Annotated in this window: 44 protein-coding genes and 1 tRNA gene (2 of these 45 running past the window's edge); 30 read left to right on the forward strand and 15 right to left on the reverse strand. The window is 68.9% G+C overall.

The window, feature by feature from the left end:
- On the reverse strand, positions 1 to 3,214 hold the 5' portion of the coding sequence (locus E8A74_RS19760; protein WP_170229237.1) for a nitric oxide synthase oxygenase. It extends 338 nt beyond the left edge of the window; only the first 3,214 of its 3,552 coding nucleotides appear in the window; the start codon lies at positions 3,212 to 3,214; its stop codon lies off the left edge, out of view.
- 237 nt (positions 3,215 to 3,451) lie between these two features.
- Between E8A74_RS19760 and E8A74_RS19765 the strand changes: the two genes are divergently transcribed.
- From E8A74_RS19765 to E8A74_RS19775, 3 genes are read left to right on the forward strand one after another with little or no spacing between them, the layout of a single operon-like run.
- Positions 3,452 to 4,210: an alpha/beta hydrolase gene (locus E8A74_RS19765; protein WP_136930592.1), complete on the forward strand. Its 759-nt coding sequence runs from the start codon at positions 3,452 to 3,454 to the stop codon at positions 4,208 to 4,210.
- A 49-nt stretch (positions 4,211 to 4,259) separates the two neighbouring features.
- On the forward strand, positions 4,260 to 5,084 hold the full coding sequence (locus E8A74_RS19770) for a hypothetical protein (RefSeq protein ID WP_136930593.1): 825 nt from the start codon (positions 4,260 to 4,262) through the stop codon (positions 5,082 to 5,084).
- A 23-nt stretch (positions 5,085 to 5,107) separates the two neighbouring features.
- A complete protein-coding gene (locus tag E8A74_RS19775; protein WP_136930594.1) occupies positions 5,108 to 5,686 on the forward strand; it encodes a DedA family protein in 579 nt (192 codons plus the stop codon).
- Here E8A74_RS19775 and E8A74_RS19780 read toward each other — a convergent pair.
- Together E8A74_RS19780 and E8A74_RS19785 are read right to left on the reverse strand one after the other, a co-directional pair.
- Positions 5,631 to 6,503: a hypothetical protein gene (locus tag E8A74_RS19780; RefSeq protein WP_136930595.1), complete on the reverse strand. Its 873-nt coding sequence runs from the start codon at positions 6,501 to 6,503 to the stop codon at positions 5,631 to 5,633. The genes E8A74_RS19775 and E8A74_RS19780 overlap by 56 nt on opposite strands.
- A 221-nt stretch (positions 6,504 to 6,724) precedes the next feature.
- Positions 6,725 to 7,495, reverse strand: coding sequence for a hypothetical protein (locus E8A74_RS19785; RefSeq protein ID WP_136930596.1), 771 nt, complete (start codon positions 7,493 to 7,495; stop codon positions 6,725 to 6,727).
- A gap of 131 nt (positions 7,496 to 7,626) precedes the next feature.
- Here E8A74_RS19785 and E8A74_RS19795 point away from each other — a divergent pair, with 131 nt between their 5' ends.
- The gene (locus tag E8A74_RS19795) at positions 7,627 to 9,087 is read left to right on the forward strand and encodes a hypothetical protein (protein WP_170229238.1); all 1,461 of its coding nucleotides are present in this window, start codon (positions 7,627 to 7,629) and stop codon (positions 9,085 to 9,087) included.
- Positions 9,088 to 9,120: 33 nt separating this feature from the next.
- Here the strand turns inward: E8A74_RS19795 and E8A74_RS54000 are convergent, their stop codons facing one another.
- A complete protein-coding gene (locus E8A74_RS54000; RefSeq protein ID WP_211365400.1) occupies positions 9,121 to 10,272 on the reverse strand; it encodes a hypothetical protein in 1,152 nt (383 codons plus the stop codon).
- Between the two features lie 157 nt (positions 10,273 to 10,429).
- Here E8A74_RS54000 and E8A74_RS19805 point away from each other — a divergent pair, with 157 nt between their 5' ends.
- Positions 10,430 to 12,166, forward strand: a complete 1,737-nt coding sequence (locus tag E8A74_RS19805; protein WP_136930599.1) for an aldehyde dehydrogenase family protein — start codon at positions 10,430 to 10,432, stop codon at positions 12,164 to 12,166.
- A gap of 91 nt (positions 12,167 to 12,257) precedes the next feature.
- Positions 12,258 to 13,472, forward strand: a complete 1,215-nt coding sequence (locus tag E8A74_RS19810; protein ID WP_136930600.1) for a PAS domain-containing protein — start codon at positions 12,258 to 12,260, stop codon at positions 13,470 to 13,472.
- Positions 13,473 to 13,481: 9 nt separating this feature from the next.
- Here the strand turns inward: E8A74_RS19810 and E8A74_RS19815 are convergent, their stop codons facing one another.
- Positions 13,482 to 14,261, reverse strand: coding sequence for an enoyl-CoA hydratase/isomerase family protein (locus tag E8A74_RS19815; RefSeq protein ID WP_136930601.1), 780 nt, complete (start codon positions 14,259 to 14,261; stop codon positions 13,482 to 13,484).
- A gap of 83 nt (positions 14,262 to 14,344) precedes the next feature.
- On the opposite strand from E8A74_RS19815, the gene E8A74_RS54005 reads away from it, so the two are divergent.
- The 3 genes from E8A74_RS54005 to E8A74_RS19830 all read left to right on the forward strand — a co-directional run bounded on the left by E8A74_RS54005 (position 14,345) and on the right by E8A74_RS19830 (position 18,703).
- Positions 14,345 to 14,977, forward strand: coding sequence for a TetR/AcrR family transcriptional regulator (locus E8A74_RS54005; RefSeq protein ID WP_211365401.1), 633 nt, complete (start codon positions 14,345 to 14,347; stop codon positions 14,975 to 14,977).
- An 11-nt stretch (positions 14,978 to 14,988) separates the two neighbouring features.
- Positions 14,989 to 16,296, forward strand: coding sequence for a monooxygenase (locus tag E8A74_RS19825; protein ID WP_136930602.1), 1,308 nt, complete (start codon positions 14,989 to 14,991; stop codon positions 16,294 to 16,296).
- A gap of 130 nt (positions 16,297 to 16,426) precedes the next feature.
- Positions 16,427 to 18,703 carry an ATP-binding domain-containing protein gene (locus E8A74_RS19830; RefSeq protein WP_136930603.1) on the forward strand — a complete coding sequence of 759 codons (2,277 nt, stop codon included), beginning with the start codon at positions 16,427 to 16,429 and terminating at the stop codon, positions 18,701 to 18,703.
- Here the strand turns inward: E8A74_RS19830 and E8A74_RS19835 are convergent.
- Positions 18,662 to 21,004 carry an ankyrin repeat domain-containing protein gene (locus tag E8A74_RS19835; RefSeq protein WP_136930604.1) on the reverse strand — a complete coding sequence of 781 codons (2,343 nt, stop codon included), beginning with the start codon at positions 21,002 to 21,004 and terminating at the stop codon, positions 18,662 to 18,664. The genes E8A74_RS19830 and E8A74_RS19835 overlap by 42 nt on opposite strands.
- 32 nt (positions 21,005 to 21,036) lie before the next feature.
- Positions 21,037 to 21,555, reverse strand: a complete 519-nt coding sequence (locus E8A74_RS19840) for a hypothetical protein (RefSeq protein WP_232379656.1) — start codon at positions 21,553 to 21,555, stop codon at positions 21,037 to 21,039.
- Positions 21,556 to 21,638: 83 nt separating this feature from the next.
- Here E8A74_RS19840 and E8A74_RS19845 point away from each other — a divergent pair, with 83 nt between their 5' ends.
- The 13 genes from E8A74_RS19845 to E8A74_RS19905 all read left to right on the forward strand — a co-directional run bounded on the left by E8A74_RS19845 (position 21,639) and on the right by E8A74_RS19905 (position 38,005).
- Positions 21,639 to 22,148 (forward strand): hypothetical protein, encoded by a 510-nt coding sequence (locus tag E8A74_RS19845; RefSeq protein ID WP_136930606.1) that lies wholly within the window; start codon positions 21,639 to 21,641, stop codon positions 22,146 to 22,148.
- A 33-nt stretch (positions 22,149 to 22,181) separates the two neighbouring features.
- Positions 22,182 to 23,708, forward strand: coding sequence for a mechanosensitive ion channel family protein (locus tag E8A74_RS19850; protein ID WP_136930607.1), 1,527 nt, complete (start codon positions 22,182 to 22,184; stop codon positions 23,706 to 23,708).
- Positions 23,709 to 23,786: 78 nt separating this feature from the next.
- On the forward strand, positions 23,787 to 24,821 hold the full coding sequence (locus E8A74_RS19855; protein WP_232379657.1) for an SDR family NAD(P)-dependent oxidoreductase: 1,035 nt from the start codon (positions 23,787 to 23,789) through the stop codon (positions 24,819 to 24,821).
- 44 nt (positions 24,822 to 24,865) lie between these two features.
- Complete coding sequence (locus E8A74_RS19860) at positions 24,866 to 25,624, forward strand: hypothetical protein (RefSeq protein WP_136930608.1); 759 nt, start codon at positions 24,866 to 24,868, stop codon at positions 25,622 to 25,624.
- Between the two features lie 75 nt (positions 25,625 to 25,699).
- Positions 25,700 to 27,448, forward strand: a complete 1,749-nt coding sequence (locus tag E8A74_RS19865) for an RCC1 domain-containing protein (RefSeq protein ID WP_136930609.1) — start codon at positions 25,700 to 25,702, stop codon at positions 27,446 to 27,448.
- 133 nt (positions 27,449 to 27,581) lie between these two features.
- Positions 27,582 to 34,151, forward strand: a complete 6,570-nt coding sequence (locus E8A74_RS19870) for an RHS repeat-associated core domain-containing protein (RefSeq protein ID WP_136930610.1) — start codon at positions 27,582 to 27,584, stop codon at positions 34,149 to 34,151.
- Positions 34,152 to 34,157: 6 nt separating this feature from the next.
- Positions 34,158 to 34,571: a hypothetical protein gene (locus E8A74_RS19875; RefSeq protein WP_136930611.1), complete on the forward strand. Its 414-nt coding sequence runs from the start codon at positions 34,158 to 34,160 to the stop codon at positions 34,569 to 34,571.
- A gap of 365 nt (positions 34,572 to 34,936) precedes the next feature.
- Entirely contained in the window at positions 34,937 to 35,245 is a 309-nt protein-coding gene (locus E8A74_RS19880; RefSeq protein ID WP_136930612.1) for a hypothetical protein, read from the forward strand.
- A 539-nt stretch (positions 35,246 to 35,784) separates the two neighbouring features.
- Positions 35,785 to 36,093 (forward strand): hypothetical protein, encoded by a 309-nt coding sequence (locus E8A74_RS19885; RefSeq protein WP_136930613.1) that lies wholly within the window; start codon positions 35,785 to 35,787, stop codon positions 36,091 to 36,093.
- 57 nt (positions 36,094 to 36,150) lie between these two features.
- Positions 36,151 to 36,408, forward strand: coding sequence for a hypothetical protein (locus tag E8A74_RS19890; RefSeq protein WP_136930614.1), 258 nt, complete (start codon positions 36,151 to 36,153; stop codon positions 36,406 to 36,408).
- Positions 36,409 to 36,617: 209 nt separating this feature from the next.
- Positions 36,618 to 37,082, forward strand: a complete 465-nt coding sequence (locus E8A74_RS19895; protein WP_136930615.1) for an SUKH-3 domain-containing protein — start codon at positions 36,618 to 36,620, stop codon at positions 37,080 to 37,082.
- A 28-nt stretch (positions 37,083 to 37,110) separates the two neighbouring features.
- Positions 37,111 to 37,524, forward strand: a complete 414-nt coding sequence (locus E8A74_RS19900; RefSeq protein ID WP_136930616.1) for a hypothetical protein — start codon at positions 37,111 to 37,113, stop codon at positions 37,522 to 37,524.
- A 43-nt stretch (positions 37,525 to 37,567) separates the two neighbouring features.
- Positions 37,568 to 38,005: a hypothetical protein gene (locus E8A74_RS19905; protein WP_136930617.1), complete on the forward strand. Its 438-nt coding sequence runs from the start codon at positions 37,568 to 37,570 to the stop codon at positions 38,003 to 38,005.
- A 489-nt stretch (positions 38,006 to 38,494) separates the two neighbouring features.
- Here the strand turns inward: E8A74_RS19905 and E8A74_RS19910 are convergent, their stop codons facing one another.
- Positions 38,495 to 39,637, reverse strand: a complete 1,143-nt coding sequence (locus E8A74_RS19910) for an STAS domain-containing protein (protein WP_170229240.1) — start codon at positions 39,635 to 39,637, stop codon at positions 38,495 to 38,497.
- A 219-nt stretch (positions 39,638 to 39,856) separates the two neighbouring features.
- On the opposite strand from E8A74_RS19910, the gene E8A74_RS52470 reads away from it, so the two are divergent.
- Positions 39,857 to 41,635 carry a WD40 repeat domain-containing protein gene (locus E8A74_RS52470; protein ID WP_170229241.1) on the forward strand — a complete coding sequence of 593 codons (1,779 nt, stop codon included), beginning with the start codon at positions 39,857 to 39,859 and terminating at the stop codon, positions 41,633 to 41,635.
- Positions 41,636 to 41,638: 3 nt separating this feature from the next.
- Here the strand turns inward: E8A74_RS52470 and E8A74_RS19920 are convergent, their stop codons facing one another.
- Positions 41,639 to 42,397, reverse strand: a complete 759-nt coding sequence (locus tag E8A74_RS19920; RefSeq protein WP_136930619.1) for an enoyl-CoA hydratase/isomerase family protein — start codon at positions 42,395 to 42,397, stop codon at positions 41,639 to 41,641.
- Entirely contained in the window at positions 42,394 to 43,410 is a 1,017-nt protein-coding gene (locus E8A74_RS19925; protein WP_136930620.1) for an ATP-grasp domain-containing protein, read from the reverse strand. The genes E8A74_RS19920 and E8A74_RS19925 overlap by 4 nt, the downstream gene beginning before the upstream one ends.
- A 193-nt stretch (positions 43,411 to 43,603) precedes the next feature.
- On the opposite strand from E8A74_RS19925, the gene E8A74_RS19930 reads away from it, so the two are divergent.
- From E8A74_RS19930 to E8A74_RS55540, 4 genes are all read left to right on the forward strand, one after another.
- Positions 43,604 to 44,773: an acyl-CoA dehydrogenase family protein gene (locus E8A74_RS19930; protein ID WP_136930621.1), complete on the forward strand. Its 1,170-nt coding sequence runs from the start codon at positions 43,604 to 43,606 to the stop codon at positions 44,771 to 44,773.
- A 124-nt stretch (positions 44,774 to 44,897) separates the two neighbouring features.
- Positions 44,898 to 44,970 (forward strand) — tRNA-Ala (locus E8A74_RS19935).
- A 54-nt stretch (positions 44,971 to 45,024) separates the two neighbouring features.
- Complete coding sequence (locus E8A74_RS19940; RefSeq protein WP_136930622.1) at positions 45,025 to 45,429, forward strand: VanZ family protein; 405 nt, start codon at positions 45,025 to 45,027, stop codon at positions 45,427 to 45,429.
- Positions 45,430 to 45,542: 113 nt separating this feature from the next.
- A complete protein-coding gene (locus E8A74_RS55540; protein WP_170229242.1) occupies positions 45,543 to 47,894 on the forward strand; it encodes a hypothetical protein in 2,352 nt (783 codons plus the stop codon).
- A gap of 56 nt (positions 47,895 to 47,950) precedes the next feature.
- Here the strand turns inward: E8A74_RS55540 and E8A74_RS19950 are convergent, their stop codons facing one another.
- On the reverse strand, positions 47,951 to 48,280 hold the full coding sequence (locus E8A74_RS19950) for a hypothetical protein (RefSeq protein ID WP_136930623.1): 330 nt from the start codon (positions 48,278 to 48,280) through the stop codon (positions 47,951 to 47,953).
- Positions 48,277 to 50,076: an OmpA family protein gene (locus E8A74_RS19955; protein ID WP_136930624.1), complete on the reverse strand. Its 1,800-nt coding sequence runs from the start codon at positions 50,074 to 50,076 to the stop codon at positions 48,277 to 48,279. Before E8A74_RS19955 ends, E8A74_RS19950 begins: the two co-directional genes overlap by 4 nt.
- Positions 50,077 to 50,117: 41 nt before the next feature.
- Here E8A74_RS19955 and E8A74_RS19960 point away from each other — a divergent pair, with 41 nt between their 5' ends.
- Together E8A74_RS19960 and E8A74_RS19965 are read left to right on the forward strand one after the other, a co-directional pair.
- Positions 50,118 to 51,350, forward strand: coding sequence for a tetratricopeptide repeat protein (locus E8A74_RS19960; protein WP_170229243.1), 1,233 nt, complete (start codon positions 50,118 to 50,120; stop codon positions 51,348 to 51,350).
- Positions 51,347 to 53,482, forward strand: coding sequence for a tetratricopeptide repeat protein (locus tag E8A74_RS19965; protein WP_136930626.1), 2,136 nt, complete (start codon positions 51,347 to 51,349; stop codon positions 53,480 to 53,482). Before E8A74_RS19960 ends, E8A74_RS19965 begins: the two co-directional genes overlap by 4 nt.
- 22 nt (positions 53,483 to 53,504) lie before the next feature.
- On the opposite strand, the gene E8A74_RS19970 is transcribed toward E8A74_RS19965, so the two are convergent.
- The 3 genes from E8A74_RS19970 to E8A74_RS19980 form a co-directional block, all read right to left on the reverse strand.
- Positions 53,505 to 54,755 carry a tetratricopeptide repeat protein gene (locus E8A74_RS19970; protein ID WP_136930627.1) on the reverse strand — a complete coding sequence of 417 codons (1,251 nt, stop codon included), beginning with the start codon at positions 54,753 to 54,755 and terminating at the stop codon, positions 53,505 to 53,507.
- Positions 54,756 to 54,764: 9 nt separating this feature from the next.
- Positions 54,765 to 56,192, reverse strand: coding sequence for a phosphoglucosamine mutase (gene glmM, locus E8A74_RS19975; protein ID WP_276567954.1), 1,428 nt, complete (start codon positions 56,190 to 56,192; stop codon positions 54,765 to 54,767).
- Positions 56,193 to 56,382: 190 nt separating this feature from the next.
- Positions 56,383 to 57,108 (reverse strand): glycosyltransferase, encoded by a 726-nt coding sequence (locus E8A74_RS19980; RefSeq protein WP_232379660.1) that lies wholly within the window; start codon positions 57,106 to 57,108, stop codon positions 56,383 to 56,385.
- A 134-nt stretch (positions 57,109 to 57,242) separates the two neighbouring features.
- On the opposite strand from E8A74_RS19980, the gene E8A74_RS19985 reads away from it, so the two are divergent.
- Positions 57,243 to 57,671 carry the beginning of an MXAN_6577-like cysteine-rich protein gene (locus E8A74_RS19985; RefSeq protein WP_136930629.1) on the forward strand. 1,674 nt of this gene lie beyond the right edge of the window, so 429 of the gene's 2,103 nt are visible here — the first part of the coding sequence; it begins with the start codon at positions 57,243 to 57,245; its stop codon lies beyond the right edge, outside the window.

Genomic DNA, 57,671 nt, shown 5'->3' on the forward strand with positions numbered 1-57,671 from the left:
GCATGTTGTAGCGATAGGGATCACTGAAATTGCGCGCGCCGATCTCGGTCGCCATGTACCAGCCGTTGAAAGGCGCGGCCGGATACTTCACGCCGCCGATGTCGAGCAGGAGCTCGGAGACGGCCGGAAGCGCGTACCAGCGGAGCCCGAGCGAGGCGAACCACGGCAGATCGGGGTGCACGAGCGGCACCTCGCGCACGACGCGCCGCGGGATCTCCATCCAGCGCGGCTCGCGGCCGGGGAGCTTCACGATGAGCGGGAGCAGGTCGAAGCGCGTGCGGGCGCCGCCTTTCCAGCCGAGCTCGAGCGCCTTCGTGGTGAGCTCGACGTTCATCGGATCCCCGGTGACGGTGCCGTCCGGATTCGGGTATCCCGCATAACGCAGGAGCTGACCGTTCCAGATACGTGGACCCTCGCCGGCGCGGCTGGCCGGGGCGAGGACGGTCATCATGGCGCGTAGGTTTCCGCCGTGCGTGGCGAGCTCGATGTGCTCGACCAGGGCCGAGAGGATCTCGTCCTCGTCCGTGAGATGGCGCATATCGCGCACTTCGAGCCCGTTCCAGAAGAGGCGCCCGATGCAGCGGGTGGAGTTGCGCCAGGCGAGCTTGGCGCCGAAGGAGAGCTCGTCGTAGGTCTGGACATAGGTGCCCGTGCGCTGGAGCTCGGCGGAGACCTGGGCCCATCGGACCTCGAATGCCCGAGGTGCCCCCTTTTCCCGGTAAAACTGGGCGAGATAAGCCCGCGCTTCTTCGGCGACGCTCGTCTCCTGCCCCGCGACGACGGGCGGAATGACGCCGAGGCCGTCCTCCCGGTGGGTGCCGTGCGCGAAGGGACAAACGCCGTCCGCGCGTGATCTGGAGGAGGGAATCGGCGAGGAAGCGGGGGCGGACGAGGGCGGCGCGATGGTGCCCGGGGCCGGCGGGAGCATGCCCGAGGCGTGTGGTGGAGGGGCGCTCGGCGGCGTCGTGGGAGGCGGCGCGGCGGGGCGCGCGGACGAGCCCGGTGCATAAGAGATGTCGACGGCCGGCGGCGGTTTCGGCAGGAGGCTCGTGGGGAACGAGGGCGGCAGGTGCAAGGGCGGCACGTGCGCGGGGGGGACGAGCGTCGCGGGCGCGAGCAAGGAGGGCCTGCGGCCGGGCTGCGCGACGACGACGCTGCCCGCGATGAACTCCTCGATGTGGAGGTGTGTATCGAGCACGCCCTGTTCGAGCAGGAGTTTGCTCATCGCGCGGAGATACGGGATGGGGCCGCAGAGGAACCAATCGGCGTCGGGGTGGGTCTCGACGAGCGAGGCGACCTCGGCGGCGCCGAGCCGGCCCCATACCTCGGTGAAACGAATGCGGGCCGTGACGTTCGGGCAAGCGGCGGCGAGCGCGTGGAGCTCGTCGGCATAAGGGGCCGAGGCGGGGCTGTGCGCCGAGTAATCGACGTGGACGCGGCGCGCGCTGCCCTTTTCGCGGATCGCGCGGCACGCCGCGATGGCGGGTGTCACGCCGATGCCGGCGACGAGGTACACGACGGGGCGATCGTTCGGCGGCATCGTGAAATGGCCGCCGGGCGCGGAGATGCGGATGAGCGCGTCCTCGGGGCGGCGCTCGAAGAGCCAGGTGGAGAACACGCCGCCCGGGAGCCGCTTGACCGTGATCTCGTACTGGCCGCTCGACGTGGGCGCCGAGAGGGTATACGGGCGCTCGATGAAGCGGCCGTCGATTTCGGCCTGGATGACGACGTGCTGGCCCGGCTCGGCGGGGAGGACCTCGCCGTCGCGAGGGACGAGGCGGAAGGCGCGTACGCCCGGACAAACATCGGTGGCGGACACGATCTCGGCCGAGGTCCAGGCGCTCTTGCCGAGCATGTCGGCGATGCGGGGCAGGCACGCGCCGCACGCGCTGCCGGCGCGGGTGCGGTCGCGAATGGCCTCGGGCGTATTGCAGCCGGCGAGGATGGCGCGGCGGAGGTCGCGCCTGCGCACGCGCATGCAGGTGCAGACGATCTCGTCGTCGGGCCGGAGCGAGGGCGGCGATTCGAGGTCGATGGAGCCCGTCTCGGTGAAGGCCGCGCATTGCCAGGGCGAGAGGGAGCCGCCTTCGAGGGCGAGCGCGTAGAGCTTGGGGAGATCGACCCAGTCGCCGCGGGCCGTGAACGAGAGGATGCGGCCGTCGTTGGGCGTGACCACGATTTCGCGTTCGAGGCCGCGGCGCGCGTCGATGAATCGGTATTTTCCGCGCTCGTCGGGCGGGCCTTCGAGCCCCGGCTCGCTGACGGCGAGGTGGTGCAGCTCCTCGCCCGGGACGTGCGAGGCGACGGCGTGACGGCCGCGGGGCAGGTGATAAAGCGAGGTGATGCAGGGTTTGCCCAGGAACCTGCCCGCGAAGATGGTGACGAACCCGCGGTGGGGCAGCTCGTACACGCTCTCCAGGCTGTCGAAGTATTCCCGCAGCTCGGCGGATTGCTCGAGGATCGCGAGGAATCGATCGCCGGGCACGCGGAAGGCCGTGACCGGGTCCTCGGCGACGGCGGTGGCCGAGCGGGATTCGCGGCGCAAGAGGCCCCGTTCGCCGACGCAATGGCCGGCCTCGACGCGCGACAGGAGCTGCGGGCGCCCGTCTTTCTCGACGTACACGCCGACGGCCCCGGTGACGACGACGTACACCGCGTCGGCGGGCTCGCCCTGATAAAAAAGCGCCTCGCCGCGCTCGTACGTGACGAGCTTGGCGCCGAGCCCGTCGTGCTCGCCGCCCTCGGCGCCGCCGAGCTCACGCAATGCCCGAAACAAGCTCGACTGCTGCACGAGCCGGTCGCGGAGCTGCGCCTCGCCGAGGCGCACGAGCGCCTCGCGGCGGGGGTCGTCGGGCGGGAGGGTATTGCGGAAATCCTGGGCGGCGATGCGGGCCACGGCGACGGGGCCCGTCGCGCGCACGGTGGCCGCCCTGCGCCCGCCCGAGCGACCAAGCAGAGCTTGCTCGCCGAAAAGCGCGCCGGGTTCGAGGCGCGCCAGGCGGATGACGCCGCCGCCCGGCCGCGCGCCGAACACCTGGCAAATGCCCTCGACCAGGACGAAGGCCGCGTCCCCGATTTCACCCTCCCGCACGATCTGCGCGCCGGATTCGTAACGCTGGACGACGATCCCTTCGAGCAGGCTGTTCGTCGCGTCCTGCCCGAGGCCTTCGAGCAGGCCGGCCCCGCGGATCAAGCCTTCGACGTCGTGGGTCATTATCGCCACGTCCCTTACCATCCATGCGCGCGGCCTCGCAAGGTCGCCGGAAATGTGGGACAACACCGCACGCTCGCGTGAACGAGCTTGTCCCGAGGGGGACGCCTCGCGTCCCCCTCTCGCCCGGGCAAAGCCCGGTCGATTCACCCCCCGAGGCGATCTCGCTTCGCGATCTCGCAGAGCGCCGAACGGGTCGGCGCTCCAGGTGTGTCCTGTTCGCGCAATCTCGACTACCTCATGTCCGAACCCACCGTTCATCTCCTCGGCCCGTTTCACGTCCCCGGCCTTTCGGCGCGTCATGTCCGCGTGTACGTCCCGCCGCGCCGCGCGCCGATGAAGCCGCCCGTGCTCTACCTTTTCGACGGGCAGAACCTCTTCCACGACGAACCTTCGTTCGTCGGCGGCTGGCACCTGCACGAGGTGGGGGCGCGGCTCGCGGCGCGCGGCGAGCGTGTGCCCGTGATCGTGGGCATCGACCACGGCGGGCACGAGCGCATCGAGGAGCTCTCGCCGTTCCCGACGCGCGCGGGTCCCGGCAGGCTCGAGCTTTTGCTCGACTGGATGCGCGGCGGGCTCGGCCCCCATATCGAACATCATTTCGGGGTGTCGACGGATCCGGCCGACACGGGCGTCGGCGGCTCCTCGATGGGCGGGCTCGCCGCGCTTTATGTGCACCTCCGCGCGCCGGAGCGGTTCGGGCTGGCGATGAGCATGTCGCCGTCGCTCCAGATCGGGCAAGGCGCGATCTTCGACTGGATCGACGCGCACCCGCGCCCGCGCGCCTCGCGCATTTACCTCGACGCGGGCGCGCTCGAGGCGGGCGGCGGCCTCTTGCGGGCGGCCGAGCGCCTCGCAACCAGGTTCGTCGAGCGCGGCTACGATCCGCATTCGCTGAAGTTCGTCGCGGCAAAACGCGGCGCCCACAACGAAAAAAACTGGCGCCGGCGAGCGCCCGGCGCGATTCGATTCCTGTTCGGCCGGAAGTGGCGGCGCTGATCGTATTTCCCCTTGCCCGGGGCGCGTTTCGCCAGTATCGGAGAGCCTCATGCGCTCTGCCTGCCTCGCCTCCGTCCTTGCCGCCCTTGCCTTCGCGCCGCCCGCGTTTGCCCAGGCCATCCCGGGCCCGCCCGATGCGCCCGTCGCGCCGCCCGACGCCCCGCCTGCGCCGCCCGCGCCGGGGCAGGAGCCGGCGTCGCCGAAGGTGCCCGAGGCCGCCGAGCCCATGGCGCCGCCGTCCGGCATTGCCAAACCCGAGGCGCCGAAGCCCGCGGTGCCCGCCGCGGAGCCGGCGAAGGAGCCCGCGCAAGCGCCGGGGAAAGGCACGCCGCGGATTCACATCGAGGCGGACCGGCCGGGGGTGAAGCTCTTGCGGATCGCGGGGGTGGTCTCGGATCAGGCGGGCGAGGGGATCTTCGTGCGGACGGCGTGCGAGGCGCCCTGCGATCGGATCGTGGACGGCCGCAAAAACGAGGTCTTTTTCTTCGGCGCCGACGGAATGGTGCCCTCGCGGGGTTTTTTGCTGTCGAACGTGGGCGGCGACGTCGTGGCGAACGTGGACGGCGGGAGCTTCCTGGGCCGGCAGCTCGGGTTTCTTTTTGGCGGCTTCGGCGGCGCGGCCGTCCTCGGCGGCGCGATCATGCTGGGCATTGGATACAGCGCCGACGGCGCGACGCTGAACAGCGAAGGAAAGGTGACCCAGGGCGAAAACAAAGCCCTCACGACGGGCGGCTTCGTCACGCTCGGCGTGGGCGCGGCGCTGGTGGCCACGGGGATCACGCTCGTCCTCTTGAACAAGACCGAGATCAAGCTCGTGCAAGCGACGCCGAAATCGGCGGGCGTGCGGCTTTTGATGGGGCGCATCGTGTTCTGAGCGGGTGACGCCACGGGGGGGACGTGGAGCATCTCATTCAAGTGTACGGGTACGTCGCCGTGCTCATCGGCACGTTCTTCGAGGGCGAGACCGTGGCGATGCTCGGGGGGTTTGCGGCCCATCAGCAGCATCTGCGGTTTTCGTGGGTCGTCTTGACGGCGTTCGTAGGCTCCGCCATGGGCGACCAGGTCGCGTATTTCCTCGGCAAGCGCTTCGGGCGTTCCTTCGTCGATCGGCGTCCGAAGCTCGCGTCGCACATCGGGCGGGCGACGTCGCTCCTGGAGCGGCACCCGGTGCTGTTCATTCTGGGATTCCGGTTCATTTATGGACTTCGCAACGTGGCGCCGGTCGCGATCGCCCTGAGCCGCATTCCGACGGCCCGTTTTCTCGTGCTGAATGTGATCTCGGCGGCGGTGTGGGCCGTGCTCGTCACCGGGGCGGGGTATCTGTTCGGGCAGGCGGTCGAGGCGGCGCGGGGGAAGCTGCACGCCTGGGACGAGCGGCTCGCGATGGGCGCGGTGCTCGCGGCGATTTCGATCTTCGGGTTCAATCTGCTGCGGGAGAGGGTCTCCCGGCGGCAGACGGCTTCGAAGGGGCGGTGATGCGGGGCGGGAAACGTCGAGCGAGGTAGACGACGGAGAAGAGCGCGAAGGCGAAGACGGGGAGGTTGCGGGAGAGGTAGAGGGGGTCGTAGGCCGTGCCGTAGGCCTCGTCCTGGTAGCTGTCCATGATGAGGTGGGTGAAATTGAAGAAGGCCGTGAGCGTCGAGCCGATGAGGCCGAGCGAGACGAAGGTCGACCACTTCTTTCGGACGCCCGCGAGGAACGCGCAGCCCAGCAAAACCGCGACCAGCGCCTGGGCGAGGAACCAGGAACACGAATGCCCGTGAGGGCTCTCTTCCGTCACGTGCCTGCGGAGTTCGGGAGCTATATCGATGGCGATGGCCGCGGCGACGAGGAGGAGGCCGCCTTGAAGCACGCGGAGCGCGATGGGGGCTCGACCGGAGAGGGCCTGGACATCGGGCGGGTATTTGCGAGAAAGGTAAATCAAAAGGGTCGTCGAGAGTGCGACACAGAGAAAGTTCCAGGCGAGGTAATCGGGGTGCTTGGTCGAATAGAACATCGAACTCGGCAGCGCCATCCTGAGGAAATACAGGAGCGCGCCGAAGCCGCTGATGGCTCGATCGACGATTGCAAGGAGAACGAACGTCCGAAAATGACCACGCCACGCCGCCACACACGCGCCTCCCATGAGCGGCAGGAGCACGAGGTGGTAAAGCATGTCGAAGGGGGGGCCTCCTGCGTCGGGCGTTCGCCACGCACGGGCGGCAGAGTAGACCCCGAGGACGACGAAGATCGTGAAGAGGCGGCGCAGCCAGAGGAGATCCCTCGGCGGGGATGCCAGGTTGTGATGTCTCATGAGTACCCCCTAAAATGTGATCTGGAAAGCACAACGGCTTCCCGATCAGGTTGAAACCACTTCAGAACAGCCGATCCTCCTTCCCTCGTCCCGTACGCGGCTCGTTTCGGAGACCTTCCTGCCTCCCGAGACCCCTCGAAGCCGCGCCTTCGAGGCCCATCGACCTCCTCGCGCGCCTCGCAAGGGCCTCGGCCAGACCGATCGGCCTCCGCGGCCCGCCTTCACCCGTTCTCGGGAGACCCTTCGGCCTCTGCGGCCGTGCTCCCGCCCGAGGGCCGCTTCTGCGTGGCCTCCCGGAACGCGTCGATCGGCCGTAGCGCCGTCCGGGCCCGCGTGATCGTCGCCGGCTCGTCTCGCTCCACCGTGGCGAGCACCTTCGTCGCGTACTCGACGAGCTCTTCCCCCATGGCCCGCACGTGCGCGCCGAGATCCTGGGTCAGCGCCGTTTCGCGCTGGAGGAGCCCCGCGACCATCTTGCCATAAGCGACGTGCTGCACGCGCACGTTGTCGAGGAACTCCTTGCCCGCGATGCGCTCGATATCGGTCGCAAAATGCTCGCCGTCGATGCGCCGGAGCACGGACTCCGCGATGGCATATTGCTCGGGGTAGGACTCGGTCAAGAACAAGAGCCCGGCCTCGCCGAACAGCTCCGCGAGGATCTGCGCGGCGCGCCGCGCGTCCGGATACGTGGCCTCGGGGAGCATCGCATAGGATTGGAGCCGCCCGCGCAGCGCGCTCCACGAATTGTCACCAGCTCGATCGATGGGCCGCGAATCCTCGTCCGTTCCCTTGCCGAGCGCCTTCTTGCGCGCCGTATGCGCGACCTGCGCGGCTTCGGCCGTCTCGACGAGCCGTTTGGCGGCCTTCGTCACCGAGGAAGGCATCCCCGCGGGGCAAGACTCCGCGAGGACGCGGCACAAGGTGATGCCACCCTCCAGGGTCATGATCGGGGCGCGGGCATAAAGGGCGAGATCGAGGGAAGATTGGGACATGTGAGGGCGCTTAACACAGATGGCGAGCGAGGGGAAGGGCGGCGAGGCACGTCGAAGGGGGCGAGCCGGCAAGCAATCCGGTGTCGCCTCGAGATTTTAACCTTTCACCCCTCCCGGGTGACGAAGCCGCCATGACCAAGCACCTCCCTCTCCTTTTCTTCGGCCTCACCCTGGCCGCCTGTGGTTCCTCCGGCTCCGGCACGCCCGGGGGCTCGGGCGGCGCCGGCGGCCAAGGCCAAGGCGGCGCGGGCGGCTCCGGCCAAGGCGGCTCCGGTGGCGCGCCCATCGATTTCGTCGCGGCGCTCGAAGCCGACAGCTTCTCCGTGCGCGAAGGGACGTTCAAGCTCCTCGACCTCGCCGATTGTTGCGCCGAGGGCAAATCCTGCGCCGGAAACAATCCTTCGAGCCCCTATGCCGCGTATTACCTCCCCCGCGCTCCTGGGCAAACCACGCCGAACCCCGACGAGGACGCGGCCGGGCTCGCCAATACCTACCGCCTCCGCGCGGACGAGGCCGTGGTATGGCTCGGGGAAACGCCGCCGTCGGTCGCTTACTTCGGATTCACCGATTACCTCATGGCCCGCGACGACGGCACCGGCACGAAGACGCGCACGCCGGTCTTCGCGAGCCTCGCCGAGACGCTCAACATCGGCGTGATCGGCGTCGACGGGCCCATGGACGGCGTCAAGTACGGCCGCCGCGCGCTCATCGTGCACACGCCCGACGCCACCATCGCCGAGCGCGTGAAGAAGGCGGCCATCGCGGCCGGCATTCCCGCCTCGGCCGTGAACATCGCGCCCATCGATTCCATGAACACGCACCTCGGGCTCGAGGAGACCGACGATACATTGGGTGTCCTCTTCCGCTCCGCGATCTTCGAGGACGAGGCCGCCGGAGACGCCTGGTTGAACGCGCCGCCGGCCACGGTCTATCGATTGACCCCCTCCACGCCGCCCGCCGCGGCCGAGCCTTATGCGAAAGCGACGCCGCGACCCAAGGACGCGATGAACGACGAGAACCCGACCTACGCCGCGGCCGCCGCGGAGCTCGAGCAAGCGATCCTCGCGGCGTACGCCGGCACGCATGACGCGACGGTCGAGACGATGACGGAAGGGACGCCCGATCCGTATGCCTGCATCGCCGGGGAGAAGAGCTGCGCCGGCGACAATCGCGACACGATTTATCCGGCCACGGGGCCCTTCCTGTGGCCCGTGAATGCAAAAGACTTCATCATCGTCCACGGGGTCGACCATTCGCAGACGGGCAAGGCGACGTACGCGAATGCAAGCGTCTACGCGCTCCAGCACCTCGTCGGGGTCGCCGCCGTCTCGAGCAAGAGCTGGAAAGGCAGCGCAGCGAAGTACCTGCCGAACCACCCGCTCGTGGACAAGCTCTACGCGTACAAGATCGCGCGAAGCTGCAATGGCGAGGCGTTTTGCCTCGAGGTCCCGGACGCGCCGTGCCCGAACGGCATTGCACCGGGCAGCGTCGCGGTCATCGCGTTCCGCGCCTACCTCGAGCCCGGCACGAAGACCGCGCCGAACCCCGCCTTGCTCGTGCCCGACGGGGTCCTGCGGTTCAAGACGAAATGAGGATCGGGGCCGAACCCCTGATCGGCGGATCGCTCAGAACGTCACCCCGAGCCCGAACGTCCCCAGAATCTGGATCGCGCCTTCCTTGTCGTAAAACGTCACCCCGACGCTCGGGAAGCGTGGATCCTTCGACTCCGCAATGATCGTGACCGGATCGGCCAATGCCACGCCGATGCCGATGCCGCCGGAGAGCGAGAATCCGCCGTCGCGCGTGAAGACCGTGGTGTTGCCGATCATGCCGCCGAGGATCATCGAGCTCACGTTTTGCGTCGCGCTCACGTTCGTGAGCTGCGGGTGCGTCACCGTCGCGTCGAAGCTCTCGTAGCCGACGTGGCCCTTGAGCCAGAAGCCACGCAGCGCTTTGCCCTCGAAATACACGCCGATATCGCCGGCCAGCGCCCAGCCGCTCGCGTCGAGGTTCTCCGTGGGCGAACCCCAGATCCACGTCGGCGAGATTTGCACCGCGATCGGACCCCACACAGCGACCTCCGCCTCGAAGCTCAGGCGCCGGAAGAGCAGGTCGAACGGATTCACGCGCGCCGACCAGCGACAGCATTTCGGCGGCGGCGGCGGCGGAGGCGGCGTCGGGCCCGTGCCTGCCGCGTTCGGATAACCGGCCGGCGGCGGATAGCCTTGCGGATAGCCCTGCGGATACCCTTGCGGATAGCCTTGCGGGTATCCCTGCTGCGGATACCCCGGTTGCTGCTGCGGATAGCCGGGCTGTTGCTGCGGGTACCCGGGCTGCTGCTGCGGATAGCCGGGCTGTTGCTGGGGGTAGCCGGGTTGCTGCTGCGGGTAGCCCGGCTGTTGCTGCGGATACCCCTGCGGATATTGTTGCGGATATCCCGGTTGTTGCTGCGGGTAGCCCGGTTGTTGCTGCGGGTACCCTTGTGGGTATTGTTGCGGATATCCCGGCTGCTGCGGAGGATACCCCGGCTGCTGCGGCGGGTAGCCGGGCTGCTGCGGCGGCGTGCCCTGCGGCGGTTGTCCTTGCGGCGGTTGCCCTTGCGGCGGCGTGCCCTGCGGCGGTTGTCCCTGCGCCGGCGGAGGCGGCGGGGTCGGGAGCGCGGTGGGGGCTGTCGCCGTCCCCGAGGGGGAAGGCTGCTGCGCCGGCGCGGCCGCGGTCACGCTGAGCGCCGCGGTGACCGTGGCGAGCAAGATCCAAGGCGAAGAACGACGTGCCATCGTCTGCGAATGTACCGGAGCCCGGCCCCACGCGCCACGACACAAGCAACGCTCCCGCGCGTCCTCGACGTTTGGGGGCTCCGCTTCGAGATCGGACCTCCGCCCCCCAAGCCCCCTGTCGAATCCCTCGGCCGCCTGGGCTACCCTCCCGCCCCTCATGACCGTCAGCGTCGCCGAAGACCGCCCCATCTCCCGCGTGGAGCCCAGCCCCAACGACCTCGACCGCGCCCTCGCCGAGCTCGGGGATAACGCCCGCGCCTTCGCGCGTTTGCCCCCGCGGGACAAGGCCCGGCTCCTGCGCGAGGAGGTCCTGCCTCGCGTCGAGGCCGCCGCCCTGCGAATGGTCCAGGCGAGCTGCCTCGAAAAAGGCATCGACCCCGCCGCCCCCATCGCCGGCGAGGAGTGGCTCGCCGGCCCTTGCACCATCGCGAGCAACGTCTCCGCCCTCGCCGACGCCCTCGACCAGATCGCCACGCGCGGCGCGCCCCGCCTGCCCTTCCGCGCCGTCCGCGAGGACGACGGCCGCACGAAGGTCCGCGTCTTCCCCATGCGCGGCGCGGACGGCGCGCTGCTCTCGGGGTTCACCTGCGACGTGCACCTCGAGCGTGGCGTCCGACGCGCCGATGTCCGCGCCGAGCAGGCCACGTTTTACAGGCAAGCCGACCCCGAAGGCGGCGTCTCGCTCGTGCTCGGCGCGGGCAACGTCGCGAGCATCGGGCCGATGGATACGCTGCACACGCTCTTCAACGAGGGGCGCGTCGTCGTCTTGAAGACGAGCCCGGTCAACGCGTACCTCGGGCCGATCCTCGAGGACATGCTCGCGCCGCTCGTCTCGCGGGGGTTCGTCCGGATCGTGCATGGCGGGGCGGAGGTCGGCGGCTACCTCGCGTCGCACCGCCTGGTCTCGCACGTGCACATCACGGGCGCGCAGCACACGCACGACCTCATCGTGTGGGGCAAACCCGGCGAGGAGCAGGACGCCCGGCGCGCGGCGAACGATCCCGTCCTGAAGAAGCCCATCACCTCGGAGCTCGGCAACGTGAGCCCCGTCGTCGTCGTGCCCTACCTCTACGCCGAGGACGAGCTCTGGTTCCAGGTGCGGAGCATCGCCACGCAGATCGTCAACAACGCCTCGTTCAACTGCAACGCCGCGAAGATGCTCGTCCTCGCCCGTGGCTGGGCGCAGCGGGACCTGTTCCTCGACAAACTCCAGCAGGCCCTCGGCGAGGTTCGCCCGCGGAAGGCGTATTATCCGGGCGCGCCGCTGCGTCATGCTTCGCTCGTGAAGGGGCACGAGCGCGTGCGTCTCGTCGGCGAGGCGAGCCCGGGGACCCTTCCCTGGACGATGATCACCGACCTCGATGCGGCGGACGCGCGCGAGCCGCTGTTCTCGACCGAGCCCTTCTGCGGCATCGTCAGCGAGGTCTCGGTTGGCTCCCAGGATCCGGCCGAGTTTCTCGCAGCCGCGACGCGTTTCTGCAACGACACCCTTTGGGGCACGCTCTCCGCGTCGATCGTTTGTCCGAGCATTCTGGAGGAAGATCCCGTCGTCGGGGCTGCTCTGGAGCGCGCCATCGACGAGCTCCGTTATGGCGCCGTCGCCGTGAATCACTGGCCTGGGCTCGTGTACGGGACCGTCACGGCGCCCTGGGGGGGTCATCCGAGCGTGACGCTCGCCGACGTGAAGAGCGGCATCGGCTTCGTGCACAACACCGTCATGCTCGGTCGTATCGAGAAGGCCGTTCTCCGGGGACCGCTGAAGACGTTTCCACGGCCACCCTTCTTCTACGATCACCGCAATATGGCCGTCACGGCGGAGCGGCTGCTTCGGTATTACGCCCGACCTGGATGGGGGCGTATCCCGGCTGTCGCAATGGCAGCGTTGCGCGGCTGACGCTTTTCTTCGCGCACGATTTCGCGCTGGTTGGTCTTGACCTGGGTCGACCCCGCGGTTGAGATGGATCTCGGACCCGCTTTCCATTTGTATGACGACGCATCGAGATCCCAGTGCCGAGCGATTTTTCCGGTTCCAGTCCGCTCCTTGCCTCGAGGTGGATTTCGATGGGGGGATCGTCTGCGCGAACCCGGCGTTTTGCCAGGTCGCGGGGCGGAGCGAGGACGAACTCCAAGCCGCGGGGCTCGTCGCGCTCTTCGCGCCGGACGCCCGCGCAGAGGCGTCGGCGGCGCTCGTGCGCGGGACGACACGGGACGTCGTTTCGTTTGATCTCCCGCTCGTTCGGCCCGACAGCGAGCTGCGTTGGCTCGAATGGCGCGGCGTCTCCTTTGCCGAGCATCGGCTTTTCCGCATTGTCGCGCACGACGTGACCGCACTTTGGCGCGCGGAGGCCGAGGCGCGGGAACGAGAGCGATTCCTCGGCACGCTGCTCGGGAACCTGCAGGGCATGGTCTACCGGTGCAGCAACGACGAACGGTACACCATGGAGTTCGTGAGCGCGGGTTGTGAGCTCGTCTGTGGGTACAAGGCCGACGAGATGGTCGGCGAGGGCGCCGTGCTCTCCTTCGCCGACCTCGTCCACCCAGAGGACGCTGCGCGCGTGTGGGACGAAATTCAGGCGGCGGTCGCAGCGCGTATCCCCTACAGCCTGAAATATCGCGTCTTTCCGAAGTTCGGCGAGCTGCGATGGGTGGAGGAGCGGGGGCGCGGCGTATTCGACGCGCCGGGCGCGCTCGTCGCGCTCGAGGGGTTCATCACGGACGTGACGGCGCGCATGACGGCGAAGCAGGAGATCGAGGAGAAGCTGCGCGTCATCGCCGAGCAAAAGGAGCAGATCCAGCACCTCTCGTTGCCGATCATCGAGGTATGGGACGGCGTGATCACGCTCCCCGTGGTGGGCGTGCTCGACGATCAGCGCGCCGAGCGGATCATGCAGGGATTGCTCGATACCGTGGTGCGGACGCAGAGCCAGCACGTGATCATCGATCTGACGGCCGTGGAGGAGGTCGACGGGGCCGTGGCCGAGCACATCGTGCGCATCTTGCGGGCCGTGCAGCTCCTCGGCGCCGAGGGCGCGCTCTCGGGCATTCAGCCGAAGGTGGCGCAGGCGCTCGTCTCGCTCTCGGCCGACCTCGGCGGCGCGCGCACGTGGCCGGATTTGCGCGCCGCGCTGCGCGCCTGCATGCGCGTGCCGGCGCGGAAGGCGGCCGCGCGGCCGCGGGGACGGTCCGAGGGAAACGCGTGAATCGCGGATTCAGCGGCCGGAGAAGGCCGGCTTTCGTTTCTCGCTCGTGGCCTTGAGGCCTTCGCCGAGGTCCTCGCTCGCGTAACTCACGGCCTGCTCGTAGGCCTCTCGGTCGAGGGCCTCGGCGAGCGCGCCGCGGTGAATGCCGAGGGAGCGCTTCAATGCGCGCACCACGAGCGGGGCCGACTCCGCGATTTGCGCGGCGAGCTCGGCGGCGCGGGGGCGCACGCGATCGCCGGGGAGCGCTTCGAGGGCCATGCCCCAGGCGGCGGAGTCGCGCCCCGTGAAGCGGCGGCCGGTGAGCAGGAGCTCGGCGGCGCGCTCGGCGCCTGCGCGGCGTGGAACGAGGTACGTCGCGCCCATGCCCGGGTGCAGGCCGAGGGAGGCGAAATTCAGGGCGAGCCGGCTGTCTTCGTCGACGACGACGAGGTCGGCGGCGAGCGCGACGCAGAGGCCCGCGCCGATCGCCGGCCCGCGCACGGCCGCGACCACGGGCACGTCGAGCTCCGTGATCGACAGATACCGGTGGTAAAACCCGAGCATGAAGGCCCGCGCCTCCGCGAAGCTCGCGGCGCGCAGGCGTTCGAGCATGGCGAGGTCGCCGCCCGCGGAGAACGCGTCCCCCGCGCCCGCGAGCACGACGGCGCGCACGGAGGCGTCGCGCGAGATCTCGCGGACCCGCGCGGCGAGCGCGTCTCCAAGCTCGGGGCTCATGGCGTTTTTGCGGCGCGCATCGTCGAGGACGAGCGTGGCGACGGCGCCGTCGCGTTCGAGGTGGACGTCAGGCATGCGAGGCCTCTAACACGATAGAACATGCACTTGACGTGCAAAAACTACTTGCACCATGAGTGCAGATAAGTAGAGTGGTCCTCGTGACCCGCGCGAAGGAGTCCGCCACGCAGACGCAGGCCGATGGGCGACACGCGCGGGCCGAGCGCACGCGGGAGGCGATCGTGGAGGCGCTGCTCGCGCTGCTCTCGGAGGGCGTCGTGCGTCCTTCGGCCGAGCGGGTCGCCGAGCGCGCGGGGGTGTCGCGGCGGGCGATCTTCAACCATTTCACGGATCTCGACGACCTGCTCGCGTGCGCGGCGCGGCGCCGGATGGAGACGGTCATGGCGCTCTGGCCGAAGCTCCCGCGGGAGGGGACGGCGGCGGAGCGGGCGCGGGCCCTCGCCGAGGGGATTTGTCGATTCCACGAGCACGTCGCGCCCGTGCGCCGCGCGGCCGTGCTGTTCTCGTACGATTCGGCATTCCTCGCGGGGCAGCTCCGCGAGGCGGCGCGTAGGCACCGGGCCGCCATTCGCGCGGTGTTCGAGCCCGAGATCGAGGCGGCGCCGGAGGAGGCGCGGGGCGTGCTGCTCGGGGGGCTCGCGGCGGCGGCGAGTTTTTTGATGTGGGAGGAGCTCCGGAGAAACCAGGAGCTCTCGGTGGACGAGGCCACCTGCGCCGTGCGGATCGAGCTCGAAGGAATGCTCGAGCGCGCGGCGCGGAATCAACCGCGGTGAAGGAGGAGAACATGCTTGCTTTCGACGGCGTCCGGATCGCGTGTGTGCTCGTGGGGCTCGGCGTGTTGGCGGGGTGCACGAATGGAGGGAGCAGCGGCGGGCCGGGCACGCCCGCGGCGGGAGGACCGACGTACCATCGCGACGTCAAGCCACTCGTCGACACGAAATGCGGCAAATGCCACGCGGAGGGCGGCGTCGGCCCATTCGCGCTCACGACGTACGAGGAGGTGAACGCGATGCGCGGGGCCGTCGAGGCCGCCGTCGTGGCGAAAACGATGCCACCCTGGCCTTTGGACAACGATTGCAACGATTACCTCGGCGATCGGTCGCTCTCGGACGAGCAGATCGACACGATCAAGCGCTGGATCGCGGATGGGGCGCCCGAGGGCAACCCCGCGGATGCGCCCGTGGCGGTGGTGGACAACGCGGAGACGCTCTCCCGCATCGACCTCGAATTGCCGATCCCCGAGGCCTACACGCCGAAGATCTCGCCGGACGATTACCATTGTTTCTTCGTCGACTGGCCTGCGCAGGAGACGACGTACATCACGGGCCTCGGCGTCGAGCCGGGCGAGCGGCCGATCGTCCATCACGTCATCGCGTTCGTGGCGAAGCCGGACAAAATCGCTGATTTCCAGGCGCTCGACGACGCCGAGCCGGGCGTTGGCTGGACCTGCTACGGCGGCCCCGGCGGCGGGCCTTCGTCCGCGGGCTGGGTCGGCGCGTGGGTGCCGGGCAGCACCGGCGCCGATTATCCGGAGGGCACGGGCATCGAGATTCCACCGGGCTCGAAGCTCATCGTGCAGATGCATTACAACACTTTGTCGGCGGCGCCGGTCCCGGATCAGACGAAGCTCCTCGTGCGCACGGACAAGACCGTGGAGAAGAAGGCCGCGATCATGCCGTTCACGAAGATCTCCTGGGTCACGCAGCAGACGATGACGATCCCCGCGCACACGAGCGACGTCGTCCACGAGGTCACGGCCGATCCGACGGCGTACTTGAGCCTCGCCACGGGCGGCGCCCTGCCGTCGAACACGGCCGTCAACATTTACAGCGGCGGGCTGCACATGCACACGCGCGGCAAGAGCAGCTCGCTCCAGCACGTGCGTGGCGGCGCGGAGCAATGCCTCCTCGACATCCCGTCCTGGAATTTCCACTGGCAGGGGAGCTATCGCCTGAAGACGCCCACCCGCTTCGAGCCCGGCGATCAGCTCCACCTGAAGTGCACCTGGGACAACCCCGAGATGTACGACATCAACTGGGGCGAGGGGACGAACGACGAGATGTGCCTCGGCACCGTCTACGTCACCGAGTGACGAATCGTCCCCCTCACCAACGCCATACATCTTAGCAAAAACATTCTCGTTTTCAAGTCTTGCTCGAAAGGGGCCCCGCCCGTAGTTTCCGCCTCGCCGGTGACCTTTTCGTCACCCGGCGGGAGGGAGCATGGAAGGTACGGGCGAACGGCCCTTTTCCAGCGAACCCGGGCCTATCGTCGCCGAGGAGCTCCGGCTCCTCGCGCGGACGCACGAGGCTCTCGCAGAGGCGCGAGGCCTTCGTCGTGGCGCGCGGCCGGATGGGGACGGCTTGCGCGCGCTCCGGGACGAATGGAATTCGGCTGGAGAGGAGGACAAGCCGGCGCTGCTCGCGCAAATGCACGAGGAGCAGGCACGGCTTTCGCGGGCACGCGTGGACAGGCTGCCGGATCCGGCGGCGCCTTATTTCGCGCATCTCCGCGTCCGCGTGGCAGGCCGCGTCCGAGACGTGTTGCTCGGCGCGGCGCCGCTGCTCGACGGCAAGCGCGGCGTCACGATCGTGGAATGGCGAAAATCGCCGATCGCCGAGGTGTTTTTCTCGTGCGAGGAGGGCGAGGACTACGAGATCGAGGTGGACGGCCGCGTCATCGAGGGCCACGTCGAGGAGCGGCGTCTCCTGACGTTCGAAGGCGGCGCGCTCGCGAGCATCACCGTCTCGGGCGGCGTGCTGCTGCGCGAGGGGGACACGTGGCGCTTCGAGCCGCGCGCATGGGCCCCGCGGCTCGTGGATCCCACGTCGCCGCGGCGGACGCCGGAGACACGCAATCCCTTCATCACGCTCGACGCCGAGCAGCAGGCCCTCGTCGATCGGGAGCCACGCGCGCCGCTGCTCGTGCTCGGCTCGGCCGGGTCGGGAAAAACCACGGTGGCGCTGCACCGCGTGGCCGCGCTGCGCCGGCGGTTCCCGGAGGTCTTTCCGGCCAAACGTATGCTCGTGCTCGTCCCCGAGCCGGGGCTCCGTCGTTTGTCCGAGCGGATCCTCGAAGGGCTCGCCGTGGAGGGCGTCTTCGTCCGCACGTTCGAGGACTGGATCCGCGCCGAGGCGCGCCGCGTGTTTTCGTGGGTGCCGCACCATGAGCCGCCAGATCCGCCCTTCGCCGCGAGCCGCCTCAAGCGGCATCCGGCACTTTTTGCGGCGATCGATCGGCTGATCGACGAGGACACGCGCGCGATCGCGCGCAAGCTCGACCGCCTGCTGGGTTTCCGCGGCGCGCTCCGGAAGGCGCTCGAAGCGCGGGACGAGCCCTTCCTGCGGGACCGGCTGCGGGTGATCGAGGTGGGGTTGGCGCGAGAAACGACCGGCGAGAAGGGGCGGCTCCTCCGGGAGGCGCTGGCCGAGGAGCAGGACAAACTCGCGCGGGTGCGGGGGGATCACCGTCGGCTCGTCGGGGATCGGGCGCTGCTCGCGCGTGCGATTGAGGCTTCGGAGGGCGATCTCCCCGCGGGGATCGTGGAGCAGGTCGCGGCGCACACGAAGCAGCAGCTCGCGATGACGAGCGAGGAGGCGTATGCACACGTGGACGCGGACAGGCTCGCCACGCTCGACGGGCGGACGCTCGACGCGGGCACGCCCGAGGAGACGTCGGGCACGGTGGACGTGGAGGATTATGCGCTCCTCTTCGAATTGCTCCATCGCCGGACGGGCGCGAGCGCGACGCGGGCCGGGGCGCTCTCGCGTTATGCGCACATCGTGCTCGACGAGGCCCAGGAGCTCGCGCCGATCGAGCTTCGCGTGATCGGGCGCGCGCTCGATCCCGAGGGGAGCGTGACCGTGGCCGGGGACGCGGCGCAGCGTATTGATAGGTCGGGCCATTTCCGCTCGTGGGAGGCCGTGATGGAGGCGCTTGCCGTGCGGAGCGAGCCGGCGTTCCTGGAGACATCGTACCGATCGCCGCGGCCCGTGGTGGAGTTTGCCCACGTGATCCTCGGCGCGGATGCGCCCGCGGAGGTGCCGCGCGCGCCGCGGGAAGGCGCAGACGTGCTGCGGACGATCACGGCCGGCGAGGGGCACGCCGCGGCGGTCCTTTGCGAAGCGCTGCGGCATTTGCGGGCCGAGGACCCGTATGCCTCCGTGGCGGTGATTGCGCGCGACGAGGCTTCGGCGCGGGCCGTGCACGAGGCCGTCTCGCGGGGCATGCCGTGCCGCCTCGTGCGGGATGGGGATTTTTCGTTCGGGCCTGGGATCGAGGTGACCGAGGTTTCCGAGGTGAAGGGGCTCGAGTTCGATTACGTCATCATCCCGGATGCGAGCGCGAAAGTTTGGCCCGATGCCTCCGAGCATCGGCGGGCGCTCCACGTGGCCGTGACGCGCGCGATGCGGCGGGTGTGGATCGTGTCGCCGGGGGAGCCTTCGCCGATTTTGCCTTCAGAAGAGGAGCTTCGTCGCCTCGGCAAGCTCCACCGGTGAAAGAACACGGTTCGCCGGCACCGGCCCCTGACCGAGCAGGTAATGCAACGCGCGCCGGCCCTTCGTATCGGCCGCATATTTGTCGGCGCCCGCGTCGAGCAAGAGCCGGATCATCGGCAGCGAGCCGCGCGCCGCCGCGTACATGAGCGCGGTGCGCGCGTCGCTCGCGAGCCTGGGATCGTTCGGCTGAAACGTCGTCCGATCCACGGCGGCGCCGCGCTGGAGCAGGAGGCGCGCGGCCTCCACGCGGTCCTGCTGCGCGGCCGCCATGAGCGGGGTTTTTCCGAAATCGTTCGGCGCGTTCGGATCGACGACGAGGTCGAGCTCGCTCTCCTTGCCGGGGTCGACTGAAATCTCCCACAGAATCGGCAGCGCTGCGGGGTTCAGCACCGCCATGTGCACGAGCGGATCTTTGCCCGTGCTCTTCGCGCAAGTCTCGAAGGGCGCGAGGCGCGCTGCGTCCTTGTGCTCACCGGCCTGGATGAATGCGCGGATCTCCGCGGCCGGCGCGCCACCCGTGACGAGCTTGCGCAAGGAGCGGGGCGGCGGCGCGTCGCCACACGAGGCGCCCCAGACGGCCTCGAACAGGCCCACGTGCGCGGCGTGTTTCGCCTGTTTCTCGTCGAGGCCACGGGTCTGATAATGCGCGACGAGCTTCTTCTCCAGGGCCTCGGCGAGGCGGGAGAGCCGACCGAAGATGACGCGGCTCTCGGGGGTCATGTACGACCAGGTCTCGTAGGGCGCCATGGCTGGCTCGGGTCTGTCCAGGAGCGCTCTGGGGTTGACCCGCATCGTCTCCTCTTGCGCCTTGAGCGCGCTCGCCAGCGCGAAGCGGAGCGTGCCGCCGTGGTTGAGGTAGAAATTGCCGTCGGCCTCGACGCTCGCCTTCGTGTACGCAGCGAGCTCCCGGTCGGGGAAGCCCCGCACGAAGCCGCGCCCCCAGCTACAACCCGAGCGCGGAAGGAAATTGTCGCGGTTGCCCCCGAAGAGCGGCGTCGTCGCTTCGAGGAGCTTCGGCCGCGCGACGAGCACGGCGCAAGGGATGGCATAAAAGGCCGGCGACGTATTCGCGGCCTCGGTCGACGAGGCGACCCGGAGGAGCCCGAGCAGGCTCGCGTCCGTGCCGTCGTATGCGCGGAGGCCAACGGATTCGTCCTTCAGGATGAATTCGTCGTCGTGTTTCTTCGCCGCCGCGCGGCTCGCCTTCTCGACCTCCCCGAGGAGCTTTTTGATCTGCGCGTCACGCGCCGCCGAGGGCGGCCGGAACGCATGCAAGAACAGCGCGTGATCGAGCTTGCCCACGACGCTCTTCTTCGCCGCCGCTTCGAGCGATTTCTCCGCCGCGTCGGGTTTTTCTCCCATGAACACGAGCGCCGTGTCGTGATCCCAGGGCTCGGGGGGCACCGTCGGCTCGGCGGCGGCGGGCTTTTCCTTCGGTGGCTCGGCCTTCTTGGGGAGCACGTCCGCCACGTTTGCGGCCGGGTCCTTCGCAAAACGCTCCATCAAATCGAAATCGAGCTCCCGGCCGGCGGGCGTGGGGCAACCGAGGACAGGGCCTGCGGCCTTTTCCAGGCGCTTCGCGGCCGCCTCGACGAGGGCGCGCCGGCCGAGGATCGTACGGCAGGGCAGGCGCAGCCAATCGCCGTCGCGGTACCGATCGGTCTCGCGGAGGACGTACCCCTCCGACCGCTTGAAGAGGTCGTACTCCACGTTCCGATAGTCGTCCGCGCTCGCGAGCACGAGCGCGGCATCGACGAGCCGCATCGTGGCCACGAGCCGGATCATCGTCCCCTCGGGCCCCTCGGCTTTCGCCTTGGCGATCGCCCCGACGCGGCGCACGTAATCAGCCGTGTCGCCGTCCTTGGGTTTGCCCTCGTTGCCCTCGCGCCGGGCCGCGGCGAGGAGGGCGTCGAGCTTCGATTGCGCCGCCTCGGCCACCGCCGCGAGTTGGTCCGCCGCGCTCGGATCCCCCGCGAGCACGGCCTTGTACGCCCCGGCGAGCGCATCGAACGGATGCGCCTCTACACCCGCGGGCAATGGCGCCGGCTCCTTTCCATCGGCCACGCGTTCGAGGTTGCCCTGGATGCGCGCGAGGACGCGGCGTGGCTCGTCGTATTCGCCCGGCCGAGGCTCCGGCGGTGCGGCGATGGGCGCGGGTGCGGGCGCGGAGGCCGACGCGGACGCGGCCGGGGGCGTGGGGCCGGACGCAGGTTTGTCGCAAGCGGCGACGAGCCCCGCGGCGAGAACCAACGTGGGCCACGCGGCGTACGCGCGTGCGCGAGGGCCGAAGCCGAGCAACATGCCGGCATCGTACACGCTGCTGCGAACGGATGTCAGCGCCCGACGACGAACGCGACGAGCGCGGCGAGCGCGACGGCGATCGTCGCGTACGCCGCGGCCTTCCGGGCGCCGAGCCGCGGCACGGGAACACGAGGCTCCGCGCGCTCTGCGCCCTCGGCGCGCGGCTCTTCGAGCGCGGCCGCCTCGCACCACGTGACGCCCGCGCTCGCGGCGGCGCCCGCGCGCGCTTCGAGGTGGAGCTGCGCGATGCCCACGCCCTCCTCGCCAAACGGCCGCAGGATCCGCAGCACGACGCGGCCCTCCATCTCGCTCGGCAGGCGCACGCGCACGAGGCGCGCCGTCGGATCCCCCGGGACGCGGTGGCCTCCGCGCCGACCACATCCATCGCAGCCGCCGCCGTCGCAGCGGGCGCAGGTGACGCGCGCGGGGATCACGACCTCGACCACGGCGCCGGCCCAGCCGCGCGGCACCTCGATCACGTGCCGCCCGCGTGGCTTGTCGCAGGCGTCGAGCGCAGCAGGATCCAGGACGCGGGAGAGGGCCTCGCCCATCGCCCCCATTCATGCCTCGAACCGGCGCCCAGGGGAAGAAAGATCCTGCTGGCTCCCGGCGGAGTGGATGTATGCTGCGCGCGATGAAGCACGCCGTCGCTCTTTCGATGGTCGCCCTCGGGTTCGGGCTCGCCGCGGGTTGCGGCGCGAAGGTCGTCGTGGACGCGCCGAGCGAGGGGACGGGCGGGGCCGGAGGGACGGGCCAGTCCTCGTCCGACGGCCCCGCATCCATTACTTCGAGTGTGGGCCCCGGCCCCAGCGTGTCGAGCGTGGGCCCCGGCCCCGGCGGCCCGAGCGTCGTGAGCAGCAGCGCCTCGACCGGCCCCATGGCCTGCGACAACCAGGGCGATTGCGGGGTTTGTGTCGAGTGCTCGACGAACGGATCGTGTAGCGGTCTGTGGACCAAGTGCCTCGCGATGCCGGACTGCGAGGGCCTGCTCAATTGCCTGCCGAGCTGCCAGGACCAGCTCTGCTTCAACAAGTGCCTGGAGACGTTCCCCGACGGGCTCGATCTTTACAACGAGACCGCGATCTGCCTCGTCTGCCAGTCTTGTTTCAACGATTGCGACGGGCCGGGCCAGGGCTGCCCCTGAGGGCGCCGCCAAACCGGGTTTTCCTTGCAAAGCGTGAGCTCCGACCTCTCCCAGCACGTCGTCCATACCCTCGGCACGGGCGCGATCGGCATTGGCATCGGCGCGGCGGTGCTCCTCCTCTGCGCGCTCGCCCTGCCGCGCGCCGAGCGAAGCGCCACGCTGCGGACGCCGCTCGTGCTGCTCGGGTTGCACGTCCTCACCGTGCTCGCCCGGTTGCCGCTGCCGGAAGGGAAGATCGAGCGCGGGCTCGAGGTCCTCGGCCTGTGTTTCCTGCTCTTCTCGCTGGCACGTGCGCTCTTCGTGCTCGTCGTCGACGGGGTCGTCCGCGCGCGCCTGTCGAAGCCCTTGCCGCGGATCATCCGCGACATCGTCCAGGGGCTCGTCTACCTCGGGGCGCTGGCGATCGTGCTGCGGGAGGTGGGCGTCGAGCCCGGCTCCTTGCTCACGACCTCGGCGCTGCTCACGGCCGTGATCGGTCTGTCGCTGCAGGAGACCCTGGGCAACCTCTTCGCCGGGCTCGCGATCCAGGCGCAGAGGCCGTTCGAGGTCGGCGACTGGATCGGGCTCGACGCCGATGCGAGGCTCATCGGCCGGGTGATCGAGATCAACTGGCGCGCGACGACGGTGCTCACGCTGGAGCAGGTCGAGCTCATCATCCCGAACGGCGTGCTCGCGAAGACGACGATCCGCAATTTCACGAAGCCCACGAACATCGCGCGGCGCACGGTGACGGTGCACGCGCCCTACGATGCCTCGCCGCGTGTCGTCGAGGACGCCTTGCTCCAGGCGATTCAAGAGATCCCCGGCATCCTCTCGCAGCCGCCGCCCGCGGCGCAGACGCGGGGCTTCAACGACAACGGCATCGAGTACGTCGTCAATTACTTCATCGAGGATTTTGCGCTGCGCGACCGGATCGACTCCACGGTGCGGCACCGGATCTGGCACGCCTTCAAGCGGGCGGGCATCACCATTCCGTACGGCATGCGCACGGTGCACATGCACGCGGTGACGGCGGAGTCGCGCGCGGAGGAGACGAAGCAGGACGCGGGGCGCCGGAAGGCGGCGCTCAAGGCGGTCGATTTCCTCGCGCCGCTGCCCGAGCCCTCGCTGGAGCGGCTCGCGGGGCTCTCGCGCACGCGCCACTTCATGCCCGGCGAGGCCGTCATTCGTCAGGGCGAGACGGGCAGCGAGCTCTTCATCGTGCAGAAGGGCGAGCTCGCGGTGATCGTGGGCCGCGGCGAGGGCGGGAGCGTCGCCGAAGTGGCGCGGCTCGGCCCGGGGCAATTCTTTGGGGAAATGTCGCTCATGACGGGCGAGAAGCGCGCCGCCACGGTGAAAGCGACGACGGACTGCGAGCTCGTCGAGCTGAACAAGGGCGCCTTCCAGGAGGTGCTCGCCGCGGATCCGCGCCTCGTCGAGCAGATCACGCGCTCGCTCGTCGATCGGCAGATCGCCCTGGAGGAAAACCTCTCCGCGCGCGCCTCCCGGAGCACGCGGGCCGAGGCCGAAGCGAAGAGCTCGGCGCTGCTCGCCAAGATCCGGCAGTTTTTCCAGTTGTAACATTGCATGGGCGGCCGGGCCTGGTCGCCCCTTCGTCGTGGTACGCGGTTTGCCCCTCGAAAGCCAAGGGAGGGAGCCGTGGCGCGATTTCTACACGGGCGCATGTCGCGGTTGTCCGCGCTGGCCGGGCTGTCGGTGCTGGGGTTGTCGTTCGGCTGGCTCGCTCGTCGGGCGCGCGCCATTCGCCTCGAAGGCAAGGTCGCGGTCGTGACCGGCGGGTCGCGCGGGCTCGGGCTGCTCATGGCCGAGGAGCTCGTCCGGCAGGGGGCGCACGTCGCGATCTGCGGGCGGGACGCGGAGGCCGTGGACCGCGCGACGCGGCTCTTGCTCAGCCGGCACGGCGCGGACGTGCTCGGCGAGGCGCGGGATCTCGGCAATCCCGCCGAGGCGGCCGCGTTCGTCGAGAGTGTGGTGTCGCGGTTCGGGCGGATCGACGTGCTCGTGAACAACGCGGGCGTGATGCAGGTGGCCCCGCTCGACATGATGGACACGGCGAAAGTCGATGAGGCGATGCGCTCGAATTTCTGGAGCGCGGCGCACATGACGTTCGCGGCGATCCCGCACCTCGGGCCGGACGCGCGGATCGTGAACGTGACCTCGGTCGGCGGGCGCGTGCCGCTGCCGCACATGCTCGGCTACACAGCGTCGAAATTCGCGATGGTGGGTTTTTCGGAGGCGATCGCGGCCGAGCTGCGCGCGCGCGGGACGAAGGTGACGACGGTGGTGCCGGGGCCGATGCGGACGGGCTCGTTCTACAATGCGGAGTTCCTCGGGCGGCAAAAGGAGGAGTTCGCCTGGTTCAGCGTGCTCTCGTCGTTGCCGTTGCTCTCGATTGACGCGCGTGTCGCGGCCGAGCGTATCGTGCGCGCGGCACGGGAAGGGCAACGGGAGGTGCACCTCGGGCTCGTGGGGAGGATCTTGCCGGTGTTGCACGGCCTCGCGCCACGGCTGTTCGGGCTGATGGCCACGGCGCTCGCGCGTCTGTTGCCGCCGCCGGGCCATAGCGTGGAGCGGTGGAGGGGCCGCGAGATCAATTCGACGTTGCCCGGGTCGCGCCTGCTGGAGCTCGGGGACCGCGCGGCGCGGGAGAACAACGAGGAGCCGCCGGTGTAGAACGGCTGGACATGGCCCCCTGAAACACGTACGGTGCGGCACCTATGTCCCGTACCTTCACCCCTGTTGATCTCGTCCAGCTCCCCCGCGTGGATTCGAATGGCGCCATCGCTCTGGCGAGCGCCGTCGAGTCGGCGGCCTCCAAGTACAACGATCTCCCTGCGAGCGTGACGGAGGCGGTCGCGCAGATCGTCTCGGATCGCATCGTCCTCCTGCAGGCCGTCGCGAAGACGCCTTCCGGCCTTGTGACGGTCAAGGAGGCGGATCGCCGTGTGGATAAAGTCGGCGGCGCCTTCCACGACATCTGCGCGGCATGGGCCTCGCTCGCGGAGTTCCTGCCGGCGGGAGAGGACGCGGTGGTCCTCATGGATCGCGTCTTTGCCGATGGGCGGAAGTTCGTGAACTTGAAGGTGAAGGAGGAGTGGGCGGCGATCGAGACCAAGCTCTCGACCATTGAGCGGGAGGGGCTCACCACGCATATCGACGCCATCGGCGCGGGCCACGTCCTCGGGCTGCTCAAGCAAATGCATGCCGTGTATGGAGCCGTCATCGGGACGACCGTGGTCCCGGAGGAGGCGCCGGAGGTGCGCGACAGCAAGGACGCGCTGCTCGATTCGATTCGCGCCTACGTCATCCAGGTGGCCGGCACGGTCAAGCGCGGCAAGCCCGAGACGGCCGCGCGCGCCGACGCCTTGCTCCGGCCCATTCGCGAATGGGAGAGCACGAAGCCCGCCAAGGACAAGGCGGATGGCTCGGAGGCGCCCGCGGGTGCGGCGTCCGGCGCAAGCACGAGCGAAGGCTGAGATTCTCGAGGGGACCACGCCCCGGCTCGTCACGCTTGACATCCGTATGTCCCCGTGCTCGGCGAGTTCCCCGGAATGTCCTCCCCGCAGATGCGCCCCCTCCTCCTCGCTCTTGTCTCCGGCATTCTCGCCTGTGGTGGCCGCACGGATCTCTCGCTCACGGCCACGTCCGGCGACGACGAGCCCATGGCCTGCGTCCCCTTCGTGCCGGTCTCCTGCTACACCGGCCCCGCGGTCACCGAAAACGTGGGCATCTGCGCGAGCGGGGAGCAGGCTTGCGACGAGCATGGGAAGCTTGTCGGCGCGTGCATCGGGCAAACGACCCCCATGGTCGAGCAGTGCGACGCCGAAGGGCGCGACGAGGACTGCGACGGCCAGATCAACGAACCGGATGCCCAGTGCTGCGGCGACGGCGTCCTCGCCTTCGGCGAGACCTGCGACGACGGCAACGCCGATCCGACGGACGCCTGCACGCCGCTCTGCATGCCGCCCTTCTGCGGCGATGGATTCCTCCAGCGGGAGCTCGGGGAGGAGTGCGATGGCGGTCCCTTGTGCTCGCCCTGGTGCAGGCACCGAAAGCTCGTGAGCGCAGGCGGTGGATTCACCTGCGCGGTCCTTCCGGATGAGAAAGCTCGCTGCTGGGGCAGCGCATCGAGCGGCAGGATCGGAAGCGAGGAGTTCGAGGATTTGGGGGATGAACCCGGCGAGATGGGCAAGCACCTGCGGGCCGTCAAGCTTGGGGAGGGGGCGCGGGTCGTCGATGTGGTCAGTAGCAGTGGGCGTACCTGCGTGCTGCTCCGTGATGGACGTGTCAAATGCTGGGGCAATAACTCGAACGGCGTCCTCGGCCTTGGTCACAGCAAATCCGTGGGCGATGAGCCGGGGGACATGGGCGACGCGCTTCCCTTCGTCGATCTCGGTACGGGCGCGACCGCGGTCTCCATCGCGGCAGGCGTCTCCCATATCTGCGCACTGCTCGCGGACGGGCGCGTCAAATGCTGGGGATACGGTACCTATGGTGCGCTCGGATTGGGCGACATGAAGGACCGCGGAGATGAACCGGGCGAGATGGGCGACGCATTACCGGCCGTCGACCTGGGGGCCGGCGCGGTGGTCCGCGCCATCTCCGGCGGCCAGTACCATAGCTGCGCGCTGCTCGCGGACGGGCGCGTGAAATGCTGGGGGCACGGTTTTTCGGGCCAGCTCGGAACCGGGGACAAAGAGACGCGAGGGGATGACCCGGGCGAGATGGGCGACGCGCTTCCTGCCATCGACCTCGGGACCGGCGCGAAGGCTCTGGCCATCGCGGCCTGGGGCCAGCACACCTGCGCGCTCCTCCACGAGGGTCGTGTCAAATGCTGGGGCAACGGCATCAACGGATCGACCGGGCAGGGGGATAGCCTTTCCAGGGGAGACGAGCCGGGGGAGATGGGCGACGTTTTGCCGGCCGTGGACCTTGGAGTCGGCGTAACGGCGATCGCAATCGCAGGCAATTGCGCTCTCTTCGACGGCGGGCGCGTGAAATGCTGGGGCCACAACGGGTATGGCAGGCTCGGTCTCGGGGACACGCAGGCCCGCGGTGACGGTCCGGACGAGATGGGGGATCACCTGCCCTACATCGATCTCGGCGCAGACGCTGTGGCCGTCGCCGTCGTTCCGGGCGGCTCCCACACGTGTGCGATCCTCCAGGAAGGTCGCGTCAAATGCTGGGGCGACAACACATTTGGAGCGCTCGGGCTCGGCGACCACGAGCACCGGGGCGACGATCCAGGAGAGATGGGCGACGCGCTTCCGCTAGTGGATCTAGGTGCAAGCTTGTGGTGAAGCCGTGTGCCCGCGGGAGCATGGCAGCCTCGGCGCGAAGCGTCGGTTGAACTTATCCACTTCCAGCGGATAGCAAGGTCTCGCCATCCGTCCACATTGACAGACGTGACCGAGAGCAGGCTTAGTGCGCGCCATGGTCGCCCCCCGCGTGTCTCGGCATACTTCCGGAAAGCACCTTCTCCCCCTCCTCTTCTTCGTTGTGGCTGTGTTCGCGACGGGCGCTTGCACCGGGCACGGCGAACCCAGGCTCGAGGAAGCCCGCCTGGCCCAGGAGGGACCGAATGATCCGGGACCGACACCTGGCCCTCTGCCAGACCCGGAATGCCCCACGTCGGGAGCGGTGTTTCCCGCGGACCTGACCTCGTCCAGCGAGCCGTCCGATGCCGGGGCCACCGCGGGATCGTTCAGCGTCACGCCGACGGGGGACGCGCGATACGTGTTGCCGCTCGAAGCCGCTCCTGGGCGCGCAGGGATGTCGCCCAGAATTGCGCTCGAGTACGACGGATCCGGGGACGGTGCCGTGGGATTCGGTGTTTCATTGTCCGGATTCTCGCGAGTGACACGTTGCCCGAAGAACCAGGCGCAGGATGATGCGATCGCGCCGATTGCGTACGACGACAAGGATCGGTTGTGCATCGATGGGCGGCGGCTCGTGAAGGTCGGCGAGGGGGCAGGCGTCATCGAATATCGTACCATCCCCGAGTCCTTCACGAAGGTGCTCGCCTTCTTTCCGGCAGGTTGGGATCCCACGCTGGGACCGTCGAGCCTACGCGCCTACACGAAAGAAGGGCTGACGGTCGATTATGGAACGACCGACGACAGCAAGGCGCTTGCCTCGAATGGAGCGGTCCGGGCGTGGTGGGCGGCCCGATCGAGGGACCGCAGCGGAAACTGGATCGGATTCGCATACCACAACGACAAGAATGTCGAGGATCCGGCGCACCCTTATACGACCGAGATCTTGCCCGATCGAATCTCGTACACCGGGCACCCGAACTTGCCTCCGTCGCGTTCGGTGGTGTTCGTGTACGACGAGCGCCCAGCGCAGCGTGTGCGGACCACGTTCACGGGCGGGATGAAGCTGCGAACGTCGCGGCTGCTCTCCAGGATCGAAATGAGGGCGCCCCTCAATACGATCGTCCGGCAGTACGACCTCGCATATACGTCGAGCTCGACGACGGGCCGGAGTCTGCTCTCCTCGCTGAAGGAATGTACGGCGCAAGGCCTCTGCAAGCCGGCCACGCGGTTTGGGTGGAACACGCCGCCGCTCGGGTTCGAGGACGTACCGACAATGCTTGGGGTACCCTTGCATGCGGGCGCTTCCGTGATCACCACGGATCTCGAAGGAGACGGGCTCGACGACCTGGTGATGGCCGACGGCGAGCCGGGGGTGCTACCGCCGCCAGTCACGTACTTCTTTACAGCCAGCCCGTTCGCCGCCAAATTCAAGCGAGCGTTCTTCCTCGACTTCGATGATTACTCCACGCCGATTTTGGAGCGCGGCACTCCGATCGACATCGACCACGACGGCAAGCTCGATCTGTTCCTGCACGACATGAACGGCAATGCGACGACGTGGAAGGTGCACCGCACGCAGGCCGACGCCACCTTCGAGCTTCATGATACCGGCGTCCCGCGTCCATTCCCCGGTAACCAGAGCGCCCCGACCGGCCTCCGGGGTCCCGACGCCTCTGCGCACCTTGCGGATATGAATGGCGATGGGATGGCGGACCTCGTCACGTGCACGAAGGCGCCGGTTCTCTACGCATGGACGTACCGCCCGTGGGCGCCCACCCCCGGCGGCTTTGCCGCTACGACCGAGGTGATCCCGACGTTGGAGATCCAGCCCTGCGATTCGGATCTCTACACGGTCGATGTGGATGGAGATGGAAAAAGCGAGCTCGTCGTCCCCGACGTGCGGATCTTGCCGGACGGATCCCCGCAATTCCTCAATGAATACGTCGCCGTCACGAGGCGGGGGCCGGGGAGCTTCGCAGCGACAGCGCAAGACCTCCCCACCGTGCCGCCGGGAGGCGGCATGTTTTTCCTCGACGTGAACGGCGACGGCTTGCCTGACGCGGTACAGACGGGCTTTTCGAATGGCCAGCCCGCGACGTTCTTGAACACAGGCGCTGGGTATTTGCCGAGCGTGAACGCGTTGCCGGGCGTCTTGCTCCCGTCGGACACGTTCGCGCAGCTCGGGGCGCCCATCGATTTCGATGGAGATGGGCTGCAGGATTTGCTGATCCCGTTGAACCATTTCGCCGGCGGCGTGCCCCACTGGTCGGTGCTGCGATCGCACGGGGATGGGACGTTCGAGATCGTCGATGTACCGGACATCACGTTCGACACGCTCCTCACCGCCGCCGGGGCCACCATCGCGCATCCGTTCGCAGCGCGCGTGATGGAGGCGAACGGGGACGGCGCGAGCGACGTCCTCCTTCCGATTGATGAGAAATTTCGCGTGTTTCTCAACCGCGCGGCGCACGTGGACACGCTCGCGTCGGTGACGGATGGAATGGCGCGCCACCAGCCCGGCGATCCGGAGTTCCGGCCCGGCGTGGCGATCAAGTACGCGACGCTCGCGGATCCGAGCGTGTACGAGCGGGCGGAGGGGTGCGAGTACCCTGTGCGGTGCGTGGCGGGGCCGCGGCGGGTGGTCGCGGCGTACGAGGTGGATACGGCGGGGGAAAAACCGCGTCACTACGAGCTGCGTTACAAGGATGCGCGCTTCCATCGTCTCGGCCGTGGTTTCCTTGGCTTCGCCGAGCGGGTGGTGCGGGACGTGGACAAGGATGCGGGGCGGATCGAGATCTACGACAACAAGACGTACGATCCCGGCTTTCGCACGTTCCCTTTTGCGGGGGTGCCCACGCAGGTGATGCAATGGGTGACGACACGAAAGACGTATGACGTCACGGTCGAGCTCTCGTTCAGCTCGATCACGTCTCAAGTGATGCCGTCGAGCGGGGGCACGAGTTATTTCACCACGCCGGTGTACCGCCGGGAGCGAAAGGAGCAGGCAGAGCTCAATCTGCTGGTGCTGGCCGCGGACTACCAGGGGAGCTTCGACGTCTACACCAAGGCCGCGTACGGGGGGACCGCCGACACGACGCGCCTCTCGGAGTCGATCCACATGCTCCTCGATATGGACGACTTCGGGAACGCGCTCGCGGAGAAGACGCTCGTCGCACGGGAGTTCGACCTCTTCGGCGGCACGCTCGAATCGCAGGCGGAAACGCTCGAGGAGGTGACGCGGACGTTCGAGAATGACACGCCGGCATGGCAAATCGGACTCCTGAAGACACAGGAGCATTGCAGCACCGCCGGGGGCCAGACGCTCTGCCGTACGGGAGCGCGCCAGTACGACGGAAGCGGTCGCCTGTCGCTCATCACCGTCAGCTCGCCCGGAGATTCGGACTCGTGGGTGGAGTTTTCGTTCGGCCGGGATGTCTTCGGCAACATCACGAAGACGGTCGCGCGGGATGCGTTCGAGGGGCGGCGCGCGACGTGCACGGCTTACGAGCCGGAAGGCATCTTCCCGGCTGTGCGTGGCAACGCGAAGGGGCACTTGAGCTTCGCGAAGTTCCATCCGGGGTTCGGCGTTCCGCTCACGGCGATCGATCCGAATGGCCGCGTCACGCAATGGGCGCTCGACGACTTCGGGCGGGTCGTAAAGGAAAAACGGCCGGGTGGCGTCGAGACGACGACGATGACGCTGCGCGACGCAGCCAACGTGGTCCGCGTGCGCACGACCACGCCAGGGTGGGGTGCCGGAGAGGTCGAGCTCGATCGCTTGGGGCGCCCGATCCGGCAATGGTCCCGTGGAACCACGCTCGCCGGCGTGCTTGGTCCGAGGACGCTACGTGAAATCACGTATGACTCGTTCGGGGAACACGTCGAGCGTGTCCTCATGCCCACTTCGGAGACAACACTCGAAGCCGATCGGCATTACCATCGGTTCGAGCGCGATGGCCTTGGCCGCGTCACGAAGCACACCTCTCCCTGGGGGGGCGTGACGAGGACGCAGCATGAGGGCTCGCAGGTGTGGCTCTTCGATGCGCGTGGAGGGCACACGGTAACGCACGTGGACGGTCTCGGCCGCATCGTGAGGGTCATCGACGCCAACGACAAGGAAACGACGTATGGCTACGGACCGTTCGGTGGACTGCGGACGGTCACGGAGGTTGATGGCAACAGCAATGCCATGACGACCATGGAGCGGGACGCGTTCGGGCGTGTTCGGACGCTCCACGAACTGGACCGCGGCACGACGGTGACGCGTTACACCGGATTCGGCGACCCCTGGTGGACGCGGGACGCGCTCGGGCGGGAGACGCTCTTGCAGCGTGACCGCCTCGGGCGTGTGACGAGGCGCGTCGACGCGGATGGGGAGACGCTCTGGACGTGGGACACGGAGCCGAATGGAATCGGCGCGATCGACGAGGTGAAGAGCCCGAAAGGCTACACGAATCGGTGGAGCTACGACGGAGCCGGACGGACCACCACGAGCGAGCTCGACATCGATGGGGAGACGTTCTCGATCGGATTCGATTATGACACCCTGAGCCGGCTCTCGAAGGTCACGTACCCGGAGGCGGCGGGGGTTTCTTTCGAAATCGAAAACGTGTGGGACGACGCGGGGCACCTCGTCAAGGTACGCGAGGTCGGCAGCGCCGTGGATACGTGGGCGCTCACGAGCGTGGACGGCGCCGGCCGGATCACCGGGGAGCTCTTCGGCAATGGGGCCGCGACGACGCGGGTCTACGATCCATCCCGGGACCGGATCTCCTCGATCCGAACGACCACCGCGACAACGCTCCAGCACCTCTCGTTCGGGTACGATGAGGTGCTGAATGTCACGCGGCGCGAGGATCTGCGGAACCTCGTCCCACAGGTCGAGACGTTCCAGTACGACGCGCTCCAGCGCCTCTCGTGCGCGACATTCGACGGGGAAGCTCCCTGCGCGCGGTCGTGGACCTATCACGCCAATGGCAACCTGGCGACGTCGCCCGGCGGGGGCACGTACACCTACGAACTCGACCGCCCGCACGTACTCAGCAATACGCAGCTCGGTTCGTACGTGCATGATGCGGTCGGCAATCAAATCGGGCGGCCGGATGCGACGGTCGAGTACACGGCATTCGACTTGCCGAAGCGCCTGACCCCGACCAATGGCGCCGGGGACGTGCTGTTCGACTATGACGGGGACCAGCAAAGGATCCGGAAGACGGCTGGGGATCTCGTATCCGTCTACGTGGACGAGCTCTACGAGCGGGTGACGAACCTCGCCACGGGAGCCGTGGAGCACCGGTACCACGTCAAGTCGGGGGAACGGACGGTCGCCGTCGTGACGCGTTCCGGAGCCGCGACGACGCGGCGGTATTTGCACGTCGATCACCTCGGCTCCGTGGATGTCGTCTCGAACGAGACGGGCACGGCAGTCGAGCGGCGGAGCTACGATCCGTTCGGCGCGCGGCGAAACCCGCAATGGGGAACGCCGCCCGCGGGCCCCTTCTCGTCGGAGATGTCGCTCGGGTTCACCGGGCACCTCGGAGACGAGGAGCTCGGTCTCGTGTTCATGCGCGGTCGCATGTACGACCCGAAGATCGGGCGGTTCCTCACGCCGGATCCGTTGGTCCCGAATCTGTATTCCCGGCAGAGCTGGAATCCGTATTCGTACGTCGAGAACAACCCGCTGACGTTCACGGATCCGAGTGGGTTCAGTCCGACGGGCCCTGGGGCCCCCGACGTGCCGCGTGATTCGGATGGTGGTCAAACGGTGTACGTCTTCGGGCAGCCGCGCGCGACTCCGGTGACGTCCTTCCTCCTGCCGTCGATCGAGTCGGGCGCGTTGCGAACGGACTCGAATTTCGGCATGATTGGCACCACGACGGCCTTTCGCGCGGAGCCTGCGCCCGGGGGCGGAGAGGAGGACAGGACGGACGGCTGGGACGTCGCTCAGGAGACGCTCGGCGGGTTCGCTTCGGAATGGGCGGAGGACATGACCGACACGGCCATCGCCGGCGCAGCGATCCTCGCTGCGCCGAACTTCTACTTCGCCTACAAGGGGTTCCAGTTCTGGACCGGCGTGATATCTACCGGCGTCGGTGGCTACGAGGAGGGGGGCATTGCAGGCGCAGCGAAGGCCCTGCTCGGGATGCTCAATCCGCTGCGGAGTGTGGGCGAGCTAAAGGACGCGGTCGATCGAGGGGATTATGGGGCGGCGGGGGCGCATGGGTATCACGCGGTCAAGATGGTGGTGCAGACCGTTGCGGGTGGGGTGCTCGTGGGCGGTGGGAGGAATTTGGCTGCTGGGGCTGCGAGGGGAGGAGGCGGCAGGCTCAAGTTGTATCATGGGACAGATCTAGAATCGGCCCTCAGCTTTCTCAACGGAAAGCCGCTGGATGCGGCCAAGGCCGCAGCGGGCAAGATCGATGGCCCGCCCGGCTTCTTCTTGGCCACGCACGCTGACGATGCTATCTACTTCGCTACTAGGCGAGGCAGCGGAGCGATCCTCGAATACAGTTTCTCTGACGCTGCTGTTCGGCGGCTCGGCGGGCTTCAGTTGAGCCCACTTGGCGCTCTGGGCAAGTTCGGACGGTTCTTAGGAGACGAGGCAATCGTACCCGTGAAATCGTTCGGCAAGTTCAATCAATTGCGTGCGGCGGGTGAAATCACCGTCGTGCCCTTCACCCCGTGACGACGCATGAACCTCCAGCCTTTGGATGCTCTCCAGTGGGTTCGTACACGACCTCAGCAATTCTTCCCCCTCGGCAAGCCCGAGCCCATCTACTTGCTCGCCTACTTGATGGCCGACGTGCTGGAACTGGGTCGTGGCTCTTGCACCATCCGGCAGCGGGACGGCTGGTGGATCATCGGGAGCGAGATCGACTGGCTGCATGATGCGCGACATTCGGAGACCGAACTCTTCGAGCGAGTCGTCGCGGCGCCACAACACGGGGAGCACTCCATGCGTGGTGAGGTCCTGCTGTCAGCTTTTGCCCGGTCCGTATGGATCGCGCTCGACGGGCGGAGAGTATGCATTCAGGGGGAGGAGCCGCCGCCGGGAGCATGGGACCAGGCCGTGGACCTCCATCGAGCCATCGTCTTCGCCATGTGATGGCAACGCTCGGTCGAGCCCTCGGGAGGCCCCTCCCCCTCTCCCGAAACCACCCGCCCACCCCGACCAGGGTCCTCTCTCCTTAGCTGTTACCGCCTCCATTGACTGCGGGAGCCCGCGCCTCCCAGTGGATTTCGACGACGCGATCGCTCGAAATAGCAAAGGGGCGATTCGGACAGCACGGCGTCGTTGCGATCGATCTGTCCAAGGTCGGGAACCGAGTGGTTGATCTTACCCGGGGCATCCCGGGCTTGTCTCCCAATACAATGCTGTCGCGATGGGCGATGAAGGCGCAGGAGGTGTTGATCCAAGGCAGCGTCCCTGCTAATGCCATCACCTCCGTCCCATGAGAGGTGAGGTTCGGGATGAGCTACGAGAAAGAGATCGAAGCGCTGGAGTTGGAATGGTCGCCGGAGGACGGCTTTTTTGGGCGAGTTCGCCAGGGCCAGTTCGCGGCAGAGGACTTCCAGCGGGCCCTCGGGAGGCTCGCTGCGATTTCGATCGAAGAGGACGCGGAAGTGCCTCGACGAGTTGTCTCATTGCTTTGGTACATTCCGGTCTTCATGCAGTGGCAGGCCGAACGGGTCCGCGAGAATGGTGCTGACGTGACGGCCTACGCAAATGCAATCCAGCTGATGACCAACGAGGTCGAGCGGCTGCTCGGCGTTCCATAGGCCCGCGGACCTCTCGGGTGCGGCCGCTCCCCCGGAGCGTCCCAATCCATGCGCCTTCGACCCGGTGGGGCGCATGGGTATTACCTCGCCAAGCAGGTGGTGCAGACCGTCGCCGGGGGGGTGCTCGCTGGCGGTGTGAGGAATTTGGCTGCTGTGGCAGTGCGAGGACCGGCAGCCGGAGCGAAGATCGTTTCACCGCCGCTGCCGGGCCAGGTCATTCGGGGCTCAATCGAAAAGCCAGTGTTTGAAGGGCATGGCGGTACCATTCCGGGTTCGACCAAAATCCCGCCGGGAACGTGGCTTCAAATCCTCCAGTCTTATTTTCTGCCCGAGGCGGCTGCTCAACAGGCTGCGATGAGGGGCACACTTGGAAGCGGTGGACTCGTGATCCCGCCCGGCGGGAACGCACCGCGTCTCGTTCTGTACCCGCAAACGCCCGGCATGTATGTTAGGCCCACGTCATGGCAAGTGACGCGACCGACGCGACTGGAAGACATTCTCGAACCCAATATGGGTTTTTGCGTGTGGGGAGCATGTAGATGATCGACTCGACGAAGACTCATCGACGCGGGATCTCCTGCCAGATCACGGCATTCGAAGTCCTTGACGCTCCCACGGACCCGGACGTGCCGCCCCGGAAGTGGATGGCGGTAGCTACTGCCCACGTCTATGACCCCAACATCGTCGTGCCACCACTGACACCCGCACAGACGGTGTTGGCAGGAGAGACGATGCGGGTCATCAGCAGCCGCTCGTACGCCGACACCGAAGCGGAGGCGATGGCGATCGCGCTCCAGGGACTGCTCTTTGAGCTGACGGCGAGCGGGTTCTCGGCAACCACGACGTAAGCTCTGGTGAGTTCATTTCGGTTACCGCCGCTCCCTTCGAGCCGGAGAGACGCTGCCATGAAGCAATACTTCAAGCACTACGCCGAGTCCGAACTCGGAGCGGGAACCGCATACATGGAGATCACCGATGGGTGGCCGAGTCGCCAGGTCGAGGTCTATGGTGAGACGTGGCGGTGGGGGGACGAGGCTCATAACAAGTATCTCGCTGATCAACCCTTCGAGGTCCTCGAGCTTGGTGAAGAGCACGAGATCTCAGCGGAGGAGTTCGAGCGAGCGTGGCAGGAGGCGCTGAAGCGATGCCCACCGTCTTCCTGAACGGCGACCTCTTCCACCACGAAGGACTGCGAGCTCTTGCCCATGGCTGCGACTGTGCAGGCACTCGAGGGGCTCGGGCGCGAAACGGACATCGAACTGGTTGTCTTCGAGGAGTACGAGCCTGCGAAGGACAAGGCGGGTAGCATAGAGGTGCCCGCGGGCGCGGCGTCCGGCGAGATTCGGGATGGAGCGGCGGGAATCGGGGCAAGATGTACGAGTCTCTGGAATGGTCTGCACAAACCGAAGCCCGACTGCGGGGCGCCGGATGGTTCCGAGGTCGCCGAGATTCGCAGCGTGTTGCGCGGTGGCGGCAAACGCTGGAAACCCCCGACGGGTTTCGCATGTCGATGGCGGCCGAAAAAGTTCTGGCGGAGTTTGGCGGTCTTCGTGTGGACTGCAAAGGGCCCGGTCTCGCGTGCGCCCGCGGAGGCTTCAACTTGGACCCGGAGCTTGCGAGCGGCGAAGAAGACCGGTTCGGCGACTTCCGAGATCAGGTTGGGAGGGATCTCTTTCCACTGGGCGAAGCGTACAAGGGTGAGGTGTTTCTCGCCATCGATGACATAGGCCGGGTCTATCTTCTCGGCGACAGGATTCAACTGGCTGGGGCCAGGATCTATAGCGCGCTGGACTCCATCTTGGTCGGGCGCTTACCGAGGGACATCGCCGGGGCATAACCTCTGTCCAAGCGGTAGGAATCACCATATGAAACCGATGGACAGGATCGTTCATGAACTGGCAGCCGAGCTCGTCGCGCGCTTCGAGCCCGTTCCGGGCCACCCCGATAAGGCGCGACAAATGTGGGTCGTGTCGGTCGCAAATGCGGAGCCTGTGGCGCATGCCCAGATGGTCGACGCTTTGCGCGAAGCCGCGGAGGAGGGGATGCGCCGTGCAGAAGACGAGGCGTCTCTATCGCGTTCGCCGATTCGGCCCCAGGTATCGGTCGGGGCCATCGCCCCACAAACTCTTTTGATCCAGATAGAGCTTCCACACCCCGTACGCGACGCGGCCAACGCATGGATCGTTGTACCGGCATGGGTGCTGCGCTGCCTGGATGCTACATTGGAAGTCGTTTCCGTTTACGGCATCCCCAAGCAGTACTGGCTGATTTTGCAATGATTCGCCCGTCTCCGGTCCCCCGAACACCTTTGAAGTAGGACCGATGAGCCTCACTCGACTCGAATCAAGTCATCCCTTGCTGATGGCCGCCTATCGCAACGCCTCGCCCGAGCAGCAGAGGTCTGCGGCGTTGCGCGCGTCGGAGGGCGCTCTTGCGACCGTCGGCATGAGCGATGCTGATGTGGAGGCCGCGCGCGCTTGTCTCCGTGAGGAGACGCAGGCGGATCCGGCGCTGCTCAGGCGTCTCAGGCAGCGGGTGGAAGCGCTTGACTCCAACGACCTGAATGCCGAGGCCGGCGAGGATGGGCGGACGGAGGCGTCGCTGGCCTGGTTCTCCCAGGCGCGTGCCCTGGCGGCACTCCTCTACCTCCTTTCGCCCTCACAATCCGGCAGCCTGCACGAGTCGATCTACGAGTCGCTGATGGCGGTGGAGGACCCAGAGCCGCTCTGTGCAGAAATCATGTCAGTGCTGCGTGTGTGACATGGATGCCGGAGATGTCGTTGGGATGCCTCATTCGAGGCCCCTCCCCCTCTCCCGAAACGAACCGCCCACCCCGGATAGGGCCCTCTCTCCTTCCCCCTCACCATGCCGAGGCCCCGCGTAGGGGTTTCCTTCAGGCGCCTCCGCCCCGAGGCCACCCAGCGCCTGCCGCACCTTTTCCAATCGACAGCCCATGACGACCCCGGGGGTACCTCCTGCCTCCGCGATCAGAGAGCCGAGCCACCCAGGCGCAGGCGCCCGTCCCCCCCTGCACGACGTCTCCCCACCCTGACGCAGGTCCTCCCCACGAAGCAGACTTCGTGCATCCACCCCCTCCCAAGCTCCCCGCGGGAAATACCGAGCGGGAAGCTACCCCGGGGGTGGTCCTCTTGGCGGAGCGAGGAGCGCTCGCGCAGGCCCAGGGCGGGTGCAGACGCGAAACGAGCAGCGGCCCCCGACCCCCCTCCTGCCTCGCTCACCTGAGCCGATTCAGACCAGCGCCCCCATACTCGCATCCGCCGTCGCCTGCGCGTGCATCCGCCGAATGCAAAGCCGGAGCCCCTCACGCAGGTTCGCGCACGTGATCACCCGCGACAGGTCGAGCCCCAGGCTCACCACCGTCTGCGCGACCGTCGGCCGGATGCCCGTGATGATGCCCTCGGCGCCGAGCAAGCGGATGGCCGAGATGAGCGAGAGGATGTGGGCCGCCGTCGCCGTGTCCACGATCTCGACGCCCGTCAGGTCCAGGATCGCAAAACGAGCGCTCTGCTTGGAGACCGCCGTGAGCAGGTCGTCCATCACCCGCGCCGCGCGCGCGCTGTCGACGACGCCCACCATCGGGAGCGTGACCACGCGGTCCCAGACCTCGATGATCGGCGTCTCCAGGTTGCGGATGACCTCCTGCTGCCGCTCGATCAGGTTGATCCGGTTTTGCAGCTCCTGCGTGGCGCGCTTCGAGTCGCTCTTGTCGAACGACAAACAGATGGCGCCGACGACCTCGCCGTCCGCGTCCTTGACCGGGGAAAACCAGTTCTCCCAGAGGACGCCGTGTGCTTCGACGATGTAGTGACGGTCCTCGCCGCGAAGGGCGCGCTCGACGTTCTCCAGGATCACGGCGTCGTGCGCGTACGCCTCGGGGAGGTGCTTGCCGAGGTTGAAGTTGGGGCCGAGGCCGCTCGTGATCAGGCTCTTGCCGTCATTCAAGGTGACATAACCGCTCCGATCCACGACGGTCACCGCGATCTCCAGGTTGTCGAGCAACATGCGCAGGATCCGCTCCGGATCCCTTTCGCTCGGCGGCGCGGCGGGCGCGGGCGCGGCGGGGAGGAGCACGGCGTGGATTTCGGGGCCATCGCTCACCCGGCGCGCGCTCCAGGAGAATGCCTGGTATGGCCCGTCCGCCCCCCGCAGCCTGCTCACGGCGCCGAGCGCCTCGCCGTCCTCCGGCAGACGCGCCCATGACGCCTGCAAGGCGCCCCGATCCTCGGGATGCACAGCCTCCACGAGCGAGCGCCCCACCGCGCCCTCCTGGCCGAAGAAGCGCGCGGCCTCCCGGTTCGCCATTGTAATGATGCCCTCGGGGCTCGTCACGAAATAGATACCCGGGCATGCGTCGAGGAACGATTGGAGCATGACTTGTCCTGCTTGCCATCCTGTTACCACCGTACGCCGCGTCATTGCAATCCTGCAATTTAGAATTCGTTCCTGTCAGGTTCATGACAGCCAATGCGCCGTTTGCATGGCGGTGCTGCGGGTTGCGTCCTTTCGATTTCGTGGAGGGTTTCCGCGCTTCGCCGGGATCTCGCTGCGGCCTCGCTTGCCACGCGCCCGCCCTTTCGCTCTCATGTCCGGGTGCGCACCCAAGCCCTCGGTCTGCTCGCGCGTGTCGCGGCCGGGATCCTGTTTCCCCTCGTGCTCGGCGCGTCGGGGTGCTGCGGCTGCCCGATGGGCCTGTGCTCGTCGTTGATGAAGGGGCTGCCGGGGCCGGGATCGTCGCCGCCCACGACGGGGCCCTCGCTCGGCGTGGGCGGCGGAGCGGGCGCATCCGAGGCCGAGGCCGAGGCGGGCGAGCCGAGCGCGCCGCTCGCGCCCGAGGGCGCGCAGGCCGAACGTCAGCCCGTCCATGGGAGCGCGAAGGAGCCGCGCCTGAGCCTCGACAGCAGGCTGCCCATTCGCGGGGCGCTGCAGAAGCAGGCGAGCGGCAAGACGCGCTTCGTGCCGCATGCGGCCACGGCCGCGGCGCCGATCGGGGACGGGTCTTCCTTCGTCGTCGCCGGCGCCACGGGCCTCTGGGAGCACGATACGAACACGCTGGCGAAGCGCTCGCGCCTCGTCCCCGGGCCCGTGCTGGATGTCGCCGCGGCCCCGGACGGCGCGCGGTTCGCCTATACGCTCTCCGGCGGCCGCGTGCGGGTCGTCGAGTACCCGAGCCTCAAGCAGCGCGCGGCGGCGACGGTCGACGTGCCGGTTCGCATGCGGTTCTCCGCGGATGGCAAGCACGTCGCGCTCGGCTCGGAGAGCGATACGGTGACGCTCCTCGACGTGGCCACGGGCAAGACCCACGTGTTCGACACGGACGAGGACGTGAACGACGTCTTCCCCATGCCGGATCGGCCCGGGGAGGTCGCGTATGCGAGCGACGACGACGAGTTCGCGATCGTCGACGTCGTGAAGGGCCGCAAGGTGTTCGGCTCGGAGCCGCTCGTGGAGCGCTGGCGGTCCACGAACCGGCCCTTCTTCACGATGCGCGATCAACAAGCCGTCGCCTACGATCCGGTCACGAAGACGCTGATCGGCGGCGGGGACGACAACATGCTCTGGCGGGTCGACGATCTGCGCGGATCCCCTTCGATCCGAGCGCCCATCGAGCTCGGCGGCAACGTCGTGGAGATCGCCTGTTGCGCGGGGCAAACCGCGGTGGACCGCGCGGCCTACGTGGCCGTCGATGACCTCCGGGTGCGCGCCGTGGCCCTCGACGGGCGGCTCGGACCGCAGTTCGGGCCGCTCATGGGCAGCGTGGGTTCGTTCAAGATCCGCGTCGCGCTCCTGCCCTCGGGCGACGTGCTGGTCGTGCCACAAGGCACGCTCTACCGCTGGGCGCCGCGCACGGGCGAGGCGCTGCGCTCGTCCGATTACGCCGCGCCCTCCGCGCTCTCGGCGAGCGCGCTCGACGCCGACACGCTGTACGTGTTGTGTGACGCGGGGGTCTGCGTGGTCCACCGCGTGGCCCACGGCGCGCCCGCCGCGGACGTGGAGACGGTGATCCTCGGGGAGCTTCCGGGCCTCGGGATGCGCTCGATCCTGCCGTTCGACAACGGGACACGCGCGATCGTGACCTCGAAGGACAACAAGCTCCGGCTCGTGTACCTCGGGCCCGGCGGCGCGCTGGAGGCGCCGATCGACACGTCCGCGGAGGCCTCGTTCGGCGAGAAATACGCCCGGCGCGACGGCGGAACGCACGGGTGTCTCCTCCCCGGCGGCGACGTCTACGAGATCACGGCGAGCCCACGCGGCGCTCGCAAGGTCGGCACGGCCGCGGGCAGCGGGCCCGTGTCGTCCTTCGACTGGGACGTGGCCTCGAAGCGCTGGCGCATCGGCCGCCGCGGCCACGGGTTCGTGTACGTCCCGTAGAACCTATCCGCGGCGCTTGAAGAACGCGTCGAGCGCGGCTTGATGCACGGGGCCGCCCCAGACCTCGGCGAAGGTCGCCCGCTCGCGCTCGATCGCGTCGCCGCGCATCGCCGCGCGGACCGCCGTGAGCGCGCGTTTCTGCGCCGCGACCACGTCACGGGCGTTGCCGGCGATCCGCCCGATGCGCTCGAGCGCCCGCTCGCGGGACGTTCCTTTCGGCACGACCTCGTTCACGAGCCCGATACGCGCGGCCTCCTCGGCGCCGACCTTCTCGGCCGAGAACATGAGCCGCGGCGCCTCGATCGGCCCCACGCGCTCGACGAGCCGCGTGAGCCCGCCCCAGGCCGGCGAGAGGCCCATGCGGGCGTGCCGGAACGCGAGCGAGGCGTGGGCCTCGACGATCACCATGTCGCAGAGGAGCAAGAGCTCGCAGCCGCCGCCGTAGACGTTGCCCTGCACCGCGGCCACGACGGGCAGCGCGCTCGTCTCCAGGACCACGAGGTCGTCGTACATGTCGAGCACCACGGACGGGCCCGCCTGCTCCCGCACGGCGCGGGCGATCTCGTGGAGATCCCCGCCCGAAACGAACGTCTCTTCGCCCGTCGCGGTGAGCACGATGCCGCGGACCGCGGGGTCGGCCTCGGCCGCGCGGACGGCCTCGGCGATGCGGCGGGTGAGGTCTCGGTCGAGGGCGTTGTGGGTCTTCGGTCGGTCGATCGTGAGGACGAGCGCGCCCTCCGTGGGCTCGATCCGCAGGCTCAAGACGGCGCTCCGCGGGCCCGGCCGTTGAGACGGCCGTTCATGCGGGAGGGGAGGGGCGGCACGCGCCGGGGCGGCATACGCTCGTCGTGGATCACGTTCGTGATGCGCAGATCGACCTCGCGTTGCGAGATGCGCCCGTGCGTCAGGGCGTACTTCTCGGCGTGCTCGATGATGGCCGAGGCCACGTCGATGCCGCTCGCGCGCTCGATGCCTTCGAGCCCGGGGGAGCTGTTGATCTCGAGGATCTTCGGCTTTTTCTTCGATTCGAGCATGTCGACGCCGGCGACCTCGAGGCCCATCACCTTGACCGCGCGGATGGCCGCGTTGCGGTAGGCGGGCAGGAGCTTGACCTTGTCGCCCTTGCCGCCGCGGTGCAGGTTCGAGCGGAATTCGCCGGGCTTGGCGACCCTGCGCATCGAGGCGATCACGCGGCCGCCGACCACGAGGATGCGGATGTCGCGGCCCTTCGATTCGCGGACGTACTCTTGCAGGACGATGTCCTGGCCCATGGCCCAGAGCGTCTCCAGGAGCGAGTGCACGGCCTGGGGGGTCTCGGCGATCATGGTGCCGATGCCCTGCGTGCCCTGCTGGAGCTTGACGATGGCGGGACAGCCGACGAGGGCGAGCGCCGAGTCGACGCCGGCGGGGCTCCGCGCGCAGATCGTCGCGGGGACGTCGATGTTCTTGCGGTTCAGGAGCTGCAAGGCGCGTAGCTTGTCGCGGCTCCGGGCGATGGAGACCGCGCTGTTCAGCACGGGCACGCCCATGAGGTCGAACTGGCGCACCACGGCGAGGCCGTAGTTCGTGATGCTCGCGCCGATGCGGGGGATCACGAGGTCGAACCGAGGCACGGGGTTGCCCTCGTGGAGCAGGCTCGACCGGCCCTTGGAGACGACGATCTGCAGGTCGAGCGGGTCGATGACCGTGATTTCGTGGCCACGCGCGCGGGCGGCCAGGACGATCCGGCTGGTCGAGTAGAGGTTCTGGTTACGCGAGAGGAGGAGGAACCGCATCCGGGGGGAGCGAGGCTAGCAGAGCTTGGGAGCGGGGGCGCGCGGTTCCCTCGGCTTCGCCGGCCGGGGTACAGCCTCACACTTCTTCCTCTTGCGCCCGCGAATATTTCGTGTACGAATTATCATGGAAACGCCGGGAAATCGTGGGGTGAGAGCGCCCCGGGGGCCGGCGCAAACCGAGGAGTTCGTGGCCATGTGGCAGCCGTTCACCGAGGAGCACGAGCAGTTCCGGAAGACCGTCCGCGCGTTCGCCGAGAAGGAGCTCGCGCCACACGCGGAGGAATGGGAGGCCGACGAGTGCTTCCCGAATTGGGTGTTCAAGCGCGCCGGTGAGCTCGGCATCCTCGGCGCTCATTTCCCCGAGGAGCACGGGGGCATGGGGCTCGACTACTGGTTCAGCGCGGCGAAGGCGGAGGAGCTGCCGCGCTCCCGCCTGGCCGGCGTGACGATGGGCCTGCTCGTGCAGAGCGACATGGCGACCCCGGTGATCAGCGACCTCGGGACGAAGGAGCAGATCGAGGAGTTTTTGAAGCCCGTGCTCGCGGGGGACAAGGTGATCTCGCTCGGCGTGAGCGAGCCTGCGGCGGGCAGCGACGTGGCCGGCATCCTCACGACGGCGCGCAAGGACGGCGACGACTACGTGCTCAGCGGGCAAAAGACGTTCATCACGAACGGGACGCGGGCCGATTTCGTGACGCTGCTGGCGAAGACGACCCCCGACCGCGGGGCGCACGGCTGCTCGTTTTTCCTGGTCCCGACGAGCCTGCCGGGCTTCAGCGTCTCGAAGAAGCTGAAGAAGGTCGGCAACAAGTCCTCGGACACGGCGGAGCTCTTCCTCGACGAGGTGCGGGTGCCGAAGCGGTACCTGCTCGGCGAGGAGAACATGGGCTTCATGTACCTGATGCAGAACTTCCAGAGCGAGCGGCTCATCGGCTCGGTCAGCGCGCTCGCCGGCGGGTTCTACATGCTGGACCAGTCGATCGCGTACGGCCGTGATCGCGTGGCGTTCGGCAAGCCGATCCTCAAGCGCGAGGTCTGGCAGCACAAGTTCGTGGACCTCTTCACGCGGGCGGAGGCGGCGAAGTCCTTCGTCTACAAGTGCGTCGACCAATACAACGACGAGCGATACGTGAAGAAGCAGCCGGTCAGCTTCGACACGGTGAAATACATCTCGATGGCGAAGGTGCTCGTGGGCGACGTGGTGAGCGACATCATGGACACGTGTCTGCAGTTCCACGGCGGCTGGGGCTACATCGAGGACTTCCCGATCGCCCGCGCCTGGCGCGACCAACGGCTCTTCCGCATCGGCGGCGGGACGACCGAGACCATGAAGTACTACATCGCCAAGTTGATGGGCTTCTGACCGAGCAGACCCACCCCCGGCCGTCCGCGCAGGCGGAAAAGTGCATCGGTGTGGGTTGGATCGCCAAAAAAACAGGAGACAAACGCGCTGGGAGGCTGTAGATACTGCGCCTCCCAAGCACGACGGGGCTGTAGCTCAGTTGGGAGAGCGCCTGACTGGCAGTCAGGAGGTCAGGGGTTCGATTCCCCTCAGCTCCACCGGCACGAAGGACGACGAGGGCGCCGCAGAACAAGCGGCGCCCTTCGTCGTTTGTGGGCACGGATCCGGAGAGGGACGGGAAGCGCGCGGTCCGCGCGTGGCGCTTCGCCCTGGCGGGGTACGTGGTGCTGCTCGGGATCGTCTCGGGCCTCGCGTATACGCGGGGGCTGCCGCTCGCCGTCCTGTCGACGCCCTACCTCGACAAGGTGCTGCACTTTCTGCTGCTCGGCGGCGCCTCGTTCCTCGCGCGTCGGGCCACGGGCGACGCGCGCGTGCCGCGGATGGGGCTCCCGGCGGGGCCGTCGGTGGTGGGGCTGCTCGCCACGATTGAGGAGTGCGCGCAGAAGTTTTCGCCGGTGCGGACCTTCAGCCTCGGCGACCTCGCGGCGAATCTGCTCGGGGTGGTGGTCTTTGGCTGGCTCGGGAGACCACGTCCGCGGAGCCGCCGCAGCGATTGACTGTTTTCTCGCGAGGCGTTTACGATCGAGAGGAGATCCACGCGCGCTCGATCCCACGCGCGCGCGTTCGCGGATCGGCCTTTTGGATCTTTCGACTCGGCGGAGCGCTTGGCATGAAGACGCATATGATCCGGCGGTGGATCACGGCTGCACTCCTCGCGGGCAGCGTGTCGGCGGCGGCGATGAGCGCGAGCGCGGCCGTGCCCGTGACGATCACCAACCAAGGGCGGCTCTTCGACGCGGACGACGCGCCGATCCACGGCTCGCTGACGGTGAGGTTCGCGATCTACGACGCGCCGAACGCGCAGACGCCGCTCTGGAGCGAGGAGCACAAGGTCGACTTCGACGAGGGGTTTTACTCGGTCTCGCTCGGGTCGCTCGTGCCGTTCGACAAACTGTTCGACGGGTCGGTGCGGTACCTGGGGATCACGATCGCCGACGATCCGGAGTTAGAGCCGCGCGCGCCGATCCAGAGCGTGCCGTATGCGCTCCTGGCGAACGACGTGAACGGGGACATCCACCCGACGAGCGTGACGGTCAACGGGACCGAGGTCATCAATAACAACGGCGAGTGGGTGGGTCCGCCGACGGGGCTCGTGGGTCCGACGGGTCCACAAGGTCCGACGGGCGCGCCCGGCGCCGTGGGCCCCGTGGGTGCGACGGGCGCGATGGGTCCGGCGGGTGCTATGGGTCCGGCGGGTCCGGTCGGGCCGATAGGACCGATGGGTCCGGCGGGCGCGATCGGGCCTGCGGGTCCGATGGGGCCGATGGGTCCGGCCGGCGCGACGGGCACGACGGGCGCGACGGGCGCGGTGGGTCCCATGGGGCCGATGGGCGCGACGGGCGCGATGGGTCCGCAAGGGGTCGCAGGCCCGACGGGCGCGGTGGGACCCATGGGTCCGCAGGGTGCGACGGGTGCTCAGGGGGACGTGGGGCCCATGGGCGCGACGGGTGCAATGGGTCCGCAGGGGGTCGCAGGACCCACCGGCGCGGTTGGACCCATGGGTCCGCAGGGTGCGACGGGTGCGCAGGGGGCCATCGGACCCATGGGCGCGACGGGTGCGATGGGCCCGCAGGGGGCCGTAGGCCCGACGGGCGCGGTTGGACCCATCGGTCCGCAGGGTGCGACGGGTCCCGTGGGAGGGGTGGGACCCACCGGCGCGACAGGTGCGATGGGCCCGCAGGGGGCCGTAGGCCCCACCGGCGCCATGGGCGCACAGGGGCCACAAGGCGTTCAGGGCCCGCAGGGCCCGATCGGTCCGGTCGGCGCGACAGGTGCCGTGGGCCCGCAGGGCCCGATCGGCGCGACGGGCGCCGTGGGCGCGCAGGGTCCGCAAGGCCTCCAGGGTCCGCAGGGCCCGATCGGCGCGACGGGCGCCGTGGGCGCGCAGGGTCCGCAAGGCCTCCAGGGCCCGGCGGGCTCGGCGAACATCAACGGCACGACGAACTACATCATCAAGTTCACGAGCGCCACGACGGGCGGCAACTCGCGGCTTTTCGACAACGGCACCAACGTCGGCCTCGGCACCACCGCCCCGAACTCCCCGTTCCACGCCACCTCGGCGAGCACGGTCCGCACAATCCTCTCCGAGAACACGACGACCACCGGCGCAGCGATCGTCGGCATCAACTCCGCGCCGGAAGCCCCGGACGCGGTCGGTGGTTCGGGCGTGTATGGCGTGACGAGCCAGAGAGGCCTCGCGGCCGTGTACGGCGACAACAACAGCCCGAGCGGCACCGCCATCCACGGCGCGGGCCAAAACGTCGGCGGCTTCATCCTCGTCGCCGGCTCCGGCGGCGCGTTCACCGGCTGGGACACGGGCACCTTTTCGAAAAACATCGCCCCGACGGGCGTCTCACAAGCCGTGTACACCGACAACGCCAACGACGTCGCCCGCATCAACTTCTGGGACGGCGGAACGATGTTCAAGATCCTGGGCATCGGCGTCGTCTCGACCACCGTCCTCGACCCGACCGATGCCGCGGGCCAGCGCCGCGTGACCCTCTACGCGCCCGAGGCCCCGGAGGTGCTTTTCGAGGACTACGGCGAGGCAAAGCTCGACCACGGCTTCGCACACGTCGAGCTCGACCCGATCTTCACGTCCAACGTCCAGGTCGACGAGCGGCACCCGCTCCGCGTGTTCATCCAGCTCGAAGAAAACGAGCAAACGCGCGGCGTGGTCGTAAAGAACAAGACCGCGACAGGTTTCGACGTGGTGGAGCTCGGCGGCGGGGCGTCCAACATGCCCTTCCAGTGGCACGTCGTCTGCAACCGCGCAGACGAGATCACGCCGGCCGGGCGCCTCTCCCATTACGCGGATCTACGCTTTGGGATCACGCCGGAGCCGCTTCCGTCGAGGCCCGCGCGCATCGACAACCCGAGCACGCAGGGCCCGAGCGCAGCCGCGGATCCGTCGCTCGCGTGGCTGCAAGCGCTCCTGCCGCTCATGCACAACGGGCGATAACCGAACCTCTGCTCGCAGGCCGTTGCGCCGGGGCGCTGCCCCAGCGCGGCGGCCTCTCAGGGCTCTTGCGTGGCGCCGGGCATGCCGCCGTTCAGGCGGCGGCCTTCGGGCAGCTTCTGGACGCTTTGCGGCGTGGGCTGCCCCATCGTGTAGATGAGCTTGTACTTGCCGTTGCGCACCTGGGTGCCGCCGGCGACGATTTCCGTCGCGGGGTGGCCCTTTGCTGCGACGGGCGGGGGCTCGTTTTCCTTGTCCTCGACGACGAGCAGGCCTCCCGCGTCGCAGCCGAGGACGCCCATCACCGCGAAGATCGCGAGGGATCCGACCGAGAGACGCGCGAGGGAAGCCATGGGTCGATTGTAGAGCCGGCCTCGGGCGAGGTTCAAGGCTCCTTTTTCTTGATGATCACGAAGTTTGCGCGGCGGTTCTGCTGGCGGCCTTCTTTCGACTCGTTCGAGTCGACGGGCACCGTTGCGCCGTAGCCTTTGGCCACGAGCTTCTCGGGTGGGATGCCGCGCTTGATGAGCCAGGCGCGCACCGAGTCGGCGCGGCTCTGCGAGAGGATCTGGTTGTACTCGTCGGCGCCCACCGCGTCGGCGTGGCCTTGCACCTCGATGAGCTCGATCTCGGGGTGCTGGAGGATCGCGTCGCGGACCTCGTGCAGGAGGTCGTCGCTCATCGGATCCACCGTCTGGTACTGGCTCGACAACCCGAAGCGGAAGCGGATCTGGCGCCGGATGACGATCTCTTTCGACGTGACCTCGACCCTTGGGCAGCCGTTGTGCTGCGGCTCCGGATCGGGCTTTCCGGGCACGTCGGGACATGCGTCCGTCTTGTCGGGGATCGTGTCCGCGTCGCGATCGGGCGGGCAGCCGTGCTTCTTGGGGTCCTCGTTTGGCGCGCCGGGATCCTTGGGACAGGCGTCGACGGCGTCGAGGATGCCGTCTTCGTCCGTGTCGGGTGGGCAGCCGTTTTTCTTGGGATCCGCGCTCTTCGCGCCGGGCTCGCTCGGGCAGGCGTCCTTCGTGTCGACGAGGGTGTCGCCGTCGGTGTCGGGCGGACAGCCGTTCTTCGTCGGATCTTCGTTCTTCGGGCCGGGCTCGTTCGGACAGGCGTCCTGTTTGTCCGCGATGCGATCGCCGTCGGTGTCGACCGGACAGCCGTTCTTGTGGGGATCGTCGTTCGCGGGGCCCGGCGTCTCGGGGCAGGCGTCGCGTTTGTCGGGGATGTCGTCGCCGTCCGTGTCCTTGTCGGCCGGGGCGGCTTGGGGCTCGTAGCCGATGCTGCCGACTGCCGAAAAGACGGGCGTTCCATACCCCTGCGTGAGGCCGGGGCCCGCGGCCGCGCCGACGACCAGGAAGGGCAGCGGGCGGAGCTTGGCGCCGACGAGCAGCTCGGCCGAGACGGGGGACGCGACGGAGATGCGCGTGTCCTCCGTGTCGAGGAGGACTTCGCGCGAGAACGGTGTCGAGAGCGAGAGCTCGGGGCCGACCTGGAAGAAGTCCTTGCCGAAGACCACGGCCGCGCCGGCGCGCGCGTCGAACGTGTGCGGGCGGGCCGAGGCGCGCAGGGTCGTGCCGACCGAGACGCTGTACAGGAACCGATCGACGCGGCCGCCCAAGATGACGTGTGGCTCGCCGCGGACCGCGCCTTCGGCTGCGTAGCCGGCCGGGCCGGTGGGCGTGTAGAGGTAGCCGCCGAGGCCGACCTGGAAGGCGCCGCGATCCTCGCCGAAGAGCCGCACGCGCGCGCCGATGCGCAGGTCGCCGACCTCGGCCGATTGCGGCGAGGCGAACTGCGCGCCGAGGACGGTGGGGCTGTCGCCGCCCTGCGCGAGCGCGAAGGGCATGTCGAGCGAGACGAGCAGCCGATCCCAGAGCGCGAGCGAGGCGTTCACGTGGAGGAACGTCTGCTGCGAGACGATGGCGTAGCGCGTGTCGCCTTCCTGGATCGAGAGCGGGCTCAGGCCGAAGTCGACGACGGCCTTGGCGCGCGGGATGAGGTGACCGCCGACGCCCGGGGAGGGGACGCCGAAGAGCGCGTCGCCGGCAACGGAAGGCTGGAAGCGCTCGAGGGCGCCGGTCGCGCTCGCTTCTTGCGCGAGGGACGGACATGCGAAAAGGAAGACCGCGGCCCCAGCCAGGATCGACCGAGTCCGCCCCAGGCGGCGATCTAGGCGCATATCCGCAGAAAACCCTGACCACGCGTGGGCTGTCAAGCCGCGTGGCAGACGCGACGCGCTTCCGCGAGGGCGACCCGGCGGAGTACAACGGCAGGCCCATGGATCGCCGAATCGCCGCTCGCGCCGCGGCTTGCCAAGCCGTCTTGCGGCCTTTTTTGCTGGTCGTGGCGCTCGCCGGGGGGTGCGACGCGCTGCCCGACCTCGCCGTGACACACCTCGGCCGGGGGGATCAGGCGCTCGCGGAGGGGCGGTACGGGGAGGCGCTCGCCGCGTACGCCCACGCGCACGAGCTCGCGCCGCACGATGCGCGCGTGCAACGGGCGCAGATGCGGGCGCGTGTCTCCCTCATGGCCGAGAGCCCGGCGCGGGTCGCCGCGGACGCGCTGGACGACGTGGCATACGAGGCGGAGTTTTTGCGCGGGACGGAGAAGGGCCTCGAAGCCGTGTGCCTGACCGCGCTCGGGAACGTGCTCGCGCGGCGCGGGGACCGGGAAGGCGCGCGGCTGAAGCTCGCCGAGGCCGTGAAGGCCGATCCGAATGCGTACGTGGCGCACGCGGCGCTGGGCGCGTTGCTCGTCGGAAGGCCGGAGGCCGCGGCGGAGGCGAAGGTCGCGCTGGAGCGGGCGCTCGTGTTGCGGCCCGGGGCGGCCGGGCCGCTCGCGGGGCTCGGGAAGATCAAGCTCGCCGAAGGGGACGCGCCCGGCGCGATCGAGCGGTTCGTGGCGGCGCTGGAGGCGGGGGACGATTTCGGGACGCGGCTCGCGCTGGGGCAAACGCGCCTGCAGCAGGGCAAACACGCCGAGGCCGCGGCGGATCTTCAGCGCGCGGCGCAGATGGATCCGCGGAGCCCGGAGGCGCTCGGCCTGCTCGGGCAGGCGCTGCTCGGCGCGGGCAACCTCGACGAGGCGGAGCGGGCGCTCCGGGCGTCCTTGGAGCTCCGGCCCGACGTGGGGACGTCGATCGCGCTCGGGTTCACGCTGGCGCGGCGGAAGAAGTCGGTCGCGGCGCTCGACGTGCTCGAAGGGGTGCTCGTGGCCGATCCGGTCGCGCCGCCGGCGCTCTTCGGCGTGGGCATGGCGAACCAGGACCTCGGGCGCACTCCGCAGGCGCTCGCCGCGTTTCGTCGGCTGCTCGGGTTGCCGCTCGAAGGCCCGCAGAAGCAGCACGTCGCCGATCTCCAGCGCGAGGCGAAGGCCCGCGTCGAGGCGCTCGAAGCGGCGCAGGAGAACGCTGCCGAGGCCGCCCCGGAAAAACCTCCCCAGGCGAAACGATGATCCTGCGCTCGTTCGGCGCGGCACTCGTGACGTTCGTCCGCACGTATGCCGTGCTGCTCGGGCTCGTGGGGCTCGGGGCGGCGCTCCGGATCCTGTGGAACGACGCCGCGTCGTATGCGCCCGCGGACGAGGCCTACTACGTCTCCTCGACGCAGTTTCTCCTGCGCGAGGGGTGGTCCGCGTACCCGCGGCTCGTCGCGGCCCACCTCGAACGCGCGGATCTCGCGGCGTCCCCCACGCCGCTCCGGTGGGGCTACTTCGTGATGACCTCGCTCGCGTGCGCCGCGGACGCGCCGTGTGACGGCCGCGCGTTCGCGTGGCTCTCGACGATCGCGGGGATCGTGTCGATCGTGTTCACGTACCTGCTCGGCGCGCGCCTCGTGGGTCCACGCGCAGGGCTCGTCGCCGCCGCGCTCACGGTGACGTCGCCGCTCCAGCTCGCCCTCTCGCGCCGCGCGCTCCAGGACGAGGTGCACTGCGCGGTCTTCCTGGCCGCGGCGTGGGCGCTCGTGCGGCTCTTCCAGGACGAACGCCCGTCGTCGCTTCGCGTGCGGCTTCGACCCATGGCGTTGTTCGTGCTCCTCGCGACGCTCGCGTTCGCCGTGAAGGAGGCGTTCGTCTTTCCGTATGCGGCCCTCGCGGCCGCGACCGTCTTCGCCTCGCGTTTGCGCATCCGCGCCGCGGAGGCGCTGCTCTTCCTGGCCCCGCCGCTCCTCTTCTTCGCGGGCTTCGTTCTCCTCGGCCGCGACGGTTCGGCCTTCTTCGACCTGCTCCGCGTCACGCAGGCCTCGTTCCTCGGCGACTACAGCATCCAGTACCAGGGCGGCCCGCCGCACCGGCCCCTGTTCGACCTCTTCGTGCTCGCGCCGATCGTCTGCGTCCTCGCGACCTTCGCGCTCGCGCGTCTGGCCGAGCGCCCCCGCGACGATCGAGGCGCGCGCTGGCTCGTGGCCTTCCTGCTCGTCTCGCTCGCCGCGTTCGCGGGGCTGCCCAAGAACCTGCGTTTCCTCGTGGTGCTCGACCCGATCCTCCGCCTGCTCGCCGCGTGGGCGCTCGTCACGTTCCCCTGGGCCGGGCGGGCGCGCGGGGCCGCGTTCGTCGCGGCCTGGGTGATCCCCTCGGCCGTGCTCGAGCTCGCCCTGTTCCACGAGACGTTCATCACCTTTCGCACCTATGATCCCACCACGTACGACGTCCTCCGCGCGCTCGGGGCCCTGCCGGGTCCCGCAGCGCGTGCGGGCGCGGGCGCCTTCCCGCTCGTCTTTTTCGCGGCGCTCGGGGCCCTGCTCGTGGGGCTCGTCGTTCGGAGGAAAGTCGCCGTGACGGAACCCGAAACCAACGCAAAAAGCAGGGACGAAGAGGCCTCGGAGAAGCCCGCCGCGAAGGCCGCCGCGCGCGCGCCGAAAGAGGCCGACGGGCCGAGCTTCGTGGTGTTCTGGCTCGGCGCCGTCGTGGTCGGCGTGCTGGCGATCGTCATCGCCTGGAAAGCGTCGAGCCCGCTTCCAGCCGGAAAACCGGGCGGCGCGGTCCTGCCGGCCGTGCCGCCGAGCCCGCGCGCGGCCGCTCCGCGGAGCCCCGGCGCGCAGCCGGATCCGATGAACCTCGGGCTCGCGGCGCTCTACACGCAGAACGATCCCGTCCTCGCGGCGGCGCGGTTCCGCGAGGTGCTCGCGCAAAACCCCGATCACTACGGCGCGACGTACCAGCTCGCGACGGCGCTCGAACAGGCCGGAGAGCCCCGCGGCGCGCGGCCGCTCTGGGCGAAGATGGCAGCGATGGCCGACGGGATCGGCGACACGAAGACGGCCGAGCACGCCCGCGCGCGGACGGCTGCGATCGACGCGCAGCTCAACACCTTATCGCTCGACGATCCGACGGCCTCGATGCAGCTCGGCCTCGACGCGCTCTACAACAGGAAAAACCCCGAGGCCGCGGCGGCGCATTTCCGCGCCGTGCTCGCGCATCACCCGGATCACTACGGCGCGACGTTCCAGCTCGCGACGGCGCTCGACCAGGCCGGGCGGCCGGCCGAGGCGCGCCCGCTCTGGACGAAGATGCTCGGCATGGCCGAGGGCATCGGCGACACGAAGACCGCCGAGGCCGCGCGCGCGCGGCTTTCCCAGAAGCCTTGAGCGCCTACGGCTTGCGTTCCCACTATTGGAGGCCCAACGACCGGGCGAGCTCGGCGCCGCGCGGGTCTTTGGGGTGCGCCTCGCGGAGCTTCTGCGTGTGGTGCTTCGCTTCGTCGACGACGCCGCGCCGGAACGTGAGGAGCGCGAGGTTGTAGCGCGCGTCCGCGAAGGTCGGGTCCGCCCGCAGGGCCGCGAGGTAGGCCGCGCGCGCGGCGTTGTAGTCGCCGCGGCGATCGGCCACGAGCCCGAGGTCGTACTGCGCCTCGGCGTCGCCCGGCTCGGCGACGACGAGCGGGCCGAGCGCACGGGCGGCCTCGTCGAGATCGCCCTTCACGAGGGCCGAGGCGCCGACGAAGAGCGCGGCGCTTCGGCCGGCCCCGAGCTCGACGGCGCGCCTCGCCTCCCGCATCGCCTCGGCGTCCTTGCCTTGACCGGCGAGCGCGAGGGCGAGGGCGTAGCGCAGCCGCGCCTCCGCGCCGCCGAGGGCGAGGGCGCGCCGGGCCGCCTCCTCGGCCTGCATGGCCTGACCGCTCAGGCCGAGCGTTTCCGCATGGAGGGCGCGCAGAGCGGCGTCGCTGGGGCAACGCTCGTGGGCGGCGCGCGCGAGGCCTTCGGCCTGCACGAAGTCGCGGGCGCGGATGGCGATCTCGGCGTGCTCGCCCTGGCAGCGGCAGCTCCCGGGGTGCAGCCGCAAGCACTCGTCCACGACGGCGCGGGCCGCCAGAAAATCCCGCGCGCCGAGCGGCTTGCGCGTGAGCTCGCCGATCGCGCGGGGATGCTCGCCGTCGCGTCGCAGCGCTTCCCACCACATCTGCATGGGAGAGGTGAGCCAGGACGAAGCGGACGCAAAGACGAGCGCGCCGAGCGTGAGCACGGCGAGGGCCGCAAAGCCCTGCGCATGGCGAACACGCGGGAGCTTCTCGCCCGCGAGCGTCGAGGCCACGAGCAGGAGGGAGGCCCAGGCCGGAACCGCGACGAACACCACGCCCTGGCCGAGCGGCGCGCGGCCGTCGCGGAAGTAGAGCGCGGCGCCGAGCGCGGCCGCGACGGAGACCCACGCGAACGCCGCGCTCCACGCGAACCCCCGCCGAGGCACCCCCCACGCGCGGAGCCGTACGGCGCCGTAGAGAACGGCGCCGAGGAGGAGCACGGCCAGGATGGCCGCGACGATCGGGTTTGCGGGGGGCGAGGGCTCGGGCGAGAAGAGCGGCGGCGCGAGCGCGAGCAAGAGAAGACGCGCGGCGCGCGTCACCACATCGAGCAGGAGGAGCACGCGCGGAATTTACCCCGCCGCGACGCTCGAGACGTCACTCTTCGCGGCCTCGACGATCTCTTGCGCGTACCGGGCGATGAGCGCCTCGTCCTCGCCCTCGACCATCACGCGGAGCTTCGGCTCCGTGCCGCTCCAGCGCACGAGCACGCGGCCCTTGCCGCCGAGCGTCTTCTCCACGCGGTCGACGACGAGCCGCATCGTCTGCATCGATTCGAGCGGCAAGCGCCGCACGAACGTGGCGTTCTCCAGCACCTGCGGCACGCGCTGCATCGCCCGCGACGCGAGCTCCGAGAGCGGCTTGCCCGACTCCAGCATGATCGCGAGGACCTGCAGCGCCGCCACGATGCCGTCGCCCGTGGTCGCGTGGTCGAGGAAGATGAGGTGCCCGGACTGTTCGCCGCCGAAGCTGTAGCCACCGGCGCGCATGGCCTCGACGACGTACCGGTCGCCGACGGCGGTGCGCTCGACGCGGCCGCCCTCGGCCGCGAGCGCGCGTTCGAGGCCGAGGTTCGACATGACCGTGCTGACCACGGTGCCGTGCGGCAGCTTGCCCTGGCGGAGCAGGCGGAGCGCGACGAGCGCCATGATCACGTCGCCGTCGACGATCTGGCCCTTCTCGTCGACCATGATCACGCGGTCGGCGTCGCCGTCGAGCGCGATGCCGAGCGCGGCGCCCTTGCGCACGACCTCGGAGGCCACGTGGTCGGGGTGCAAGGCGCCGCAGTCGCGGTTGATGTTGCGGCCGTTCGGCTTCACGCCGAGCGGGACGACGTCCGCGCCGAGCTCGCCGAAGACGAGCGGCGCGACCTTGTAGGCGGCGCCGTGCGCGGCGTCGCAGACGAGCTTGACGCCGTCGAGCGAGAGCTGCGCGGGGAAGGTGTTCTTGCAGAACACGACGTACCGGCCGCGCGCGTCTTCGAGCCGCATGGCGTCGCCGATGGCGGCGCCGGTGACGCGGAGCGCGTCGAGCTCGCCGCCCTCCATGAGCCGCTCGATCGCGGCCTCCTCGGCGTCCGGCAGCTTGAAGCCGTCGGGGCCGAAGATCTTGATGCCGTTGTCGCCGTACGGGTTATGGCTGGCGCTGATCACGACGCCGGCGTCGGCGCGCATGCTCCGCGTGAGCTGCGCGACGGCCGGGGTGGGGATCGGGCCGCTCAGCATGACGTGACCGCCCATCGCGCAGATGCCCGAGGCGAGCGCGGTCTCGAACATGTAGCCGCTGAGCCGCGTGTCCTTGCCGATGACGACACGCACCTTGCGGCCTTTTCCGCGCCGCGCGACGAACGCGATGGCGCGCCCGAGTCGCAACGCCATCTCGGGCGTCATGGGCGGTTCGTTCGCGGTCCCACGAACGCCATCCGTCCCGAAGAGCTTGCGTCCGCTGCTCTTGGTCAAAGGCTCTTGCTCCTTTTTCCTGGTCGACTCCGTCCTGGCCACGCCGCCACGCTAGCCGCGGACGTGGCCGAACGTTAGCCCCTAGATGAGGCGTCCGTCGGGGAGAGGTCCTCGGGCCGGCGTGAGGCGGCGGCGGTTCGATGACGGTCCGGAGAAACGGGTTCTTTGGGAGGAGAAGAAATTCGAGAAGGCGATCCGGCGCGATCCGTTGGAGACATGGCGAGCGCGTGGGTCAGCGTGATTTGAGCGAAGACGCCGCGCGACGTGCTGCGACGCGCCCGACCACGTATCCAATCGTGAACACATGCCAGGGCCGGAGCCCGCTCGCTTCGCCGCGGTAGACGGGTTTTACAGCGACCTCGTGAATGCGATGTCCATGACGGGCGAGCGTGCCGAGCAAGTCGTTCGGGTATCCATACCGCGCCCACATCCCCTCGTGGAGCAGACAATCCATCGCCGCCGCGCCGATCGCGGTATACCCGCACTGGCTATCCGATAGCGACGGCAATCCCGCCGCATGGCGCGTCATCCACGCGAGCGCCGAGGTGCCGAGGAGCCGGTGGAGCGGCATGTCCTTCCACACGGAGGGGTGGCGCAGGCGATCGCCTTTGACGTAATCGGCTTCGCCGCGCGCCACGGGCCCGACGACGGCGGGCAGGTCGAGCGGGTCCATCTGCCCGTCGCCCGCCATCACGGCCGCGACGTCGGCCGCGAGCGCCCGCGCCTCGCGATACCCGGTCAAGATGGCCGCCCCGACGCCGCGGTTGTCCGCGTGCCGCACGAGCACGAGGCGCGTGTCCCCCGCGGCGCGCGCGGCGGCCGAGGTGGCGTCGTCGCTCGCGTCGTCGACCACGACGACGTGATCCACGAACGAAGGCACGGTCCGCACCGTCTCCGCAATCCGATCCTCTTCCCGGAACGCCGGGATCACCACGGCGATACGCACACCCGAGTACACGAGGCGACGCCTTTAGCGAAACCGCGCGACGATTTCAACCCCAGGCGAAAACGTGCGCTGCGCCGACAAAGGGCGCTCGCCCGGAGGAAACTCTGGTAAGGAAGGCCGTTCCTTCCAAACGGGGGACGTTCGTCATGACAAAATTTTCCAGCGTATCCAATCTTGGTTTCAAGAACGCGACGCTCGTAACGGTGCTCGCCGTGGGCGCGGCGGCGACGTGGGCGGGGTGTGCGACCAGCACCTCGGACACGGCCTCGGGCGGCGATGGGAGAGGCGGCGACGACGCGGCCGGCGGGCAGGGCGGCACCGCGGGCCAGGGCGGCTCCCCGGGGCAGGGCGGCGCAGGGATGGGCGGCGCAGGGCAGGGCGGCGGCTCGGTCTGCGGGCCCGGCACGACGCTCTGCGGGGAGGCCTGCACGGTCCTCGCGTTCGACCCGACGAACTGCGGCGCCTGCGGCAAGGCCTGCGCGGCCGGCGAGCTCTGCTCGCAGGGGCAGTGCGGGATCACGTGCCTCGGCGGCACGACCCAATGCAACGACCTCTGCGCGGACCTCGCGAACGAC

Origin of the sequence: Polyangium fumosum (assembly GCF_005144585.1) — a bacterium.
GTDB classification, from domain to species: Bacteria; Myxococcota_A; Polyangia; order Polyangiales; family Polyangiaceae; genus Polyangium; species Polyangium fumosum.

Bases quoted from the DNA above. Each gene is read 5' to 3' on its own strand.
- E8A74_RS19845 (WP_136930606.1), top strand. From the start codon at position 21,639: ATGAAGCACGCCGTCGCTCTTTCGATGGTCGCCCTCGGGTTCGGGCTC.
- E8A74_RS19765 (WP_136930592.1), top strand. From the start codon at position 3,452: ATGTCCGAACCCACCGTTCATCTCCTCGGCCCGTTTCACGTCCCCGGC.
- E8A74_RS19805 (WP_136930599.1), top strand. From the start codon at position 10,430: ATGACCGTCAGCGTCGCCGAAGACCGCCCCATCTCCCGCGTGGAGCCC.
- E8A74_RS19925 (WP_136930620.1), bottom strand. From the start codon at position 43,410: ATGCGGTTCCTCCTCCTCTCGCGTAACCAGAACCTCTACTCGACCAGC.
- E8A74_RS19865 (WP_136930609.1), top strand. From the start codon at position 25,700: ATGTCCTCCCCGCAGATGCGCCCCCTCCTCCTCGCTCTTGTCTCCGGC.
- E8A74_RS19890 (WP_136930614.1), top strand. From the start codon at position 36,151: ATGAAGCAATACTTCAAGCACTACGCCGAGTCCGAACTCGGAGCGGGA.
- E8A74_RS19815 (WP_136930601.1), bottom strand. From the start codon at position 14,261: ATGCCTGACGTCCACCTCGAACGCGACGGCGCCGTCGCCACGCTCGTC.
- E8A74_RS19785 (WP_136930596.1), bottom strand. From the start codon at position 7,495: ATGTCCCAATCTTCCCTCGATCTCGCCCTTTATGCCCGCGCCCCGATC.
- E8A74_RS19835 (WP_136930604.1), bottom strand. From the start codon at position 21,004: ATGTTGCTCGGCTTCGGCCCTCGCGCACGCGCGTACGCCGCGTGGCCC.
- E8A74_RS54000 (WP_211365400.1), bottom strand. From the start codon at position 10,272: ATGGCACGTCGTTCTTCGCCTTGGATCTTGCTCGCCACGGTCACCGCG.
- E8A74_RS19885 (WP_136930613.1), top strand. From the start codon at position 35,785: ATGATCGACTCGACGAAGACTCATCGACGCGGGATCTCCTGCCAGATC.
- E8A74_RS19810 (WP_136930600.1), top strand. From the start codon at position 12,258: ATGACGACGCATCGAGATCCCAGTGCCGAGCGATTTTTCCGGTTCCAG.
- E8A74_RS19900 (WP_136930616.1), top strand. From the start codon at position 37,111: ATGAAACCGATGGACAGGATCGTTCATGAACTGGCAGCCGAGCTCGTC.
- E8A74_RS19840 (WP_232379656.1), bottom strand. From the start codon at position 21,555: ATGGGCGAGGCCCTCTCCCGCGTCCTGGATCCTGCTGCGCTCGACGCC.
- E8A74_RS19780 (WP_136930595.1), bottom strand. From the start codon at position 6,503: ATGAGACATCACAACCTGGCATCCCCGCCGAGGGATCTCCTCTGGCTG.
- E8A74_RS19930 (WP_136930621.1), top strand. From the start codon at position 43,604: ATGTGGCAGCCGTTCACCGAGGAGCACGAGCAGTTCCGGAAGACCGTC.
- E8A74_RS19955 (WP_136930624.1), bottom strand. From the start codon at position 50,076: ATGCGCCTAGATCGCCGCCTGGGGCGGACTCGGTCGATCCTGGCTGGG.
- E8A74_RS19825 (WP_136930602.1), top strand. From the start codon at position 14,989: ATGCTTGCTTTCGACGGCGTCCGGATCGCGTGTGTGCTCGTGGGGCTC.
- E8A74_RS19860 (WP_136930608.1), top strand. From the start codon at position 24,866: ATGTCCCGTACCTTCACCCCTGTTGATCTCGTCCAGCTCCCCCGCGTG.
- E8A74_RS19895 (WP_136930615.1), top strand. From the start codon at position 36,618: ATGTACGAGTCTCTGGAATGGTCTGCACAAACCGAAGCCCGACTGCGG.
- E8A74_RS19870 (WP_136930610.1), top strand. From the start codon at position 27,582: ATGGTCGCCCCCCGCGTGTCTCGGCATACTTCCGGAAAGCACCTTCTC.
- E8A74_RS19875 (WP_136930611.1), top strand. From the start codon at position 34,158: ATGAACCTCCAGCCTTTGGATGCTCTCCAGTGGGTTCGTACACGACCT.
- E8A74_RS19880 (WP_136930612.1), top strand. From the start codon at position 34,937: ATGAGCTACGAGAAAGAGATCGAAGCGCTGGAGTTGGAATGGTCGCCG.
- E8A74_RS19905 (WP_136930617.1), top strand. From the start codon at position 37,568: ATGAGCCTCACTCGACTCGAATCAAGTCATCCCTTGCTGATGGCCGCC.
- E8A74_RS19965 (WP_136930626.1), top strand. From the start codon at position 51,347: ATGATCCTGCGCTCGTTCGGCGCGGCACTCGTGACGTTCGTCCGCACG.
- E8A74_RS19830 (WP_136930603.1), top strand. From the start codon at position 16,427: ATGGAAGGTACGGGCGAACGGCCCTTTTCCAGCGAACCCGGGCCTATC.
- E8A74_RS19910 (WP_170229240.1), bottom strand. From the start codon at position 39,637: ATGCTCCAATCGTTCCTCGACGCATGCCCGGGTATCTATTTCGTGACG.
- E8A74_RS19795 (WP_170229238.1), top strand. From the start codon at position 7,627: ATGACCAAGCACCTCCCTCTCCTTTTCTTCGGCCTCACCCTGGCCGCC.
- E8A74_RS19770 (WP_136930593.1), top strand. From the start codon at position 4,260: ATGCGCTCTGCCTGCCTCGCCTCCGTCCTTGCCGCCCTTGCCTTCGCG.
- E8A74_RS55540 (WP_170229242.1), top strand. From the start codon at position 45,543: ATGAAGACGCATATGATCCGGCGGTGGATCACGGCTGCACTCCTCGCG.